Annotated in this window: 51 protein-coding genes and 2 riboswitches (2 of these 53 cut by a window edge); of the genes, 10 read left to right on the top strand and 41 right to left on the bottom strand. The window is 29.2% G+C overall.

Annotation, left to right across the window (positions count from 1 at the left end; translation table 11 throughout):
• From IC218_RS09660 to IC218_RS09715, 12 genes are all read right to left on the bottom strand, one after another.
• Window positions 1-395, bottom strand: partial view of a cell wall-binding protein Cwp8 gene (locus IC218_RS09660; RefSeq protein ID WP_227824308.1) — the start only. It extends 1,495 nt beyond the left edge of the window; 395 of the gene's 1,890 nt are visible here — the first part of the coding sequence; the start codon lies at window positions 393-395; its stop codon lies beyond the left edge, outside the window.
• 312 nt (window positions 396-707) lie between these two features.
• Window positions 708-851, bottom strand: coding sequence for a six-cysteine ranthipeptide SCIFF (scfA, locus tag IC218_RS09665; RefSeq protein WP_009891067.1), 144 nt, complete (start codon window positions 849-851; stop codon window positions 708-710).
• A 65-nt stretch (window positions 852-916) separates the two neighbouring features.
• A complete protein-coding gene (locus tag IC218_RS09670; protein WP_227434434.1) occupies window positions 917-1,279 on the bottom strand; it encodes a TIGR04086 family membrane protein in 363 nt (120 codons plus the stop codon).
• A 57-nt stretch (window positions 1,280-1,336) separates the two neighbouring features.
• Window positions 1,337-1,630, bottom strand: a complete 294-nt coding sequence (gene yajC / locus IC218_RS09675; protein WP_227434433.1) for a preprotein translocase subunit YajC — start codon at window positions 1,628-1,630, stop codon at window positions 1,337-1,339.
• Between the two features lie 133 nt (window positions 1,631-1,763).
• Window positions 1,764-2,885 (bottom strand): tRNA guanosine(34) transglycosylase Tgt, encoded by a 1,122-nt coding sequence (tgt, locus tag IC218_RS09680; RefSeq protein WP_227434432.1) that lies wholly within the window; start codon window positions 2,883-2,885, stop codon window positions 1,764-1,766.
• Between the two features lie 78 nt (window positions 2,886-2,963).
• Window positions 2,964-3,449 (bottom strand): phosphate-starvation-inducible PsiE family protein, encoded by a 486-nt coding sequence (locus IC218_RS09685; RefSeq protein ID WP_227482100.1) that lies wholly within the window; start codon window positions 3,447-3,449, stop codon window positions 2,964-2,966.
• An 11-nt stretch (window positions 3,450-3,460) separates the two neighbouring features.
• Window positions 3,461-4,486 carry a tRNA preQ1(34) S-adenosylmethionine ribosyltransferase-isomerase QueA gene (gene queA / locus IC218_RS09690; RefSeq protein WP_227434430.1) on the bottom strand — a complete coding sequence of 342 codons (1,026 nt, stop codon included), beginning with the start codon at window positions 4,484-4,486 and terminating at the stop codon, window positions 3,461-3,463.
• Window positions 4,487-4,802: 316 nt separating this feature from the next.
• The gene (ruvB, locus tag IC218_RS09695) at window positions 4,803-5,822 is read right to left on the bottom strand and encodes a Holliday junction branch migration DNA helicase RuvB (RefSeq protein WP_227434429.1); all 1,020 of its coding nucleotides are present in this window, start codon (window positions 5,820-5,822) and stop codon (window positions 4,803-4,805) included.
• A 72-nt stretch (window positions 5,823-5,894) separates the two neighbouring features.
• Window positions 5,895-6,497 (bottom strand): Holliday junction branch migration protein RuvA, encoded by a 603-nt coding sequence (gene ruvA, locus IC218_RS09700; RefSeq protein ID WP_227824309.1) that lies wholly within the window; start codon window positions 6,495-6,497, stop codon window positions 5,895-5,897.
• Window positions 6,490-6,999 (bottom strand): crossover junction endodeoxyribonuclease RuvC, encoded by a 510-nt coding sequence (gene ruvC, locus IC218_RS09705; RefSeq protein WP_227434427.1) that lies wholly within the window; start codon window positions 6,997-6,999, stop codon window positions 6,490-6,492. Before ruvC ends, ruvA begins: the two co-directional genes overlap by 8 nt.
• Window positions 7,000-7,128: 129 nt before the next feature.
• On the bottom strand, window positions 7,129-8,379 hold the full coding sequence (locus IC218_RS09710) for an RNA-guided endonuclease InsQ/TnpB family protein (protein ID WP_227824310.1): 1,251 nt from the start codon (window positions 8,377-8,379) through the stop codon (window positions 7,129-7,131).
• A gap of 412 nt (window positions 8,380-8,791) precedes the next feature.
• A complete protein-coding gene (locus tag IC218_RS09715; RefSeq protein ID WP_227434425.1) occupies window positions 8,792-9,421 on the bottom strand; it encodes a BofC C-terminal domain-containing protein in 630 nt (209 codons plus the stop codon).
• Between the two features lie 202 nt (window positions 9,422-9,623).
• Between IC218_RS09715 and IC218_RS09720 the strand changes: the two genes are divergently transcribed.
• Window positions 9,624-9,947: a DUF1540 domain-containing protein gene (locus tag IC218_RS09720; protein WP_227434424.1), complete on the top strand. Its 324-nt coding sequence runs from the start codon at window positions 9,624-9,626 to the stop codon at window positions 9,945-9,947.
• Between the two features lie 284 nt (window positions 9,948-10,231).
• Entirely contained in the window at window positions 10,232-11,086 is an 855-nt protein-coding gene (locus IC218_RS09725; protein ID WP_227482098.1) for a putative ABC transporter permease, read from the top strand.
• A 139-nt stretch (window positions 11,087-11,225) separates the two neighbouring features.
• Here IC218_RS09725 and IC218_RS09730 read toward each other — a convergent pair whose 3' ends face one another.
• From IC218_RS09730 to garR, 3 genes are all read right to left on the bottom strand, one after another.
• On the bottom strand, window positions 11,226-12,662 hold the full coding sequence (locus IC218_RS09730; RefSeq protein ID WP_227824311.1) for a four-carbon acid sugar kinase family protein: 1,437 nt from the start codon (window positions 12,660-12,662) through the stop codon (window positions 11,226-11,228).
• A 58-nt stretch (window positions 12,663-12,720) separates the two neighbouring features.
• The gene (locus IC218_RS09735) at window positions 12,721-14,103 is read right to left on the bottom strand and encodes a GntP family permease (protein ID WP_227824312.1); all 1,383 of its coding nucleotides are present in this window, start codon (window positions 14,101-14,103) and stop codon (window positions 12,721-12,723) included.
• 147 nt (window positions 14,104-14,250) lie between these two features.
• Window positions 14,251-15,141 carry a 2-hydroxy-3-oxopropionate reductase gene (gene garR, locus IC218_RS09740; RefSeq protein WP_227824313.1) on the bottom strand — a complete coding sequence of 297 codons (891 nt, stop codon included), beginning with the start codon at window positions 15,139-15,141 and terminating at the stop codon, window positions 14,251-14,253.
• 417 nt (window positions 15,142-15,558) lie between these two features.
• On the opposite strand from garR, the gene IC218_RS09745 reads away from it, so the two are divergent.
• From IC218_RS09745 to IC218_RS09755, 3 genes are all read left to right on the top strand, one after another.
• A complete protein-coding gene (locus IC218_RS09745) occupies window positions 15,559-16,230 on the top strand; it encodes a GntR family transcriptional regulator (RefSeq protein ID WP_227434419.1) in 672 nt (223 codons plus the stop codon).
• 100 nt (window positions 16,231-16,330) lie between these two features.
• Window positions 16,331-16,879 carry an L-2-amino-thiazoline-4-carboxylic acid hydrolase gene (locus tag IC218_RS09750; protein WP_227434418.1) on the top strand — a complete coding sequence of 183 codons (549 nt, stop codon included), beginning with the start codon at window positions 16,331-16,333 and terminating at the stop codon, window positions 16,877-16,879.
• A 263-nt stretch (window positions 16,880-17,142) separates the two neighbouring features.
• Window positions 17,143-17,451 (top strand): hypothetical protein, encoded by a 309-nt coding sequence (locus tag IC218_RS09755; protein WP_227434417.1) that lies wholly within the window; start codon window positions 17,143-17,145, stop codon window positions 17,449-17,451.
• Window positions 17,452-17,593: 142 nt separating this feature from the next.
• Here the strand turns inward: IC218_RS09755 and IC218_RS09760 are convergent, their stop codons facing one another.
• The 3 genes from IC218_RS09760 to IC218_RS09770 form a co-directional block, all read right to left on the bottom strand.
• On the bottom strand, window positions 17,594-19,384 hold the full coding sequence (locus IC218_RS09760) for an ABC transporter ATP-binding protein (protein WP_227434416.1): 1,791 nt from the start codon (window positions 19,382-19,384) through the stop codon (window positions 17,594-17,596).
• A complete protein-coding gene (locus IC218_RS09765; protein WP_227434415.1) occupies window positions 19,384-21,111 on the bottom strand; it encodes an ABC transporter ATP-binding protein in 1,728 nt (575 codons plus the stop codon). Before IC218_RS09765 ends, IC218_RS09760 begins: the two co-directional genes overlap by 1 nt.
• Window positions 21,112-21,358: 247 nt before the next feature.
• A complete protein-coding gene (locus IC218_RS09770; protein ID WP_227434414.1) occupies window positions 21,359-21,895 on the bottom strand; it encodes a dihydrofolate reductase family protein in 537 nt (178 codons plus the stop codon).
• A 340-nt stretch (window positions 21,896-22,235) separates the two neighbouring features.
• On the opposite strand from IC218_RS09770, the gene IC218_RS09775 reads away from it, so the two are divergent.
• Window positions 22,236-23,348, top strand: a complete 1,113-nt coding sequence (locus IC218_RS09775; RefSeq protein WP_227824314.1) for an alanine racemase — start codon at window positions 22,236-22,238, stop codon at window positions 23,346-23,348.
• 227 nt (window positions 23,349-23,575) lie between these two features.
• Here the strand turns inward: IC218_RS09775 and IC218_RS09780 are convergent, their stop codons facing one another.
• Genes IC218_RS09780 through IC218_RS09790 form a run of 3 tightly spaced genes read right to left on the bottom strand, consistent with a single transcriptional unit; the run spans window position 23,576 to window position 25,921 of the window.
• Window positions 23,576-24,085, bottom strand: a complete 510-nt coding sequence (locus tag IC218_RS09780; RefSeq protein WP_227482092.1) for a YjiG family protein — start codon at window positions 24,083-24,085, stop codon at window positions 23,576-23,578.
• Between the two features lies 1 nt (window position 24,086).
• Entirely contained in the window at window positions 24,087-24,734 is a 648-nt protein-coding gene (locus tag IC218_RS09785; RefSeq protein ID WP_227434411.1) for a nucleoside recognition domain-containing protein, read from the bottom strand.
• Between the two features lie 14 nt (window positions 24,735-24,748).
• Window positions 24,749-25,921, bottom strand: coding sequence for a M20 family metallopeptidase (locus IC218_RS09790; protein ID WP_227824315.1), 1,173 nt, complete (start codon window positions 25,919-25,921; stop codon window positions 24,749-24,751).
• A gap of 263 nt (window positions 25,922-26,184) precedes the next feature.
• On the opposite strand from IC218_RS09790, the gene IC218_RS09795 reads away from it, so the two are divergent.
• Window positions 26,185-27,546 (top strand): hypothetical protein, encoded by a 1,362-nt coding sequence (locus IC218_RS09795; protein ID WP_227434409.1) that lies wholly within the window; start codon window positions 26,185-26,187, stop codon window positions 27,544-27,546.
• A gap of 508 nt (window positions 27,547-28,054) precedes the next feature.
• Here IC218_RS09795 and IC218_RS09800 read toward each other — a convergent pair.
• The 6 genes from IC218_RS09800 to bilQ form a co-directional block, all read right to left on the bottom strand.
• Window positions 28,055-28,681: a MerR family transcriptional regulator gene (locus IC218_RS09800; RefSeq protein ID WP_413927326.1), complete on the bottom strand. Its 627-nt coding sequence runs from the start codon at window positions 28,679-28,681 to the stop codon at window positions 28,055-28,057.
• A 371-nt stretch (window positions 28,682-29,052) separates the two neighbouring features.
• Window positions 29,053-30,612, bottom strand: a complete 1,560-nt coding sequence (locus tag IC218_RS09805; RefSeq protein WP_227824316.1) for an ABC-F family ATP-binding cassette domain-containing protein — start codon at window positions 30,610-30,612, stop codon at window positions 29,053-29,055.
• A 183-nt stretch (window positions 30,613-30,795) separates the two neighbouring features.
• Window positions 30,796-31,068, bottom strand: coding sequence for a CD3324 family protein (locus IC218_RS09810; protein WP_227434406.1), 273 nt, complete (start codon window positions 31,066-31,068; stop codon window positions 30,796-30,798).
• Window positions 31,069-31,277: 209 nt separating this feature from the next.
• A complete protein-coding gene (gene bilS / locus IC218_RS09815) occupies window positions 31,278-31,808 on the bottom strand; it encodes a flavodoxin family protein BilS (RefSeq protein WP_227434405.1) in 531 nt (176 codons plus the stop codon).
• 77 nt (window positions 31,809-31,885) lie between these two features.
• Window positions 31,886-32,980, bottom strand: a complete 1,095-nt coding sequence (gene bilR, locus IC218_RS09820) for a bilirubin reductase (protein ID WP_227824317.1) — start codon at window positions 32,978-32,980, stop codon at window positions 31,886-31,888.
• Between the two features lies 1 nt (window position 32,981).
• On the bottom strand, window positions 32,982-33,428 hold the full coding sequence (gene bilQ, locus IC218_RS09825; protein WP_227434403.1) for a bilirubin utilization transcriptional regulator BilQ: 447 nt from the start codon (window positions 33,426-33,428) through the stop codon (window positions 32,982-32,984).
• A gap of 310 nt (window positions 33,429-33,738) precedes the next feature.
• Between bilQ and IC218_RS09830 the strand changes: the two genes are divergently transcribed.
• Window positions 33,739-34,929, top strand: a complete 1,191-nt coding sequence (locus IC218_RS09830; protein WP_227824318.1) for a pyridoxal phosphate-dependent aminotransferase — start codon at window positions 33,739-33,741, stop codon at window positions 34,927-34,929.
• A 166-nt stretch (window positions 34,930-35,095) separates the two neighbouring features.
• Window positions 35,096-36,061: a DMT family transporter gene (locus IC218_RS09835; protein ID WP_227824319.1), complete on the top strand. Its 966-nt coding sequence runs from the start codon at window positions 35,096-35,098 to the stop codon at window positions 36,059-36,061.
• Between the two features lie 95 nt (window positions 36,062-36,156).
• Here the strand turns inward: IC218_RS09835 and IC218_RS09840 are convergent, their stop codons facing one another.
• From IC218_RS09840 to IC218_RS09855, 4 genes are all read right to left on the bottom strand, one after another.
• Window positions 36,157-36,819, bottom strand: a complete 663-nt coding sequence (locus IC218_RS09840) for an anthrax toxin lethal factor-related metalloendopeptidase (protein WP_227434400.1) — start codon at window positions 36,817-36,819, stop codon at window positions 36,157-36,159.
• Between the two features lie 99 nt (window positions 36,820-36,918).
• Window positions 36,919-37,005, bottom strand: a riboswitch (cyclic di-GMP riboswitch).
• Between the two features lie 184 nt (window positions 37,006-37,189).
• On the bottom strand, window positions 37,190-40,045 hold the full coding sequence (locus IC218_RS09845) for an SrtB-anchored collagen-binding adhesin (protein WP_227824320.1): 2,856 nt from the start codon (window positions 40,043-40,045) through the stop codon (window positions 37,190-37,192).
• A gap of 116 nt (window positions 40,046-40,161) precedes the next feature.
• Window positions 40,162-40,247, bottom strand: a riboswitch (cyclic di-GMP riboswitch).
• Between the two features lie 120 nt (window positions 40,248-40,367).
• Window positions 40,368-41,546, bottom strand: a complete 1,179-nt coding sequence (locus IC218_RS09850; protein ID WP_227824321.1) for a cation diffusion facilitator family transporter — start codon at window positions 41,544-41,546, stop codon at window positions 40,368-40,370.
• A 233-nt stretch (window positions 41,547-41,779) separates the two neighbouring features.
• On the bottom strand, window positions 41,780-43,399 hold the full coding sequence (locus tag IC218_RS09855) for a hypothetical protein (protein ID WP_227824322.1): 1,620 nt from the start codon (window positions 43,397-43,399) through the stop codon (window positions 41,780-41,782).
• 482 nt (window positions 43,400-43,881) lie between these two features.
• Between IC218_RS09855 and IC218_RS09860 the strand changes: the two genes are divergently transcribed.
• Window positions 43,882-44,643, top strand: a complete 762-nt coding sequence (locus IC218_RS09860; protein WP_227824323.1) for an EFR1 family ferrodoxin — start codon at window positions 43,882-43,884, stop codon at window positions 44,641-44,643.
• Window positions 44,644-44,826: 183 nt separating this feature from the next.
• Here IC218_RS09860 and IC218_RS09865 read toward each other — a convergent pair whose 3' ends face one another.
• The 10 genes from IC218_RS09865 to IC218_RS09910 all read right to left on the bottom strand — a co-directional run.
• Window positions 44,827-45,579, bottom strand: coding sequence for an EFR1 family ferrodoxin (locus IC218_RS09865; protein WP_227824324.1), 753 nt, complete (start codon window positions 45,577-45,579; stop codon window positions 44,827-44,829).
• 496 nt (window positions 45,580-46,075) lie between these two features.
• Window positions 46,076-48,850, bottom strand: coding sequence for a calcium-translocating P-type ATPase, PMCA-type (locus IC218_RS09870; protein ID WP_227824325.1), 2,775 nt, complete (start codon window positions 48,848-48,850; stop codon window positions 46,076-46,078).
• A gap of 268 nt (window positions 48,851-49,118) precedes the next feature.
• Complete coding sequence (locus IC218_RS09875; RefSeq protein WP_227824326.1) at window positions 49,119-50,099, bottom strand: ABC transporter ATP-binding protein; 981 nt, start codon at window positions 50,097-50,099, stop codon at window positions 49,119-49,121.
• Entirely contained in the window at window positions 50,083-51,087 is a 1,005-nt protein-coding gene (locus IC218_RS09880) for an ABC transporter ATP-binding protein (RefSeq protein ID WP_227482078.1), read from the bottom strand. The genes IC218_RS09875 and IC218_RS09880 overlap by 17 nt, the downstream gene beginning before the upstream one ends.
• Complete coding sequence (locus IC218_RS09885) at window positions 51,065-52,060, bottom strand: ABC transporter permease (RefSeq protein ID WP_227434391.1); 996 nt, start codon at window positions 52,058-52,060, stop codon at window positions 51,065-51,067. Before IC218_RS09885 ends, IC218_RS09880 begins: the two co-directional genes overlap by 23 nt.
• Complete coding sequence (locus IC218_RS09890) at window positions 52,044-53,000, bottom strand: ABC transporter permease (RefSeq protein WP_227824327.1); 957 nt, start codon at window positions 52,998-53,000, stop codon at window positions 52,044-52,046. The genes IC218_RS09885 and IC218_RS09890 overlap by 17 nt, the downstream gene beginning before the upstream one ends.
• 27 nt (window positions 53,001-53,027) lie before the next feature.
• Window positions 53,028-54,674: a peptide ABC transporter substrate-binding protein gene (locus IC218_RS09895; RefSeq protein WP_227824328.1), complete on the bottom strand. Its 1,647-nt coding sequence runs from the start codon at window positions 54,672-54,674 to the stop codon at window positions 53,028-53,030.
• Between the two features lie 36 nt (window positions 54,675-54,710).
• Complete coding sequence (locus tag IC218_RS09900; protein ID WP_227824329.1) at window positions 54,711-56,000, bottom strand: EAL domain-containing protein; 1,290 nt, start codon at window positions 55,998-56,000, stop codon at window positions 54,711-54,713.
• On the bottom strand, window positions 56,000-57,589 hold the full coding sequence (locus IC218_RS09905) for a GGDEF domain-containing protein (protein WP_227824330.1): 1,590 nt from the start codon (window positions 57,587-57,589) through the stop codon (window positions 56,000-56,002). The genes IC218_RS09900 and IC218_RS09905 overlap by 1 nt, the downstream gene beginning before the upstream one ends.
• A protein-coding gene (locus IC218_RS09910) for a GGDEF domain-containing protein (protein ID WP_227434386.1) crosses the window boundary here: on the bottom strand, window positions 57,582-57,671 show its end. It continues 1,512 nt past the right edge of the window; only the last 90 of its 1,602 coding nucleotides appear in the window; its start codon lies off the right edge, out of view; the stop codon is at window positions 57,582-57,584. Before IC218_RS09910 ends, IC218_RS09905 begins: the two co-directional genes overlap by 8 nt.

The following is a 57,671-nucleotide window of genomic DNA, read 5'->3' on the forward strand; positions in this document are numbered from 1 at the left end:
TCTTGAGCTGTTTTGTAGTTTTCAATTTTATAGTCAACTACTTTTCCACCTATAGTTTGATGGCCTTTATCTTGTATAGTAACTTTTAAACTTTGTCCTTCTACTAATGAGTTTATCTTGTTTTGTAATTGAGTTGCATTAGTTAAGTTTACATTATCTACTTTTATATCATAAACTCTATCATTTACATTTGCTCCTGCTTTTGTCTCTTCAAACTTAATCTCTAATGCTTTTCTAACCTCTTCGATTAGTTTAGTAGAATCTTTTGCACTTACTGTGTAATTTTTATCAACATTTTCTGACACAGTGTTGTCTGCGAATATTGGTGCTGCTGCACTCATAACTGTAGCTCCTGCCATTACTATTGCCATACTTCTCTTTTTGTTACTTAACATATTTATGTCCTCCGAATATTGTATTTAATTTTTTATATTCGTATTTCCCACATATAGATAATATTATATATAATATTATTTATCAATACATTTTATAAGTTTACATAATTTACTAATGCATATATTAGAAATATAAGAATAAAAAGTTAGATTTTGAATATATAAAAAATTAAACACTAACAAGTCAAACCTTATTTTTTATAAACATATTAAACATTTTATATGGAGACAAAAAATAAAAAAGGATACCTCATTAATGATAAAAGAACCATTTTGAGATACCCTCTTACAAACAACTAAATCAATAATTTTCTATCTTTCACACTCTTGATTTGCAACTGTACAAGAAGTTTTACAAGCTGATTGACAAGAAGTTTGACACTCTCCACATCCACCTTTTGCAGCACTTTGCTTTAAAGTAGCTTGAGATAAAGTTTTTACATGTTTATTTTCCATTTTCAACGCCTCCATTTCTAATTGTTTCCTATTGATTATATCACAAAACCACTTTAATATAAACTCTATTTAAAATTGACACCTAATACGCCTCCAATACCTCCTGCTGCTGATATAAGCAATAACTTATAAATCATTCCTACTTCAAATATGAAGCTCTCTTGTGCTAAAAACACAGTCAAAAAAATACACACTATGTACAAAAGTCCAACTAAAAGTCCATACATAAGTCCCTTTTCTTGCATGTGTTTTGAAGTGTAAAAACCGCCTATAGCTGCAGAAATAGTAGTTATAAATGATGCAACCATAGTTATATTATCTCCACCAATATCTGTAAATGTCAAAAATAAGTTATACACTAATAAAACAGCCAAAGTTATTATATATGCATATCCCAAACCTTTAAAAATATAATTAGATTTTCCCATAAAAAAACCTCCTCTCAAATTAATATATATTCGAGAAAAGGCTTTTAAATTACTATTTTACTGTTCTTCTATTTCTTCTTTTCTAGATTGAACTGTCCCTATAGCCCATTTTTCAAATGGAACTTTAGTTCTGTTTGGTCCTAATTCTAATATTACAACATCATCTTCAACTTTAGCTACATTAGCTACTATTCCACCTATTGTAATGACTTTGTCTCCTACACCTAGGCTACTTCTCATTTCTTTCAATTGTTTGTCTTTTTTCTTTTGAGGTCTAATCATTAGGAAATAAAAGATTGCAATTACTACTACCCATAGACCTATACTCATCATTATTTGTTGCTGTGGCATTAATTTTTCACTCCTTTGTAAATTATACTCTTTTGCAAATCGTAATAAATGTTTATACAACAATTTACTTTCTTTAGCTTTGAGTACTATTGAATATTATATATTAAAATGATTATAATTAATAGTGCAAAACCTATATTTCATATCCATATTTTGCAAAAAATTCATTTCTAAAATCAAGTAATCTATCTTCCATTATTGCTTGTCTTATTTGTTTCATTAAATTTAGTAAAAAGTGAAGATTATGAGTAGTTATCAATCTTGCACCCAGTATTTCATTTGCTTTTACAAGATGTCTTATATAGGCTCTTGAATAATTTTTACAAGCATAACAATCACATTCAGGGTCAAGTGGAGTAAAGTCTTCAGCATAAGTTGCATTTCTAACTACTACTTTACCTTGACTAGTCATTGCAGTTCCATTTCTAGCTATACGAGTAGGTAAAACACAGTCAAACATATCTACTCCTCTTATAACACCTTCCACTAAATCATCTGGACTACCAACTCCCATTAAGTATCTTGGTTTGTCCTTTGGCATAAATGGAGTTGTGTGTTCTAGTACATCGTACATAAGTGGCTTTGGTTCTCCAACACTAAGTCCACCAATCGCATATCCAGGTAAATCAATGCTTGTTATTTCTTTCGCTGATTGCTCTCTTAAATCTTTATACATTCCACCTTGTATTATACCAAATAAAGCTTGCTTGTCTGTATTATTATGGGCATCTTTACATCTTTTTAACCATCTTGTTGTTCTTTCTAATGAATTCTTTACATACTCTCTATCTGCTGGGTATGGCGCACACTCATCAAATGCCATCATTATGTCTGAACCTAACGCATTTTGTATTTCCATAGCTTTTTCTGGAGTTAAAAAATGTTTTGAACCGTCTAGGTGTGACCTAAATTCTACACCTTCTTCTTTTATCTTTCTCAAAGGCCCTAAGCTAAATACTTGAAATCCTCCACTATCTGTAAGTATTGGCTTATCCCAGTTCATAAACTCATGAAGTCCACCAGCTTTTTTTATAAGTTCATGTCCTGGTCTCATATATAGATGATAAGTGTTACTAAGTATTATTTGTGAGCCAATCTCTTTTAATTCTTCTGGTGTCATAGACTTTACTGTTGCTTGAGTCCCAACAGGCATAAATATTGGTGTTTCTATAATCCCATGTGGCGTGTGTAATCTTCCAAGCCTTGCACCACTTTGTTTACAAGTTTTTATCAGTTCGTATCTTACTGCGTACATAAATATCTCCTTAATAATTTTTATTTCTAGTTATTCCATAACATATATTTTTACTAATCTAAATATCTAATATATTTTCTAAATAGATTTATCTTTATCCTCTTTACTTTGTTGTTCTTTGATTGCTTCTTCATCATGAATACTCGTTATATTAAGAGCACTCTTGTCTTTTGTTACTAAAAACTTTTTTATAGCAAATAGTCCTGCAATGGCTATAACTCCAATTAAAACATCTATCATTCCTTCATTTTTAGGAAGCAATAACATTTTTCTAGCTATAGCATATAGTAGTGCCTCAATAAATGCTCCTGGTATGTGAAGTGATAGCATTACTACAAGCTCAACACCTATCACCAAAAGTAATATTTGTGCTAAGAAATCATTAAGCTGACTGTATTGTACTGGGTTTTGAAAATCAACTATATATGCTCCCCACATAAGTCTTAATACATCTATTGTACCTAAAAATACTGCTATTAAAACTACTACTGCTAATACACGTTCAAATATAAAAGCAATCTTTAATATAGGGTTATTCTTTTTTTGTTTTTGTAAGCTATGCATCTATTCCCTCCCTACTTTATAATCATAGCATCTCCAAAACTGAAGAATCTATATCTTTCTTTTACTGCCTCATTATATGCATTTAAAACATTTTCTTTTCCACAGATAGCACTTACTAACATGATTAAGGTAGACTCTGGTAAATGGAAATTAGTTATAAGTCTATCCAAAACCTTAAATTTATAACTTGGATATATAAATATATCTGTCCATCCACTAGTTTCTTTCATCTTGCCATTTTCATCACAAGCTGATTCTATAGTCCTACAACTAGTAGTTCCAACACATACTACATTGTTCCCATCTTTTTTTGCTCTATTTATTTTGTCAGCTGCCTCTTGACTAACCATATAATATTCTGAATGCATCTTATGATTTAAAACATCATCTACTTTTACTGGCCTAAAAGTACCTAAACCAACGTGTAAAGTTATAAATGCTATATCTACACCTTTTTCTTTTATTTCATTTAATAATTCTTCTGTAAAGTGTAGACCTGCTGTAGGTGCCGCTGCTGAGCCATTATGTTTTGAGTAAACAGTTTGGTATCTTTCTTTTTCCTCTAATCTAGCAGTTATATATGGAGGAAGTGGCATATTTCCAAGCTCATCTAAAATCTCTTCGAAAATTCCATCATAATGAAACTTTATAATTCTTGAACCTTCATCTGATAAATCTACAACTTCTCCAATTAATTTCCCATTTCCAAAGGAAAACTTAGTTCCCACTTTTGCTCTTTTACCTGGCTTTACTAAAGCTTGCCAAGTATCTTCCTCTGTTCTTTTTAATAATAAAAATTCAATTTTTCCACCAGTCTCAAGTTTTTCCCCTATTAATCTAGCAGGTATAACTCTAGTATTATTTAAAACTAAACAATCTCCCGGATTTAAATATTCTATTATATCTCTAAATACTTTATGCTCAATTTCTCCTGTTTCTTTATCTAATACCATCAATCTTGAACTAGCTCTATCTTCTATAGGAACTTGAGCTATAAGTTCCTGTGGTAAATCAAATTTAAAATCACTTGTTTTCAATGTCAAACTTCCTCTCTTAAAATTTCTCTAGCTACAATAATATCAAAAAAACAACTTATTTTCTACAATATTACCATAATCTATCAATAAATCCCTATTTTTAACATACAGCATATCCACAATATATAGATATTTTTCCACGTTATACACGTCTTATCCACAATATATAGATACAGTACACACATTTTTCCTTGTATTTATCCACAGTATCTACAGATATAATTACCATTTTGTGGATATGTTTGAATTTTTGCCCATTTTAGAAATATTTTAATTTAATGATTATTTTTTTAATTGATACCTCTTTCTTCTATTCTTATCTATCGCTAGGATAAGGTATTTTTAGATGTTCATAGGCTAATGGCATGGCTACTCTACCTCTAGGCCCTCTATTTATAAACCCTAGTTGAAGTAAATACGGCTCATACACATCTTCTATTGTATTCCTATCTTCACCAATTGAAGCTGCTAACGTATCAAGACCTACAGGACCACCCCTAAATTTTTCTATTATAGTTATAAGAAGCTTTTCATCCACAAAATCAAGACCTAAATTATCAACTCCTAAAAGTTCAAGAGCATCCTTTGCAACTTCATCAGTTATCCTTCCATCAGCCCTAACCTGTGCAAAATCTCTAACTCTTTTTAGCAATCTATTTGCTATTCTTGGAGTTCCTCTTGAGCGTTTTGCAAGCTCTAAAGCTCCTTGAGATTGTATTTCTGCATCTAAAATATTTGATGACCTAAGCACTATTTTTGAAAGTTCATCAACTGTATAATAATCTAATTTACAAATAACACCAAATCTATCTCTAAGTGGATTTGTAAGCATACCAGCTCTTGTAGTAGCTCCAATAAGTGTAAACTTAGGAAGGTCAAGCCTTATACTTCTCGCAGATGGTCCTTTTCCTATTATTATATCTAAACAAAAATCTTCCATTGCTGGATACAATACTTCTTCAACACTCCTATTGATTCTATGTATCTCATCTATAAATAAAACATCATTTTCATTCAAATTTGTAAGTATAGCTGCTAAGTCTCCAGCTCTCTCTATTGCAGGTCCTGATGTAATCCTCAAATTTACTCCCATCTCATTAGCTATTATACTTGCTAGTGTAGTTTTTCCAAGCCCTGGTGGTCCATATAAAAGTACATGGTCTAACTGCTCATTTCTTGATTTTGCTGCCTCTATAAATATACTAAGTTGCTCTTTGGATTTTTCTTGACCCAAATAATCTTCTAGTGTTTTTGGTCTTAAACTATTTTCTATATCTATATCTTCCACCTTCATAGTAGAAGTTATTATCCTATTTTCATCTTCAAAATCTTGCATTTATACCCCTCCTTCCGTAATTTTGCAAATCTACTTTATTTTAAATATTATTTTACATTCACAAATTAAATGCTACTTCATAGATTTACTCATTATATATGTAAGTGCTTTTTTTATAATGTCTTCTGTATTCATACCATCTTTTTTACATTTTTGAACTGCCTCTTTTGATTCTGCTAAGGTATACCCCAAAGCTACAAGTGCATCTATAGATTCATCTTGAGATATGAAAGTAGGTTTTTGTGATAATAATGTTGGTTCAAAGTCTATATTATTTTTATCTACTTTATCTTTAAGTTCTAAAACGATTCTCTCTGCTGTCTTTTTACCAACGCCTGGAGCTTTAGATAGTTTCCCAACATCTTCGCTTAAAATATAAGCTCCTAGTTGCGCTGGTGATGCAAATGATAGTATTGAAAGCCCCACCTTAGGTCCTATTTTTGATACAGATGTAAGCAATTCAAACATCTTTAATTCTTCCCTGCTTGCAAAACCGCAAAGACTCATATCATCTTCTCTTACTATTAGTTTAGTATATATTTTTGCAGTATTCCCTATTTGCAAATTCATTATTGTATTGGATGACACATTTATCTTATATCCTATATCATTGTTTTCAACAACTATACTGTCTATATAAATTTCTTCTACTGTACCTTTTATATAACTATACATACTTCCCACCTATATTCTTTAAAGTTTTTTCAAGTTTATTTGAATGAGCATGGCAAATAGCCACAGCTAGAGCATCTGCAACATCATCTGGCTTTGGAACTTTTTTTAAACTTAAAAATGAGGTTACCATCTGTTGAACTTGTGCTTTGTCTGCTCTACCATATCCAACTACACCTTGTTTTACTTGAAGCGGAGTGTATTCATATATTGGTTTACCATTATGTGCACAAGCAAGCATAGTAACCCCTCTAGCCTGTGCTACTGTTATAGCAGTCTTTACATTCTTGTTAAAGAATAGTTCCTCCATTCCAACTTCATCTATATTGTAATTCTTTACTATTGTATCAATTCCTTTATATACAAGTTCTAACCTCTTAGAGATATTCATATGCGCAGGTGTTGTCACTGCTCCATAATCTATTACTTTAAATTTACTATTTTTATATTCAATTATACCATATCCAACTATGGCTATACCTGGGTCAATCCCCAATATCATCATTTTAAAAAATTCCTCCTAAAAATAAAAGAAATACCAAAATGTATTTCTCATAAAAACTTATGTTCTAAATTATTATACCCTGAACCTCCCACGACTAAAATCGCAGAGTTCGATTACGTTCAAAATAACCTAAGCTACTTTGATACGTACAGGCGTGTCCAGTTCGCCCCTACTGTATAGTCCATCTAAGGACACAACATTACTTTTTCTCAAAATATTTAATGCACCATTAACATCAGCATTTAAAATCATTCCTTTTTTAGTTTGATACAATCCTCTTTTAATTCTTTTTCCAGAGAACTCATACTCCTTTGGATTATCGTCATTATAAGCTGGTATAATATCTTTATCAAAAAAGCTAGCTTTGGAAGTATAACTTTCTTCTTGTTTTAAAAAAGTAATTCCATATAGTTTACATAGATATTCTAATTTATCACGTAATTTACCAAAAGGAATATGTACAAATGTTTGATTATTAACTTTCCCGATATTACTTCTGTATTGAAAAGTTTCATTATACCCACAAACTAAAATACCAATATCATTTTTTAAACAATAATTAATAATAATACGAGCTGTTTTAGCCATATAATCATTTACTTTATTGTTTCGATTGCGAGTATTCGATTTTTGTTGATTGGTATTTCGTTTTACATAACCCTGTAAATCTTTAATACTTTGAAGTCGTGCATTTTGTTTATTATACCATTGATTTATTGATTTTAAACGCTTTCCATCAACAATAAAACTTTCACCAGTAGAAGTAATACAAGTTGCTAAATTATTAATTCCAAAATCAATGGCTAGTACTTTGTTTTTATTTAATTTTCTTTGTTCTTCTTTCACTTCGTAAGTGTATTGAATTTCAAAGAACCTAGCTTTTGCTTTTGGTATAATACGAATTTCCTTAATTTTCTTATCTTTAAGAATTGGCGGAATCGTTATTATAACTTTTTTATGTTCTTTTCCAAATTGACGTGAATATGGAATTATTAATTGATTATTATTTAATCGAACAAAACCAATGACAAGTGTAGTAAATCCATCTTTTGGAAGATAATGTGGTAATTTTATATCTTTGAAAGAATATTTACCTTTTTTCACTAATTTAAGTAGTCCAAAAAAAGACTTAAATGAACCATCTACTTCCTTCAAAATTTGTTGAGCCATATTGGAATTTAAATTTTTGTAATTAGGACTATCTTTCAGAAGAACATAATTCTTTTCATAATTTAGATATTCGCCTTCTTGGAAGTAATATTGCCTAATATTATAGATTGCTTCATTAGCTAAATTTTTAGCTATACGAGAAAGCTCTTTAATATTCTTATAATCTTCCTTTGAAAGATGTTTTACCTGCTGTTTTACAGTTAAATACATGATATATATCACTTCGCTTTCTAAGATGATTATAACATATCTTTACTGTAAAGCCAATGTTTTGGTAAAAAACAATGACAGTAGAGAAAATTTAACCTGTAGCTAAATTCTACATTAATCGTATTAGAGGTTGTCGTTCACATAAGCTTTAGGGGTTTCCAGCAATTCAAGTGGTATATTGGATAGATTGTTTACTATCTCTATGTACAAACTTCTCTATACGCTTACTATTTCCCTAATTCATCTCATGACTAAAGTCACGAGTATTCTTAGAGATTTAATAAAATCAAATAAAAAAGTTATATCAAAGCGAACTTCTCACTCCAATATAACTTTTATATTTAGTACAAATAAATTATTGTATTTTAATAGGCATTAAATATGTTTTGAATCTTAATATCAATTTGAAATATTAACTTGCAAAATCTTCTAATCTTGAATAGGCCTCTTCCTCTGTATCCATAACTACACCTTTTTTAAGTTCATCTTGAACAGTCTTAGGAAGTGAATCTACTCTTATTTTAGTTTTTTCTACTAATGTTTTATTTCCACTATCATCATATTTATACAATGCTATATTTCCATTATCATTTTCAATTGTATATTTACCTTTTATAGTAGTGTTCATTGCTTGTACATCTTTATTATCACTGTTTTTAGATTCTACTAATATGATTTCATTTTTATCCATACTCTTTATTGTTTTAGTTGGATATTCTTGCTTAAAATATGATACTATTTCTGATTTTGTCTTATCTAATAATGACTCTGGAACTACTCCAGCCATCGTAAGTACTCTCTTATAGTTAGTTTCATTCTCACCTTCGCTTTGAAGCCAAACTTCACAGTTTTTATTTAATCCAAAAGCTTCTTTTGATTCTTCATTCATATTCGCACTAGCACTTACAACTTTACCAGTTTGAACTCCATTATTTTTTAACTTTGTTCCTATATAAACTCCACTACTTAATACAAATACTCCTACTAGTACTAATGCAGATATTTTCCAAGGAAATAATTCTTTTTTCTTCTTTTCAAACATTGATTACGCCTCCTTTTTCTATTATTTTCTCCAAGCTGTAAGTTTTTATACAATTTAGGTAAATTTTAGAAGAAAATATATCTGTATTTCAAATTAATCTAAAAATAGATATCTTCTAAAAGGAAGTTTTCTCTTAAATGTTATATTCTTGCAATTATATGGACATAATTTATAATAAATAATAGTTTAGGAGGTAATAACTTTGGAAAGAATCAATTGTAATGTAACTAACTGCTCACATAATAACAGCCATATATGTTATGCAGATAAAATTTTTATAAATGGTGAACAAGCTCATAATGATAGACATACTTGCTGTAGTTCGTTTTTAGATGAATCTATTTATAGTAATCTATCTAATAATGTTAACAATAGAAATTGTGAAGAATTAGTTTGTAGTGTCAAGACTTGTAAGTATAATAAAGATGGTAGCTTATGTAATCTTGATAATATAGTAGTAGCTCCTGAAACTGATAGAGTAAATCTTTACACTGAAACATGTTGTTCTAGTTTTAAATGTAAATAAACAAAATATAAATAATATAGGGTGTCAAAGGTAATCAAAACAATATACTGTAGAGTATCTACAGATATTGATTTGATTATACTTGACACCCTTATTTATTTTAAATAAAATCTCATTATTATAGTTTTGCATATAATATTATAATTGCAATTAAATTTGATAAATTTCTATAAATTGGTATAATCAATATGTAAATTAAATTTAAAGTAATATAGTTAATTGTGAAAGAAAATACCAGATATATAGTATTATATAATGTTATATTAACTAGAAATGAGGTGCTTATGAGTACATTTTATATCCAATTTCTTTATTTTGTAATTTATAGTTTTATAGGGTGGTGTTGTGAGACTACATATTGTTCTGTTTTACAAAAACAATTTGTAAATAGAGGTTTTTTAAATGGGCCATTTTGTCCTATATATGGATTTGGAGCACTAGCAATAGTAGCTACATTAACTCCTTTTGTTCATAATATTCCCTTATTATTTGTGTTTAGTATAATTATCACCAGCATAATGGAGTATTTTACAAGTTTTGTATTAGAAAAAATATTTAATATGAAGTGGTGGGATTATTCCAATCACAAGTTCAACATTCATGGAAGAGTGTGCCTAGAAAATTCACTTATGTTTGGTGTGTTGTCATTAATTGTAATGCTGATAATACATCCTATTGTAGTTGATTTCATAGATTATATTCCTAAAAATATACTATTTATTCTTGGTATATCCATAGAAATTTATTTTGTTTTAGATTTAATAATTACAGTACACACAATTTTACAATTAAATGGTAAATTAAAACAAATCAATCTTATAATTAAGGAATTAAAAGATAAAAAGGAATACTACAAAATTATTACACAAGAAACTATTGAGAATAAACTTGAGACTTTGGTTGAAAATAGACTTGAGACTTTAGAGGATAGATTTGAAATATTAAAAGAAAGAGAAAATTATCGTTATGCTAAAAATAGAATTGAAGAACTTAAAAACAAGCTTAATACTCTACTATCTAGCCACAAATTACTTCATAGACGTATTATTAAGGCGTTCCCTAATATAAGCTCTAATAAGCATAAAGATATTTTAAATAAAATCAAAGAAGATATTAAATCAATCAAAAAAAATAAATAATCTAAATTATATGCCATATTATAATATAAATATTTATAAATACAAATAAGGTTTAGAATATTATTGATAATATTCTAAACCTTATTTAATATATTCTAAAACTTACTATTGACTTATCCTTATTTTTAAATCAAATCTTCTAGCCCATTAATACTTCAACAACTTCTCTAAGTGTACTAACTTCTCCAACATTGCCAGGGAAAATTATATATGGCATATTAGGAAATTTACTTTCTTCTCCTGTCATCCATACTGGTATACCAGGTTTTATTTGACCCATTACAGTAGCCTTTTTTACTTTTAGTGCCTTAGTTCCAACATCACTAGATGTAATTCCGCCTTTTGCTATAATAAAATTTGGTCTTACATTAAGCATACCAACTATACTAGTTACAGCATCCGAAATTTCTACAGAAACCATAAGTTGTTTATCTTTATCATTCGTATCTAAATCAAAACGCTCACGTCTAGTATACACAGCAACAGTCTTTCCATTAGTTATTTTCTCTTCTACAACTTGTATAACTCTTTTTACTTCATTTTTTAATCCATCTTCTCTCAAAACTAAATGTTGATTAAACTCTATAAATTCTATAGGATGTTTACAATTTTTAAGTTCTTCTAGTTGTTGAGTAGTTTTATTTACATGTGAACCAACAAGTATAATACCTCCATTAGTATTATCTTTTGATACTAATTCCTCTTTAGTAAGTAATTCCTTATCACTTACACCTCCAAGTATCTTTGTTATAGCAGCAGCGCTTCTAAATATAAATTCTTTGCCACTGTTTACTGCACGTATAAACGCAATTGTAAATACCTTTACATCTACATAATCTATTGCATTTACAATGATTTTGTTGAAATTCTTTGCCATTTTAAGCTTTTCTGTTATCCTATCAATATTTAAACTTCTAAGTTCCTCTAATGAAAGGTATATCATATCACTAGATTTATATTCTCCATTTGTTTTTTCTTCACACCATTCTCCTATATCAGAAGATTTATATCCAAAAGATTTATCTTTTGCAAATTCAGTCATTCCCGCTGGTACAAGCATTTCGCCTTCTTTTACATAATGTACATTGTCTATCGTAAATCTTCCACCTTCTTTGAAAAATGGCATTATTATTTCACCATCAAATATTTTCCCTGATAATTTTTCCACCTCATTTTTCAATAGATTAGTTTCAAGAGGATAATGCCCCCTCATTGTTGAATCACTTCGGCTTATAATAATAAAATCCTTATTAACTTTTTGAGAAATATCCACAATATTTTTTGAAATTTTCTTATGCACTTCTGTTGTTTGAGAAACTGTAAATCCCCTTGAGTTAGTAAGTATAAAAAACATACTATTTTCTTCATCAAAACCTTGTTCTATGCTATTCTTATCCCAATCAGTATATACAGAAACATCATGAACTGTTTGTACTCCAGTTGGGTCATCATCTAATACAATAATTTTTCTATTTAAATTTTTAAGTTCATTTACAAGTAATTTATTTAATTTATCTTCATCTACGTTCTTAAAAGTATCGAGTATATCTATGTTAATTGAATTGACTTCTCTCACTAAAAATCCCCCTTTATGCAATTTATTACAGTATGCATATGTTTAATATTTATATTTTTTATAAGCCTGGAAGTGGTATAATACCATTTATAACACTAAGTAATAAAACCATTGCAAATGCTGTAATACCAGCTATTGTACCTCCTATTGTCCATGAATTTAAAGTATCTTTAACTGACAATCCACTAAATCTTGAAAGTACCCAGAATCCAGAATCGTTTGGAAGAGAAAAACCAACACCACCAGCACATATAGCAAGCCCTACTAAAACTGGTGACATCCCAGTTGCTAAAATTGTCGGTCCTAAAATTGATGATGTAGTCACTAGTGCTACAGTAGCAGAACCCTGAGAAATTCTAAGTAATGCACTTAATAAGAATCCAAGTACTACAACTGATATACTAAGACCAGACATAGTGTCAACTAAGAAGTTTCCTATTCCACTAGCATTTATAACACTACCAAATGCTCCCCCTGAACCTGTTATTAATAGTATCAATCCTGCTGAATCGGCAGCTTCAATAACAACATCTCCCATAGGTTTACTTATGTACTTCTTTAAAAATACTATTGCTACCAATATTCCAAGTAATATTGCTATATTCTTATCTCCTATAAAAGCAAGTATTCCACTCATTTTAGAACCTTTTTCTAAAAACATACTAAATACATTTGATACAAGTATAAGAAGTATTGGGAATAATAAAGAAAACATAGAAACTCCAAAACCAGGGACTTTATTAGAGTTATCATCTTCAAGTTCAATACTCTCTTTTTCTTGTTCTAAATTTTTTTCTCTATTATTTTCGTCAATTGCATAAGCTGGATATTTTTCAAAACGTTTTCCATAAATCCATCCTCCTGCAAGAGCTGCTGGAAATGCAACAATTATAGAATAAAGTATAAAACTACCTACATTTGCATTTACATTTGCTGCAACAGCTAAAGGCCCTGGTGTTGGTATTACAAGTGCATGACCTACTATTGTACCAACGCCTAATGCACATACAAAAACCATAAGAGACTTCTTAGTTACTCTCGAAACATATTTAACTATAGGCATCATTATAACAAATGCAGCATCCATAAACACTGGAATTGAAATTAAAAATCCTGCTGTAGTTATAGCTAACGCACTATTTTTTTCTCCAGTTCTAGCCAACAATCCCTTTGCAATAGATTCTGTTGCTCTTGATTCTGAAAGTATATTTCCAAATATTATTCCAAGTCCAATTACAATACCAATACTACCTAATGTATTTCCAAATCCAGTTGATATTGTAGTTGAAATTTCATTTATAGGCATTTTAACCATAAATCCTGTAATTATTGATGTTATAAGTAATGCCAAAAATGGGTTTACTTTAAACTTGATAATTGACACAAGCAAAATTCCTATAGATATAATAAATGCTATCAAAAGTCCATATCCTGTAATCATAATCTTTTCCCCTTTATAATTTACTTTATTATCTCTTGACCTTATTTTTTCTTTTATTATGATATTGTAACTCTATCATCTCTGTATAATATAATCTAAATCTAATTTTTATAATACATATCTACTATATCATCAATATCTTTGCCATTAGTTATTGTGTTTTTTTATTTCAACACCTGCTAATTTTTCAAAATATTGAGCTATTCCACCATGGTCATCTTCTAAGTGTCCATGTACTTTTAATGTTTGCATAATTTCTAATAGCTGACTTGTCATAGGTAGTGGCACATCCAAATTATGTGCTGTCTGCATTACATTTTTTATATCTTTTAGATTGATAGATATTTTCCCACCTGGTTTAAAATCACGATTCATAATCATTGGTATTTTTGCATCCAATATTGTACTGCCAGCTAAACCTCCCCTTATCGCTTTGTACACTTTATCTGGGTCTGCTCCTGCTTTGGCTGCAAGTACAAATGCTTCAGATACTGCTGCTATTGTAAGATTAACTATTACTTGATTTGTAAGTTTTGTAACACTTCCACTACCATTATCTCCAATTAAGATAGCTGAGCTTCCCATTATATTAAAGAATGGCTCTACTTTTTTATATACTTCTTCTTTACCACCAGCCATAAAAGCAAGTGTTCCATCAATTGCTTTTGGTTCACCCCCACTTACTGGCGAATCTATAAATTCTAAGTTCATTTGCTTTAATTTTTCTGCACATAACATAGATTCTGTAGGTGTAACTGAACTCATATCTACAATTATACTTCCCTCTTTTAAAGTATTTGTTAAACCATTAGCTCCAAATAATATATCTTGAACAATAGCTCCATTTGGAAGTATTGTAAATACAATCTCACACTCTTCACCTATTTCTGAAAGACTTGCATATTTTGCACCATACGATACAAGCTCATCTACAGCACATTTATTAATGTCATATACTAAAAGATTACATCCATCTTTTAGTAAGTTTTTGGCCATTGGTTTTCCCATTATTCCTAATCCGATAAATCCTAATTTCATTATATACCCCTCCATATTTTCACATTTTTGAAAACGTTTTTTATGATTTAAAGTATACTACACACCAGTATACCGGTCAATATAAAATATAAAAGTATTTATTTTAACAATAAAACACGATTTTTAGATTTATATAATAGATTTTATCTATAATCATTATATTTAACGCATACTATTTATATTAAATAAACCACACTATTTTTATATTATATTTAATCATACTTTATATTAATTATTTTTCTTTATATCAACTATTTTTATCAATAATTAAGTATCATTCAACTAAACCTTTATTTATATCGCCATATCATCCAATATATAATTTAAATTTCAAAGGATTGACCTTAATTTTACTATGTTGTATTCTTAACATTATATAAGTTTTTGTATTTTTACATTGTTTAGGAGGGGTAAAATATGGCTACATTTAAAAGATTACAAGAACAAGCATATGACTATTTAAAAGAATTAATACTATCTGGTGAAATAATAGAAAATGAAATATATTCTGAAACAAAGCTTGCAAGTGAAATAGGAATCTCAAGAACTCCTATAAGAGATGCTCTTCAAAGACTCAGTCAAGATGGTTTTATAGATATCATTCCAAGTAAGGGTTTTAAAATTCATCAAATCACAGCCAATGAAATTGTAGAGATATTTCAAATACGTTCTGCAATAGAAGGATTTTGTACTTTTTTGATTACGAGCCAATACAAAGAGCCTAGAGCAATTCAAACTATAGATAAATTAAAGTATCTTTTAGATAAACAAAAAGAGATTGTATCAAGTGATAAGAATTTAAACACATTTGCAGAATATGATACTTTATTTCACACAACAATCGTCTCATATGCTCAAAATACTGAATTTGATAAGATGTTCAACAGCTATATGTACAGAATAAAAAAATTAGCTCTTGATTCATTATCACATGAGGGAAGACTAGAAACAACATTAAAAGAGCATACAGATATTTTTAATAATATATCTAATGGATGTACTGAAGATATTTACAAAACAACACTTATTCATATGGAGACTCCTAAATACATCAATTTAGAAGATTTTTGTAATAATAAATTATTTTAATAATCTATTTACATTTACTAAAATGTTATTTATCTCAAATCAATTTCTTATTTATAAAAAATACTCTATAATTATAATGTAACTACTATTATTTTAAGGAGTGATTTTTTTGAACAAAGATACTGTAACTAATGAAACTATTGACAAAGATTATGCTATTGAAGAAGTTCGTATGGCTTGTAAACATTTTGGTGATTTATATTTTTATTTTACCAAAGTATTAGTTGAGGAATTTGGAAATGAAAAAACTGCTGAAATATTAAAAAAAGTTTTGTTTGAAAGATCAGAAGAAAGAGCTATTTCTATGAGAGAAAGAGCCAATGAAAATGGAGATGAATTGATTGCTGACAATATTGCTAGTATAACTGATGTTCCATTTTTAGGTTGGGTTCCTGAATTTGAAGAGTTACACTGTCCTTATGGAGCTTCCTGGCTTTCACGCTTTGAAGAAAATCCTTGGTTTAAGCAGTTTGCATCCCTTTATTGTGATGTTACTGATACCACTGTTGCTGAGGTATTTACAGGAGATACATCACATAAAATAACAAAAAATATTCTATGGGGTGATAAAGTTTGTGAGAGAATATATTTTCATGATGATAATATATCTCAAGGTAAATATACTTACGGAACTAGAAACTGCAAGTAAATAATTTAATTTTTCTATATTTTTATACTATATTTTGTACTTTTTCATATAAATATTATAACTAGTCTTTTATTTTACTTTTGTTTAACTTAAAGATAATTTACTTTTAACTTCTATGAATTAACATATAAGTAATAAAAAATTTATCTTTATAAAATTATAGCCTTTAGGTCTATAATTTACATAATATTTATACTCTTTATAAAATTTTTTAGAAGCTTCTATTGTTATACTATAAAACTATCTTGAGAAAGGCTGATTAAATGTTTAATAAAATATATGAAAAAAAAGAATTTATAGTTTTTCAAGTTAAAAAAGGTTATGTAGTTTATAATACTAGAAAGAATTTTGAAGAAGGTCATACACACTTAAAACATTTTGAGGCAGCAAAGACAGCTATTGACTTAGCTATAAACAAAAAAATTCCTCGAAGTAAAGACGGATATTATCTAACTAGTTTAATTCGCATAAGTGACGATTGTTATTACATCGATAAGTTAAGTGAGTTATTATATGTCAGAGAACAAAAAGGTAAAAAAGAAAAATACTGCAATTCTAGCTATCAGATATAACAAGATTAGTTGTCAAATATAAATATTTTTAAGCTTAAATATAAAGAGTATCAGTAAGTTTATAAAAATAACTTTGCTGATACTCTTTTCAATTCTAACATTATCAATTTAAATTTTAGCTATTATTCAGGTAGATATTTTACTACTCAGATTCAGTATCTGCAAATTGGCTATTATAAAGCTTCTCATAAAATCCGCCTTTTTCCATTAGTTCATCATGATTACCTTGCTCTATAATACTTCCATTATTCATAACCAAAATCAAATCAGCATTACGAATTGTAGAAAGTCTATGTGCTATAACAAAACTAGTTCTACCATTCATAAGATTTCTCATTGCCTTTTGAAGCATCAATTCTAATCTAGTATCAACAGAACTAGTAGCCTCATCTAATATCAATATTGAAGGGTCTGATATAAAAGCTCTAGCTATAGTTAAAAGTTGTTTTTCTCCCAACGATATATTAGATGCTTCTTCATTTAAAAACATATTGTAGCCATCTGGAAGTGTAGTTATAAAGTGATGTACATTTGCTACTTTTGCTGCTTGTATAATTTCTTCCTTAGTAGCTCCAAATCTACCATATTCTATATTTTCAAAAATAGTACCATTAAATAACCATGTATCTTGAAGTACCATTCCAAACATTGAACGTAAATCTTCACGTCTCATATTTCTGATATCTACTCCATCTACTTTAATAGCTCCTCCCTTTACATCATAAAACCTCATCAATAAGTTTATTAATGTTGTTTTACCTGCTCCAGTAGGACCAACAATAGCTACCATTTGACCACTTTTTATTTCTACATTTAAATCTTCTATTAAAGTCTCACTTTCTCCATATCCAAAATTCACATGTTCAAATGTAACATTTCCTTGTACATTTTCTATCTTAACTGGATTTTCAACATCAGGAGTTTCCTCTTCTTCATCCAAAATTTCAAATACACGCTCTATTGCTGCAAAAGAAGATTGTATTACAGTTGATAATTGTGTCATCTGTGAAAGAGGCTGATTTATTTGCCATATGTAACGTACAAATGCTTGTAAATTTCCAACTGTTATCCCTCCACTCACTGCATATATAGAACCAACTACTGCTACTGCTGCAATTCCAAAATAAGTTACTAATGAAACCATTGGATTCATCATACTTGATATAAATTGTGCCTTAAATCCATTTTCACAAAGTTCTTGATTTACTTTTTTAAATTCTTCTATAGAGTCTTCTTCTTTACCATATAATTTTATTTCATTAAATCCAGTATACATCTCTTGTACTTTTCCATTTAATTTTCCAAGAGCATTTTGTTGTAATGAAAATCGCTTTTGTGATTTTTTTACTATAAACTTAGATACAAAATAACTAATTGGAATTATAAAAAGAGCTATAAATGCCATATATACATTAATTGTAAACATCATAGAAATTGCCAAAATTATTACTAAAATTGAGTTAATAATTTGCATAAAACTCTGTTGTAAGGCATTTGATATTGTATCTACATCATTTGATATACGGCTTAGTACATCTCCAAAACTATTGCTGTCAAAGTAACTAATAGGCAGTTTTCTTATCTTATTTTCTACTTCATTTCTTAAGTCTCTCATCGTATTTTGAATAGCATTTGTAAGTAAAAAACTTGAAGCATACGTAAAAATTGCATTAGCAACATATATACATGCTAAGAGTGCCAAAATTTTTACTACATAGTTAAAATTCACAGATGCTCCTGGTATTCCTTTTGCTATACGAATTACATCTTTAGTTAATTGTGTTATTATTAATCCCTCTGTTTTAGGAGCAATTGCATTCATAGTAGCTGCTAAAATTATACATATAATAGCTATAATAAATGAAAATTTATATTGCTTTACAAATGGAAGAAGTCTACCAATTGTTTTTTTAAAACCTTTAGACTTTTTCATTATTCCAATTCCTCCTTTTTCAACTGAGATGTTGCAATTTCATAGTATATTTCACAATTTTTCAATAATTCCTTATGAGTTCCCATTCCAACAACTTGTCCTTCATTTAGTACTACAATTTTATCAGCATCAATAATTGAGCTAATTCTCTGTGCAACAATCAATACAATTGCATCTTTTGTTTCTTTTTTTAGCTTAGAACGAAGTATTGCATCAGTCTTAAAATCTAATGCAGAGAAGCTATCATCAAATATATATATTTCAGGTTTTCTTATAATAGCTCTGGCAATAGAAAGTCTTTGCTTTTGACCTCCAGATACATTAGCTCCACCTTCACTAATTAATTCATCAAATTTTCTAGGTTTTTTTGATATAAACTCATATGCCTGTGCAACTTTGGCTGAATGTTCTAATTCTGATGTTCCTGCTTTATTTTTACCAAATCTAATATTATTTGCTATACTACCAGTAAAAAGCAATGCCTTCTGAGGTATAAACCCTATCTTTTTTCTTAAAGCCTTTAAGTCATATTCCCTTATATCTACTCCATTTATCTTAATACTACCTTCTGTTACATCATAAAATCTAGGTATCAAGTTAATTAGGGTACTTTTTCCACTACCAGTACTACCTATAAAGGCAACTGTTTCACCAGTCTTTGCAGTAAACGAAATATCTTTAAGCACAGAAGCTTCTCCATCTGGATAAGTAAATGTTACATTGTCAAATTCTATAAGTCCTTTATTTTCAGTATCTTTTACTCCATTTTTAGGATTTTTTATAAGTGGTTCTTCTTCTAAAATTTCTTTTATTCTATTTGCTGAAACTTCTGCTCTTGGATACATGATAAATACCATTGAAAAAAGCATAATTGAAAACATAGCATGGAAAAGATATTCCAAAAATGCAACCAATTGTCCAACTTGAATTTCTCCAATATTTATTTTTTCACTTGAAATCCAAAACACAGCCAAAACAGCTATATTTAATAATAAAAAGAATGCGGGTTGAGTAATTGACATAAGCTTAAACAATTTTTTAGAAACATTAGCATAATATGTATTTGTTTCTTCAAATCTTTTTGTCTCATAGTCATCATTCCCAAATGCTCTGATTACTCTTATTCCCGTTAAATTTTCTCTTGATATAAGGTTTAGTTTATCCAGTCCTTTTTGTTGTTTAGACGATATTGATTGAGAAATTTTTGCTATTACTGCTACTCCAATAATTATAAAAGGAACTGATATAGCTAATACCAAAGAAAGCTCTACACTTGTTCTAATTGTCATGATTATACTTATAATAAACATGACTGGAGTTAATAAAGCTGTTCTAAGAAGTATATTTACAAATTGTTGAATTTGAAATGCATCATTTGTAGTTCTTGTAATCATTGAAGAAATCCCAAATTTATTGTATTCAGTGTGTGAAAATTCTTGAGATTTTTTAAATATATCATTTCTTATATCTCTAGTTACTCCTGTTGATATTTTTGCAGAACAATAACCCAATAATACACTACCTACAACTCCTATAATAGAAATAACAACTATTACTATTCCCATTTGTTTTATGTAAGTTGTGTTTTGATTTGCAATACCATTATCAATTATTTTAGCTATTATTGTTGGTATACCTAATTCAACTAATGCAAAACTAAATATAGCCAGTATATTTAATGCTATTAATAACTTATAATTTTTTAAATAATTTAAAATTAATTTCATATTCTACTCCTTTCTTAATTTTTGAGACAGTGTAATTATTATGTAGTAATGCCAAGCTTATGAATACTTGCTTTTATAAAAAAAGGAGAAAAGAGTTAGTGCACTCTCTTCTCCAGCATATTCTTTTTAATACACCCTCCGATAAGTCGCTTATATGTTACCATATTTGACAAGTAATGTCAATTTATATATAATTTAAGTTTTTAAATACTTTATTTTATAAAATGATAACAAGCCAGCACATACTTTATACTTGTTTTTTACTATATTCTAATTTTACAAGTTGTTCTATATTACTAACCTTTTTAAGATTTAAGTTTGTTCTCTGTATTCCAGCTTTAAATAATGGAATTCCTCTACCTAATATTATTGGCAATACATATACAAAATAATCATCAATTAGATTATCTTTTGTAAATAATTCTACTATTTCACTTCCTCCAATTATCCAGATATCTTTCCCATTTTTCTCTGCTCTAATTTGCTCAATTAGTTTTTTAGGTTCCAAATTGGTATACTTTACATTTTCATTAACTCCACTAGTAGTCTTTGAATACACATAACATTCTTTCCCTTTATAAAACCATTCATTTGGGCTTAGTTCATTTATTATTTGTGTATATGTTGAATTTCCCATAATAACTGTATCAATTGTATCGTAAAAAGTATTATAGTCTTCTTGTTGAGAATCTGAAGCTACTTCATCTAAAAAAGCTACACTACCATCTTCTTCTGCTATATAACCATCTAAACTCATTGCAATATAAAGTACCACTTTTCTCATATTTGCTACCTCCAAAATTTATAATATAAGTTTTTTATGCTAAAATAAAATTTTTACTTATTTAAAATACCCTATTAAATAAAACTCAAACAGTTTTAAGTAAAACCACAAAAATAAAACATTATTATATATACAGTTTAATAGTTACATAATTTGATAACCAATAAATATATTGAAAATTCTAATTAATCTAAATAAATATTGCTCTAACCTCATACTGGTTCTATAATATAATTAGAAGATATTTATATTATAAAATTAATCTTATCATAATATTTATTAATATCGTAAAATTAAGACCTGTGATTGATTTTATTTTTATTGAAAGGTGGTAAACAATATGAAAATTTCAGAAATTGCTACACCAAGCTTTTTACTAGATTTAGACCAGTTAGAAGAAAATATAAATACAATACAAGAAATTTGTACAAAGAATAACAAACAGCTTTGGCCTATGCTTAAAACTCATAAAAGTACATATATTGCAAAACTTCAAAAAGATGCAGGTGCTACTGGATTTCTTGTTGGAACTCTTGATGAAGCTGAAGCTTTGATAAATGCTGGCTTTAAAGATATTATGTTGGCTTACCCTTACATGGGAGATGCAAATATAAATAGGGTAGTAACCATGGCTTCAAAAATAAATTTAATATGTGCTACAGATAATATAGAATGTGCAAGAGCTTACAGCAAGGCTTTTTCTCTAGCTAAAATTGAATGTAAACTACTTCTTATTGTAGATTGCGGATTACACCGTTTTGGTGTTAAACCAGAAAAAGTAGTAGAACTTGCTATTGAAATTTCAAAACTAGAAAGTATAAAGATTGTCGGAATAAGCTCACATCCAGGTCAAGTATACGGTTGCAGTTCTCCAGAAGGTGTACCAGATGTTTGTGTTCAAGAAAATTCTGCTATGGAAAAAGCATCTAAATTATTAACTGATAATGGATTTAATATAGATATTGTAGCTTCTGGAAGCACTCCAACAGTTGAAACTGAAGCCACTTCTAAAACTATCACTGCTGTAAGACCTGGAAACTATGTATATTATGATGCTATACAAATAGCTTTAGGATGTGCTACTGAAAAGATGTGTGCTCTTACTGTTGTATGTACTGTAATATCAAAAAATAGTGATGGATATTATTTAGTTGATTGTGGAAGTAAATGCCTTGGACTAGATAAGGGTGCACATGGAAATAGTAGTATTGTTGGCTATGGTATAGTTTTTGGACATCCAGAACTTATTATTGATTCACTTTCAGAAGAAGTTGGTAAAATTAAAGTAAATGGAAAAACTAATATAAAAATAGGTGATAGGATAAGAATCATACCTAACCACTCTTGTTCTACTGCAAACTTAACAAGTAATTTACTAGGCTTTAGAGGAGATACAATAGAAAAAGTCATTGAAGTAGATATACGAGAAAATTCAAAACATATTGTACTTTAAAAATAAAATCATAATAAATTTATATTGATATTAACTAAAAATGAATTTAATTTATTGTTGATTTAAAGATATTAAAACAAAACATAGAAAGTTTTAAAAAAAACTCTAAAAACATAGAAAATCTAAAAGAAGTTTACTACTATACTAGTAAACTTCTTTTTTAATTAACATATCATTTTTTAATTAGTACATCATCATGGCATTATTATGTTAGTTTTATTTAATTTTTACATTAATCCCATAAAAGTAAGTAAAACTCTAACTATCAACATACCTACCACTGCATCAAATATAGGAACTGCTAATAGTAACATTCTATACTTAGTGCTAGTATTAGCTACAAGAACTATTCTAGCGTAATGACCAACTAGAGTACCCATTAACATACATGGCATAATCAAAATAGTTGCTTGTGATGCTGTAATTATACCTTGTGCAAATAAATTTGCGGCTGTAGCTGCTCCTGCTGCCTTAGCAAAGAAAGCCGCTATCAAAACTACGACTGATTCTCCAGGTAGTCCAAAAATCCCCATTACTGGACCAAAAACATTTCCTAAAATATCAACTAGACCAGTCAATTGCAGAAATTGTACTATTACATACCCCATTATCATGGCTGGCAATATTTGTTCAACACCTATGTAAAAACCTTTTTTTGCGCCTCCCATAAATGTTTCAACAACAGTTTTTTTTGGTTTACTATTTACAATTGTACTTCCAGTATTTTGTTGACTCATATTACGCAGCCTCCTTATTTTTATTCTTTTTATTTTTTATATTTATAATTAGTCTAACTAGATTGGCACCAAGTATCTTACAGAATATCTCTATAAGTATTATTGGGCCTAATGCCAATAATGCTATTGGCAAAAGTGGCGCTTGAGTATTTATTGTATTTAATATAACTGCTGAACCAGCATATTGATAAGCTACAAATATAGTTCTTTCATCATCCGTTATTTCTCCACTTTCACATAATTCTTTTGTCATTATTGAGGCTACATCTGAACTAGTAAATGAAGATACAAATGCTATACCCGCTATTCCAGGTATCCCAAGTAAAGGTTTAAGTAATGGATTAAATATTTTTGATGCAGCTTTCATCCCTCCCATAGATTCAACTACATCAATAAGTCCTACAGCAAAACACACAGTTGGTATTAAAGTAAGTGCAAATAAAAAACCATCCTTTGCACCAGTTCCACCCTTTCCCATAAAGTCTACGCCATCTGAAATAGTACCAAATGAGCCAGTTAAGTTAGCAAAGTCTAAAGCTTTTAGAAATCCTTGACTCTCCTTAAAAATACCAGAAAATAGTATTATCAATACAAATAAAGACATATATCCTTTCCATGTTACCTTATTATCTCCAGCTGTTGTATCCATATAAAATCCCCCTTTTATATATCAAATTTATCTAAATTTAAAACAATCGTAGAAATCAATTTTACCCTTTCAAACATAGAATCTACTAATGCATATTCTCTTGATGTATGATTCCATTCTCCCTTTACTCCAAAAGAACATATCGCAGGAACGTTTGCAATAGTTAAATAGCTAGCATCTGAACTTCCTCCAAGTCTCTTAGAATTTATTTCACCAAACCCATTTTCTTTTGATACTGTATTTACAAATTTGTGAAACTTCATAACATCCTCTGTAGTTTCAAATGGCATCATTTCACTTACAAAATCAACATGTGTAGAGGTTCCTTCTATGTAAGTATCTTCACATATTTCTTGAATTCTTTTTTTAACATTCTCCATTTCTTCTACTTTTTCAAATCTAAGGTCTACTTCTATACTACAATCTTCAGGAATAGAATTTGATACTCTTCCTCCTTTAATTATACTTACACTTGCTGTAGTCCCAACTTCAAGATTAGTCAATTTTTGTATTTGTAATATCTTATTAGCCATTTCTTCTATTGCATTTCTTCCACCTTCAAAATCATTTCCTGCATGTGTTTCTACACCTTTTACATTTATATTACACCCGATTCTTCCTTTTCTACCTACACATAAGCTATTATCTACCAACCCAGTTTCCATATTGAATGCACATAGACCACCTTTTGCTTCTTTTAATATAATGTCTCCTCCGTTTGAATCCTTATGTCCTATCTCTTCATCACCTGAAAAGACTATTTTTATTGGTCTATCTTTGTATCCTATCTTATTTAAAGCCTTGATAACGTATAAAGAAATTACTATTCCACCTTTCATATCTAACACACCTGGCCCATATGCTTTTCCTTCCATTATTTTAAATGGATTTTCTCCAAATGTACCTATTTCAAAGACAGTATCCATATGCCCTGAAAAAATTATTGGTTTCTTATTTCTGTTAGAACCAAGTGTACCTATTAATGTACTGCCATTATTTCCAGCATCTATTAAATCACAATCTAATCCTTCTTTTTCAAACTCACATTTTAATCTATCAGCCAATTTATTTACACTCTCTTTACAGTTTGTATAGCTTTCAATATTAACAATCTCTTTCCACAGTGAAATGATTTCTTCTCTATTCTCGTCAACAAATTTAGAAATCTCCTTTAAATATGTAATCATAATAATCTCCTTTATTTTTGAATAAAATTTTTTTCCTAAAAGCTGAGTTTATACTTTAGGAAATTTTAAAAGACTAGTCCTTAATTACAAAATAACACAATTATTTTCATCAGTCAACATTTTTTCAGTATATTTTTTATTTTCTGATTTTTCTTTTAATTTTTACTTTGTAAAATAAATTGACGCTTTTTATCTACTATTATAAAATGAGGTTATAAATTGATAATTAGTTACAATACTTTCGAAATTTTAAAGGAGGTTTTATGAAATATAAGATTGGCTTTTTAACAACATCTTATTTTATGGCAGATAACTTTAAACAAGCTCTCGAAGAATTAAAAGATATTTGCGAAATTACATACATTGAACTAAAAGGTGAAAATCCTTTTAGTAATTTGCCAAATATATATAATGAACAAGTAGATAATTTTGATGGATTTGTTTGTAGTGGTCTAATTCCATATAGTGAGCTTATAATAAATATAGAGGATATAAAGGTCCCATTAAGTTTCTTAAAGCTTGATGAAAGAGATTTTTATAAATACTTATTTAAACTATTAAATAGTAAAAGAGAGATTGATTTTACAAAATCATTTATTGATTTTTTAAGAGAAGATAATAACTATTATGACATCTATTCATTGATAGATTCTAAAAACTGTCCATATACAATTAGAGATTTCAATATTCCTCAACCTGTATATGACTTTAAAAAATTAAATGATAAATTATTGGAGATACACTTAGATTTATTAAAAAATAATAAGATTAACCTTTCTATTACTAGAAATTATATAATTAATTGTGAATTAAATAGACTTGGATATGATTGTATTTATATGGTGCCATCTACTGAATCAATCTTAAACACATTTAAATCTGTAATAAACGAAATAACATTAAAAAATTTAGATAAAAATAAATCTGCAACTTGTATAGTCACAATAAATAGCTCAGAGTATATAAATGATGACCTAATATTTAAAAATGATGAGATACAAAATCAAATATACAATACTATCTTAAATTCTTTATCAAGAAATGGGTTCTATGGAGTTCAAGTCAAAAAAAATGACATGAAAATAGAAATACATACTACTAAAGAAATGCTAAATAATATGACTAAGGATTATACAGAATTTTTTATTTCAGAAGACTTAAAAGAAATCAAGTATAGCTTAAATATTGGTTGGGGAATTGGCAACACAAATATTCATGCAGAACAGAACGCTCGTCAGGCAAATAGTAAATCAGCTTCTCTAGGTGGAAATTGTACGTTTATAGTAAATGACACTAATAATATAATAGGACCTTTATATTCAAATAAAAATTCTAATGACCTGGAAGAAAGTTCAATAGCTAATAAAGTTGCTTCTTTCATTCCTTTATCTAATGTAAATGTATCTAAAATTATGAGTATGATTAATGATAGAAATTCAAATAATGTATCAGCAGAAATATTATCAGACTATATGAATATAACTCTTAGAAGTGCAAATAGAATCCTAAGTATCTTATATAAGGCTGGTATTGCAACTATTGTAAACACAAAACTGGATAATCAAAGAGGTAGACCACGAAAAATATACAAAGTTGATTTCTTAGCTTTTTTAGATAATATGTAGAGAGATAACATGTAGAGATTGAAGTCTGAATTATTAGCTTTTCCAATAAAAATAATAATTTTCCACTGATTTTCAATAAGCAAAGTTTTTAAATATGAATATACAAAATGCCAGAATCCTCATAAACACTATATTTTTATCAACTCTGGCATTCTTTTTTATTTCGCTATCAAAATTTAAACAAATGATGCTAAAGTAAGCTTTTACTTTTATCTTACTTCATCAACATGGAAAATGTACCTTAGCACGTACCCTAAATTCTTTATGGAAAGTAAGTTCACTCCTTACTCATTTTTTGAGAGTTGCTTGTTTTTTGGTATATTTTATTCCATCCTACTAGTAATAAAATCATAAATACACAGGTATCTACAAAAAGAATAACTGTAACGTTCTTGACAATATTGTAGACAAAAAATATTGAGAATACTTCTACGGATAAAGCTACAAAACATAAAAAGTTCGTCAAATAATCTGCAATAGTATCACTATAGAAAACTCGTATTTGTAACTATCTACATGTAAATGGACGTAAAATAAATCTGAATACAACACAAATAATTGGATAAGCATAAATAAATTTTTTATCTACACTATTGGCTACACCATTATTCCATTGCACAGGAATTTGAGTTGGCAGTTTTGGAAATGCTATGATTGCAATCAGTAAACAAGCAATGGTTATAATTCCCCATGTAATATTTCCTCCCCACATATATAAGAAACTTACAGAGTCCAGTTTTAAAGTATGTTTATTTTCATTCCAATATTCTGGTATCTCAGTTATATATTCTTCTACTTTTAAATTTAGATAACTTAGTTCATTAAATTTAAGCATTTTTTCACACATAGTTTTTGCATTTTCCAAATCATATATTTGAGTTTTGAGAACTTGTTCCTGTTTTTCAACAATCTCATATAAAGATATTTGCTGAAGTATAATATTACGAATATCATCAATAGAAATCCCTAATGTACGTAAATATGCAATTTTTTTGATGTCCTCTATATTTTCATCTGAATACTCTCTATAACCATTACTCTCATTACGAATGGGCTGAATTAGCATTTCTTTCTCATAAAATCGAATATTAGAACGTGTTAGTCCAGTTTTTTCTTCAACTTCTTTAATTATCATTTTTAAACACCACCTTTCGATTTATTGAATTACCTAATATCTTTCTTTTTTATTGCTCTAAGTCTTCTTTAATGTTTTATTTCATTATTTTATTCGCCAATATTCCATTATCAATAATACCACACTTTGTAATAATCTCCTCCTTGTGTGTATCTAAAACTGCTTGATTATTATATAAGATACAGTATAAACATGGTTTACAGTCAAGTATTTTTATCATTTTTTTGATTCTATTAAAAAAGGCATCGCAAATAAATGCCATGCCTTTCTATTAATTTAGTCTTTTCATATCTTTCTCAGTCCAAAAGTCAAATTAGCCTGTCTTATATTAAAATTGATAAAAGATATAACAAGTCGTATAAGATTTTCTATCATATTAAATAATTAATTGCCCACTTCTCACAATCCCAAATTTTATTAACTATATCATTATAAAACTCTGGCTCATGGCAGACTAAAATTATACTGCCTTCATATGATATTAAAGCTTTTTTTAGTTCTTCCTTTGCTTCAGAATCTAAGTGGTTTGTTGGCTCATCTAGTGTTAATATATTACTAGGATTATTTATAAGTTTACATAACCTTACTTTAGCTTGTTCTCCACCACTTAATATAGAAAGCTTGCTTTCTATATGTTGATTAGTTAAACCACATCTTGATAGCATTTTTCTTATTTCATATCTTGTGTATGTTGGAAATTCATACCACACCTCATCAATAAGTTTTTTATCACTTATTTCTTTAACTTCCTGTTCAAAATATCCAACATTTTGTTCTTCTCCTACTTCAATACTTCCACTTATTGGTTTATTTATTCCAATCAAGCTTTTTAATAAGGTTGATTTTCCTATGCCATTTGCACCTATTAAAGCTACCTTTTCTCCTCTTTCCATAATTAAATTTATAGGTTTACTTAATGCTGTTTCATATCCTATAACTAAGTTCTTAGCTTCAAATATCATTTTCCCAGATTTTTTGGATATTTTAAAGTCAAAGTGAGGTCTTACTTTTTCCTTTGATATACTTATTCTTTCTATTTTATCTAATTTTTTCTGTCTTGATTTTGCCATCTTACTGGTTGATGCTCTAACTTTATTTTTTGCAATATATTCTTCTAGCTTTGATATTTCTCTAATTTGTTTTTCTTGAGCTATTCTTAAATTTCTCTTGTTTTCTTTATACATCTTTTGAAAATTTTCATAATTACCAATATATCTTGTCAATGTCATATTTTCAAGATGACACACCACATTCACAACACTATTTAAAAACTCCAAATCATGTGATATCAATATGAATGCATTTTCATAATTTTGAAGATATTTTCTTAACCATTCTATATGTTCTTCATCCAAATAGTTTGTAGGTTCATCTAAAAGCAATATATCTGGTTTATCTAACAATAATTTGCCTAATAATACCTTTGTTCTTTGACCTCCACTCAATTCTGAAACATCTCTATCAAGTCCAATATGTCTAAACCCAAGACCTAGGGCAATTGAATCTATCTTTGAATCAATATTGTAAAATTCATTGTTATTTAAAAATTCTTGTATATTTGCAACTTTTTCAAGAGACTTATTTATCTCATGTTCATTCATTTCTCCCATTTTACTGTATATGCTATTCATTTCACTTTCCATATAAAAAAGTTCCTTAAAAGATTCTCTTAAAATATCTTTTATTGTATTACCTTTTTCTAGTTTAGTGTGTTGATCCATATATCCAACTCTTACTTTACTACTCCATTGTATATCACCACTATCTGGAATTAGCTGACCTGTTATTATATTCATAAATGTAGATTTTCCCTCGCCATTTTTTCCAACAAGACCTACATGCTCTCCTCTTAACAATCTAAAAGATATGTCTTTAAATAATGTTCTATCTCCAAATCCATAACTTATATTATTTACATTTAAAATACTCATTGTTCTATTCCTCTTCTTAAAATTTAGAAATTCCTCAATAAAATCATATCATTTAAATAGATTATCCCTCAAGTTCATAAACAAACCTGTACTAATTTTGTACGAAAAAAGAGACTTTGTTAAAAAGTCTCTTCTTAATTTTTTGTTATATAAATCTATCTTTAGAACATTAATATTCTATTTTCAATCACTTTTTTCTTCTCTGATTATTCGTCTTATACTATGCTCCGTTAAATAGTAGTCTTTTGTAAGTTCTTTAACAGAAATACCTTTATTGTACTTATCAAGTATTTCCCTATTTCTTTCTTTCAAGATATTTCTTGAACCACTATTTTCGCCCCAAGCTTTTTTATTTTCAGACTTTCGTGGTATATATAAATAACTACCATCTGTATATTCTTGAATTAATTCAAGTATCTCTTCTGGCAATATATTTTGTGCTTTTTCATACTTCATAATACTCTGCTCCCATCTACATTTTTAATTGTAAATAAAAGCAAAGACTGCACAAAAACAATTTAGCCTAAATATTATCTTTATCTATTAGGCTCTAAACAAAGTTTTATTGCAATTGTATTTTGCAGTCTTTGCTTAGAGCCAACTGAAATTATAATATCGTTACTCTCTTTCATATTGCAAACTCCCTTTCTATCTAATTTAAACTATTACATATCACTAACTTTAGCCATTATATCTTTTGTAAATCTAACAGCTTCAGATACATCTTGCTCATCTGGATGACTTTGAGACTCTTCATGACCTTTTAATTGCTCACGAATATGTTCATTTTCAGGATGAAGCTTTAGCATTTCTTCATATTTTACCTTTAAACCTTCTGCAATCTTTCCTTGGCATATAAATGACCCAACTATTTCATTATCTTTCGAAAAGACATCTTTCACTTTGTCCATAATGTTAATTCCATAGTTACCCTTTGTATTTGCTCCCATTGTTCCAAATAAAGCTAGCTTTTTGTTGTGAATATTTTCAAAGACTAGTTTTGAATTTTTATCACAAATACCCTTATCTACCCAATATCCCAAGAATATTATATCATATTTTTCATAGTCAACATTATTATCAGTTACTTCACTGATATTTTTAATTTCTTTTTCGCCTTGCATTGCATCATATATAGATTGAGCAATTTTTTTAGTATTTCCAGTTAAACTTGAATATAAAATTAAACTTTTCATGATATATCCTCCTATATGTTAAGTATTTATCTAAAATTTCTTAATACCATTAAATTTTCAATTACTATAAGATTTTATTAATCTAATATACAACCAAATTGAGAATGTGTCTGTAATGCATCTGCACATTTTTTATTGCAGTAGCAACACTTCTTGATATCATCTACTCTTTCCTCTCTTACTTTCTGCAACCAATCACTGTCTGCCAATAGTTGTCTCGACATAGCAACCATATCTACTCTGTTATTTGATATAACACTTTCTATGAAGTCTGGACTAGATAGCTTGCCAACACCACAAACTGGAAGGTTTGTGTGTTTTTTAACTTCATCAGCTAAATACAAAAAGCATCCTTCATCTTTAAAATAAGGATGATTATTAACTGGTATGGTGTCTTCTAATTTGGAATGATTTGCTAATGTTACATGAAAACTATTTACTCCAAGTGATTCAAATTTTTTTACAAAATGCTCTACTTCAGAAAATAAAACTCCTGCATTGCCATAATGAGGATTTTCTTGTCTAATTGCAAGTTTATAGTCTATTGGAACATCCTTTATATTATTACGAATACTACTAATTATTTCACTTGCAAATCTACTTCTATTATCATAACTTCCACCATATTCATCAGTTCTACTGTTGTATATACTGGATGAAAAGCTTCCTATAAGTCTATCTCCATGAATTTGAATCATATCAAATCCTGCTTTTTTTGCATTCAATGCTGTTAATCTAAACAACTCTATAATATTTTTTATTTCTTCTTTTGTCATATTTGTTACATAATCCTTTACTCCATCATCCATAATTTTTTTTATTTCATCATGTGAAGTAATTCCCGATTTCATAGTATTTCTGATTAAATTTATGTCATAATCTGAACAAAATATTTGTGCTGAAACTTTCGCCCCTGAATCATGTATTGCATTTACAATTTTTTTATACTCTCTAATTCCATCTTCATTGGATAAGCTTAGAGCCATTTTATGAAAACTAGGTCTAACTGATACATCTCCTATAGTAATTAAAGCTACTCCTGATTTAGCAATTTTACAAAGCTTGTTAATTCGTTCTTCCAGATTAAGACCCATACTTGTAGGTGCAAAAGATACTCTATTTTTTAATTCTAAGTTTCCAATTTTAATTGACTTTAATAAGTTGCTATACATCCTATTCTTCCTCCACTGTTGCCTTTATATCTTTTACTGTATGTAATTTCTTTACTAATTCTTTGTATTCTTCATCCAAAAACTCTTTTTTTATATTACTATCCCACTTTGAAAATATGTTTTTTATATCTCCCAGTACTTCTTCACCCTTATCTGTTACTCTCAATTGAAAAGCTCTACTATCATTAGGGTTTTGAATCTTTTCTATGTAACCATCTTGTTCTAATCTAGAGATAGTTCTTGTAGTATGAGCTTTATCCACCTCGAATTCCGTCGAAATATCATTCAAAGAACAATTCCTATTCTTATTGATATAAATTAAATAAAAATATAGACCATTCGTAAGCTTATATGGCTTTAGACATTTTTCACAATAAAGTTTAAAGTTCCTTTGTAAATAACAAATAATATACGATAAACTCTCATTCTGTAAATTTTTAAAATCCATTTTTAATTTCCCCTCTATAATTCTAATATAATATATTTGACTATATCAACTATATTATATTAAATACTTGATACAGTCAAGAATATTTTGCCTTATAACTGTATATTTTTATACTACCTTATAAAATTATCATAAAATATAATTCTTCTTTAGTTAGAATTTGTAATTTTTTATATACATCATACATAAATATATTTTATATAAAAGTTTATATTTTCAAGCAAATAATTTTTCGAAAATTGTCTAAATTCAGTAAAAATATGGTAATATATACATAAGCAATATAAATCTATAAAAGGGAGTGTTACATATGATATCTAATAAAATGCAAACTTTAGTTGCAAACAGCTCTGTTATAAGAGCCATGTTTGAAGAGGGAAAAAAACTTTCCGATATCTACGGAGAAGAAAATGTTTTTGATTTTAGTATAGGAAATCCAAGTGTTGAGCCTCCAGAAACTATTAAAGCAGTTATAAGCGATATTTTAAATGAAGAATCTCCAAATCTAGTTCATGGATATATGAACAACTCAGGATATGAAGATGTAAGAGATGCTATTGCCAGCCACATAAATAAAAAAAATGGATTAAACCTTACAAGAGATAACTTAGTTATGACTTGTGGAGCTGCTGGTGGGCTAAATATCATTTTAAAAACTCTTTTAAATCCTGATGACGAAGTTATTGCTTTTGCACCATATTTTGGTGAATATAAAAATTATACAGAAAACTATGATGGAAAACTAATCGAAGTCCCTACAAACATAGAAACTTTTGAACCAGATTTATATGCTCTAAAAAATGCTATTACTCCAAAGACAAGAGCTCTAATAATAAACACTCCAAACAATCCTACTGGTGTTATTTATTCTGAAGAATTGCTAAAAAACCTTGGAGAATTACTAGATACAAAACAAAAAGAATTTAATACAAATATATATTTAATTTCTGATGAACCATATAGAGAAATAATTTATGATGATGCTAAAGTTCCTTGTATATTAAAATACTATAAAAATTCATTTATAGGATACTCTTATAGTAAATCATTGTCTCTACCTGGTGAACGTATAGGATATATTGTGGCTAATGGAGAAATGGATGATTTTGATGATGTTATGTCTTCATTAAATGTTGCAAATAGAATACTTGGATTTGTAAATGCTCCTTCTCTTTTCCAAAGAGTTATTGCAAGAAGCTTAGATGCAGAAGTTGATGTAAATATTTACAAAAAGAACTTTGACCTTTTATATAATAGCTTAATAGAAATGGGATTTTCTTGTGTTAAACCTAGTGGTACATTCTATTTATTCCCAAAAGCTCCAATTGAAGATGATAAAAAATTCTGTGCTGATGCTAAACAATTTAATTTACTATTGGTTCCAGGTTCTTCTTTTGGTTGCCCAGGACACTTTAGAGTATCATACTGTGTATCTTACGATAAAGTTAAGAGTTCTCTACCAGCATTTGAAAAATTAGCTAAATTGTACAATTTAAAATAATTAAATAAATCTAATTACAAATAATTAGCTACCTTAGTGTAGAATTTTATATTCTATATTAAGGTAGCTTATAATTTTATAGCTTATATTTATATACCATTTTATACCAATGTACTTGAATATTGTAGCTTATAGTACTAGTATAAATTACAAGGAGGTGTTTGATTTGAAAAAAGGTTATGTTTATATAATACTAACTACCCTATTTTTTAGTTCAATGGAAATTAGTTTAAAGACAGTTACTAATGACTTTAATCCCATACAAATAACCTTATCAAGATTTTTTGTTGGTGGCTTAGTCTTATTACCTTTTGCTATAAAAAGATTAAAATCCCTTAGTCTTTCTATTACAAAATCAGATTTAAAATACTTTGCTTTTTTAGGTTTTATGTGTGTTGTAGTAAGTATGTCATTGTACCAGTTAGCTGTACTAAACACAAAAGCATCTGTAGTTGCTGTCTTATTTAGTTGTAATCCAGTATTTGTTATGCTTCTAGCTTATTTGATTCTAAAGGAAAAAATCTATAGGCACAATATAATTTCACTTATATTAGAAGTCCTTGGAATTATAGTTATTATAAATCCACTGCACACAAAATTAACTTTTAGTGGTATATTCTTAACACTATCTTCTGCCATTATTTTTTCAATGTATACTGTTTTTGGTAAAAGAAAAACGTTAAAATTTGGTGGAATAGTTGTGACTTGTTTCAGCTTTATATTTGGTAGTTTAGAAATGCTTGTATTGGTTCTACTTACTAAGATTAATTTTATATCAAATATATTAAATAAAAAAGGACTACATGTATTTGCAAATATACCTATTTTTAGTGGTTATACCTTACACAACATACCTACTATGATTTACGTATTTGTATTTGTTACAGGTGTTGGTTATGCACTTTATTTTATGGCAATGGAAGCTACATCTACTAGCCTTACATCTTTAGTATTTTTCTTTAAGCCAGTAATATCTCCAATACTGGCATTACTAATTCTTAAAGAATTTATTCCTATTAATATGATTATAGGAATTCTATTGATAGTGATTGGTTCAATAGTTTCTATTATACCTACAATAATAACTCAATCTCATAATAAACATATTGAGTCATTATATAAAAGTCAGTAATAAATATATACATAAGATTAAATTAATTAGTTTTTCACGCAATATAAAAGAGATGCTAGCATACTAGCATCTCTTAATTTTTTTATATAAATTTTCTATTTTGCTAAGTTTTGTAAAAAGCTATAAGTTTGTGGACAAGCTGCTTTTAATTTACTATTTGTGTCTTGATTTAAGTAGTAATATGCAAATGCCTCAGCAAAGAATTCTTCTGGATATACACCTAAATAATTTACATTTCCTAAAGAACGCCCTTCTTTAGCAAATATTTGTTTAAATTGTGCTGATTTAGAAATATCATTTAATGCAAGATGGTCTACTGCGTGTGCTGTTTCATGTAATTCTAAGTTTATTGCATCATGACCTTTACCTTTGTTGCTAAATCCTATTCTAAGAGCTACTGTACTTCCACCTAAACCAGGAACATCATCCCAAGTTTTACCAGTATTTTCCCATCCCTTAGGAACTACACCTTTTAAATAAGCATATTCTTTTTCATCTGTTAATTTTCCACTTAATAATTTTATTTTTAAGTTATCTTGTTTTAATACATTTAAATATTTTCCATCTATATTAGCAAGTCTATTTATCATAGCATTAGCTTCTTTTTTATCGTAATTTCCATTTGGAAGAACCACTATTTCACTAAGTGTTTCTTTATTGTTTTTTAAAGTTGCACTATCTGCATGTGCACTTACTGGAACTGAACTTATTAAAAATATTGATATTATAGCGATTAATAATTTTTTACTTGGTTTCATATTATTCCCTCCTTTGAGTTAGGCCGGGAGTAATAAATTTCAAAATAAAAAAGATACCCAAGAGTATCTTTGTATATACAAAAAGAAATTTTTACTCTTTTCGGCAACTGGCTGGCGTAGTTTATTTAAACTTTAGCCCCTATAGCTTTGCGTGACTAGGTTTCCCTAGTTTTGCCTCGTTTAATTTTATATTTATATTATATCTTATATCTGTCTCTTTGTCTATAGTTTTTTGGATTTTTCTTCTAAAAAACGATTGTTTTTTTACATAATACTCCAAAAAAAAATATCTTCTAACAATATTTTCACTTGAAAATATTGTTTTAGAAGATATTTTTTAATATTACTTATATTTTTATAATGTTAGGGTCTAATTGATGTTTTTCTTTCTTCTCAATATAATAAGTCCTACAATAGCTCCTAATCCTAAAAGTATTTCTACAGTAATTGTAGTACTATCACCTGTCTTTGGTGGCACTGGTGGATTTACTACAGTATTATCTTTTACTGTATTATTCTTTTCCTGTGGCACTGGTGGGTTTACTACTTCTGGTATTGGAACAATTTGTTTAACAGGCTTTTCTATTACATCTTCTGATGGTGGTATTGGTGGATTTACTACCTCTGGTATAGGAGGATTTACCACGTTTTCTGATTGTGGTATTGGTGGATTTATTGTTGCTTCCTCTGTATCAGATGGTCTTGATGGTTTACTTGGCTTATCTGTACTTGGTGGCACTGGTGGATTCACTGTTGGTTCATCTGTACCTGGTGGTACTGATGGATTTACTGGAATATTTTCTTGTTTTACATTTTCTATATTCCCAATATCAACAATTTTACCAATATTTTTTCTATCAATTTCCACCTTTATTTTACCCTTTAATTTTTCATATCCACTTGGAGCCATTGTCTCCACTAAATAATATGTTCCTGGATTTTTGACACTAGATTCAATTATACCATCTTCATTACTAACTAAATCCTTAACTACTACTATTCCAAAGGTATTTTCCAAATTAAATTTTGCACCTTCAAGAGCACTTTTATCTGAACTGTCTACCTTCTTAGCTTCAAAAGCATATCCTTGTTTAGTAGTTTCTACACCAGGAGGACTTGAACCATTAATCTGAGCTACATTTTGTATAGTCTCCCCTACTTTTACATCTGTAAAATCTGCATCAAATGTAACCCAACCTTGTACAGGTTCACCTTCTTTTATTTGCTTAAATTCATATTTATTTACTAATCTTATAGTATTTTTTCCATCTTCAGCTTCTTTTTTAAGTTCAAGATTATCAGAGTATTTTATATTAGATATTTTTAATGTTGGATTTACTTCATCTAAAATATTTACTTGCCCTGCATCATAAACACCATAAGTTGACATGTTTATTTTATACTTAACTATTTGGTTATCATTTCCATCTAATACCTTTTTATCAACCTCTTTTTTGGCACTTATTAATCCAGAGTTCTTCTTAAAACTTATCTCATCTCTTTTATCTACTTGACTATTATTCGCATCAAGAACAGCTCTATTTGTATAACTATCTTCAATACTAATAACTTTTAATGTATATGCTATAAAGAACTTTGATTCTACTTCTTCTTCACTAAGATTAATTGTAAATCCAGTTATAACTTTTTCTACTTGCCCACTTTCATTTCTTTTTTCTTCTGTTTTATATGAAATATTATTTGCAATTTTTTCTTTACTCCAAGGAGTCCAGCCACCATTCATTGGAACTTCTACAACTCTAAAATCATGCCCAGCTTCTCCAGCAGTAGTTAATCTCATACCTTCTGGTATATTATCTGTTATAACCACATTACTTACTGGTGATTTATCATCATTTATTGAAATCTGATAGTTGATTACTTGACCTACTTGAGTAATATTTGTTGCTCCTGAATGCCCCTTAGTCAAAAGATAATCATTTCCTCTATCAAATATACTTACAATAGCATCATCTTCTTGAACTTTATTACCTGCAGATTCTAATCTAGCTATATTCTTATATTTGTTACCATGTTTTGCATTTTCATCACTAATTCTAGCCTTATACTTAACAGTATACGCTTTATCTATATCTCCAAAAGTAACTGAAATAGAATTTTCACCTTGTTCAATATTAAAATCACTTACTTCTTTTCCATTGCTTGCTACTATACTTACAGAATCTTTTATTAATGTCATTCCTTCAGGGAGTTCGTCATATAAAGTAATATCTTTTAATTCTTCTTCTTTTTCATTTACTTGTATAGTATAATTTACATCTTTATTTTTAACTGGCATAAATACAGTAGTTGACTCTCTTCCTTCAACAAGCTTCTTAAGTGTTCCTTTAGCTTCTTCAATGTCTTCTTTATCGCCAGGTTTTATTTCTATATCCACATCTCCATTTCCACTTTCTATCTTTCCAGTAGTTTCAATATGAATTTTGGCACTTGTTTCTTCATTAACTTTATTCACATATGCTTCTAATCCAATTTTTCCTTGCATTACACTTTGACCATTAGGTAATTCTCTAAATGTAAGCGTATACTCTCCATTACTCTCTGTTTTATCAAAACATTCACTTGTATAATCTAAATTAACTTTATTAAATACATCTGGAACCTTAAAAGTTATTGAGTCACCTGCTTTTATCCCTTTTGATGTTGGAGTATAAGTTAAATTAAATGTAATTTTTTTCATTGACTCTGTTTCTATTGCATCATTATTAATTTTTACGATAAATCCGTGGTCTTCATTATCTTCATTAAGTTCTTCTTCTAAAGTCTTAAGTAAATTTTCATCCTCTATCGAAGTTTGTTCTGGTTTCTTGTTTTCTTCTGGTTTCTCTCCTTCTGGAGTTTGCTCTGGCTTCTTATTTTCTTCTTGCTTATCTCCTTCTGGAGTCTGTTCTGGCTTCTTATTTTCCTCTTGTTTATCCCCTTCTGGAGTTTGCTCTGGCTTCTTATTTTCTTCTTGTTTATCCCCTTCTGGAGTCTGTTCTGGTTTCTTATTTTCTTCTTGCTTATCTCCCTCTGGAGTCTGTTCTGGTTTCTTATTTTCTTCTTGTTTTCCATCTCCAGTTGGTAAATTATTTGAATTGCTTTGTATAGACCCACTGCCTTCTAATTCTGATGCATAAGATACAGATGGATATATTGTAGTAACTATCATACTTAAAATCATAATTAAACTGGTTAATAATGCCTTTTTATTTCCTTTCTTCATATAGATTGCTCCCCTCTAATCTATTTACACTCTTGTAAAATTCCATAAATACCCAATATAATTTAACTTTTTTTATCAAAAAACTATACAAAAAAAGCTATGAAATAAATAAAATTTATATTCATAGCCGGTTGCACCATTGACTCTGTATACCCATAAGGTGCCCAGTAATAGGATATACTTCAACGTCTCTATAATTTTTTTATAAAAATAATTAAAAATTATTATATTCAAATTAAATACAGTTATATATCCATTATATTATGTCTATGTTTTATTGTCTATATTTTTTACATTTTTTTCCTTTATTTTTTTATCATCATTAAATAAAATCCTTGTCTACAACAATTACACAATTATAATCAGGATTCATCTCCTTAACTAGTTTTGTTATATCTGCTTTTAGATCTTCTTCTGACATACCTTTGGAAAATTCAGAAGGATTAACTACTATATCAAAGACTAAATTCTTCTTACTTCCTTTTCCAACTATCCTAAAATCATGCATAGATTTTATAAGGCTGTTTTTCTTAAGTATTTCTTCAAGTTCTCTTTTTGATGATATAACCTCTTCATCATCAAGACATATAGGGTCCATATGAATTACCAAATATATATCCAACTTTTCAGATATTTCTCTCTCAGCAGTATCTATAATTTCATGAATTTCCATTATATCTATATTCGCTGGAATTTCTGCATGTATAGATGCAATGCATCTTCCAACTCCATAATTATGGATTATTAAATCATGTGTACCTATTATATGTTCATAAGATAATAATAATTCTAAAATAGATTTGACCATTTCTTCATCTGGAGCTTCCCCAAGAAGAGGATTTATAGTATCTTTTACAAGAGAAAATCCTGCATAAAGTATTACTAATGATACTACAATACCTACATATCCATCTATAGGTAAATCAGTAAATCTAGCCAAAATAAAAGATATAACTACACAACTTGATGTAAATACATCTCCCAAAGCATCCAATGACACTGCTTTTAATGCTGATGAATTAATTTTATTTCCCATAAATTTATTAAAGCGACTCAACCATATTTTAACCATTATAGATGCAATTAAAAGTATCAGTGGTACTAATTCAAACTTTATAGGAACTGGATTTGTTATTCTTTCTATAGACGATTTCACAAATTGAAGTCCAACCAACATAACCATAAAAGCTACTATTAATGCTGATAGATATTCTATTCTACCATGCCCAAAAGGATGTTCTTTGTCAGCTGGTTTACTTGCTAGTTTAAACCCTATCATAGTTATTGCTGAAGATGCCATATCAGAAAGATTATTAAACGCATCAGCCATTATAGCTATACTTGATGTAAGTACACCTATAGAAACCTTTACTATAAATAAAACTAGATTAGATATTATGCCTACTATTCCTGCTACATAACCATACTTATTTCTAACAACTTTATCTTGAACATTCTCACTATCTTTGATAAATGTTTTGACTAGGATTTTTGAGAACATGAAACTTACCTCCCTGTCTTTTATTTTATTAATAAACTCGAAACTTGATATCTTTACTCATGATAACACAATTTAGATATAAAATTCTTTAAACTTGTTCTATGTCAGTAAAATATTCTTAATTTTCTTTTCTTATAGTTAATATGAAGTAGTTTTATATCTCTGACTAAAATTAATAATGTCTAATAAAATTGGTTCTAGATACTTTATACTTTTATCTAGAACCACTTTTATTATTTTATACCAACTATTTTATTTAACATAATTGAACCAGTTTCTGGACTTTCAAATTCAATTGTAACATTCTTTATATTAGATAAATTTATATTTCTAAATTTTTCAAGTGGTATTACTGTATCACTTATTGGAGTATATCTTGACCAGAATTCCATAAACTTCCCTTCTACATATTCATCTTTTATAACTTCTCCTTCAAAATACTTCATAGCAGATACTTTATCATTTTCTACAATGATACTGCTTTCTTTTCCCTTAGAATCAACTAAGCTAAGTTTGAAAGAAACTACATTATCTTTATTATTTAATTTACTAGGAGAGTTTAATGCCCATCTAAACTTTAGTGCAGAATAAGCTCCTAAGTTATTATTATTTAAAGGTAGTTCTATTTTTCCACTTTCAGATTTCCAATCAACTTGTAACAAGTCTAAATCTTCATTCACTCCAGTATTGATAAATATTTTTGCAGTATCTTTATTCAATCTCTCTGATTCAACCAATTCTTTTATATCAACATTACTTGAACTTATATTTTTAAATGTCTTTTTATTGAATAATTCTACAGATTCACTATATTTAACTTTATTTAAAGTCTGATATCCATACATTTTATAAGGCAATCCTTTTTTATTGAAGATAGGTGATTCACTACTATCAAACTCAAAAATAGATTTCATATAGTCAACTGCATAATTAGAGAAAAAATCTCTATGTTCTTCTTGTCCTAATTTCTCAGGATAAGTTCCATTAGTAGTCTGTGGCTTAGAAAACTCTTTTTCTCCTAAAACTGAGTTGTATGCATTATGATTTCCTCCCACTAGATAAGTTAGACCCAATGGGCTTTTTCTATTTTTATCTAAAGATATATCATAAAAAATATCATCTCCACTATGAACAACATCTCCATCATACTCTGAAACTATTATTGCTGTTGGTATATCAGGAAACTTTTCTATCGGACTATTATACGCTGGTGTAAGTGATATAATTCCTTTTATCCCTTTGAATCCTTTTTGTATTTGGTCTTCTGCTATTTTAATTACCCCTGAACCTGCTACAGAATGTCCTATAAGACCAATTCTATTTAAATCAACTTTATCTTTGAGGTATAACCCAAATCCATTTTTCTTACCTTCGTTTATGTCTTTAAAAGTTTGTATATATGTTTGAGCTAAATAAGTTATTCTTTCATTTTCCACTGGTTCTCCATACTTAAAAGTATAATTTACTGAGGTATCAATAGATACTCCTATTATACCATTTTTTGCCAAAGCCTCAGTAAGATATTTAAATCCATCTTCAAAATCATTTTCTCCATCTCCATGTTGTCCATGAAAGATTAATACTACAGGTGCTTTTTCTTTTATATTTTCAGGTACTGATATTATTCCTTCCATATTAAATGGTATAGATTTACCTCTTATAACCATTTCTGATGTTCCTAAATTAAATTTATTAGTTTCAACCTTATTATTGCTATTTTTTGTTGAATTTATTTCATATGATATTTTTTCATTTGATACTGTATCCGAATTAGATTTATTTGTGCAACCCACAAGAAGAGAACTTATAACTATTATAGATAAAATTATACTGACCCACCTTTTAAACTTCATAAATATTTTCCTTTCTATATATCCCTTTAGATAAAATTTTTAAATTTTTATTAATTGCATTTATTCCTTAACATTCACTTATTAAGCTTTCTACTATTATAACCTATAGTCACTTTCTACTCATATAAATATAAAATAATATCACAAACAAATTCTCTATTATATTTTTCATAATACTAGTTATTTATATGCATCTTAATTGACAACTTTTATTTATTAAGTAGCATAGAAATATCTTATTTATAATCAAACCAACATATTTATAGCAGATTTTTTATATTAATTTATATCTAAGTAAAATAAAAAATTCTTTATTAACAACATTTTTAAATCAATAAAAAACACTCTATTTTCTACATATCAAAATTAATTCACATAATTTTTACTCAAATATCTATTCAAAACATAAAAAAATGACTTTTAAATATACTCATGGTAGAATAAAACAAATAAGTCAATAAATTAAAATTTGGAGAAAAATTATGTTAGGAATATATTTCAGTGGAACAGGCAATTCAAAATATTGTATAGAAAAGTTTTTGCAGGAATATGATATGACATCAAAGGCATTTTCTATTGAAGATAAGCAATTGTTACATCAAATTAGTCAGCATAAAGATATTGTATTTAGCTATCCTACACAATACAGCAACATACCTAAAATATTAAAGGACTTTATAATCAATCATCAAAATTTATGGAAAGACAAGCGAGTTTTTATTATTACAACAATGGGGTTATTCAGTGGAGATGGAGCAGGTATCTTAGCTCGTTTGCTTAAAAAATATGGTGCCGTCACTATTGGAGGTTTACATTTAAAAATGCCTGATAGCATTGCTGATGAAAAGGCATTAAAAAAGACTTTAGAAAGCAACAAGAAACTCATAACAAATGCAGAACAAAAAATAAAGCATGCTGTAAGAAAAATACAAGATGGAACTCCACCACAAGATGGAATCGGAATTTTTCATCATATAGCAGGTTTATTTGGACAAAGGTTATATTTTATTAATAAAACAAAATACTATTCAGACAAATTAAAAATAAGTGCTGATAAATGTATTGGCTGTGGAAAATGTGTAAGCCTATGTTGCTTGAAAAATATTGTTGTGAAAAATGGTGTTGCTATACCAGGAAATCAATGTACTATGTGTTATCGCTGTGTTAATAATTGCCCAAAACAGGCAATTACCTTATTAGGTAAACGTGTAATTGAACAAAGTAAAATTGAAAAATATCTATAATACAAGTTTCATTATAATTTAATTATGATGACTAATTAATTTAATTGATTAAAAAAAGACAGCTGACTATTTATCAACTGTCTTTTAAATTAATACTCCATTAAATAAAATCTATGTTATATAATGATTGCTTTTAAAGCACCCTCATCAAAATACATCAGGATTAATTTAAGTCATTTATTTTTAGATTTCCTTTGGGCAAATATAACGTGCCATCCCCTTGCTATGTTCGCCATATTCAATAGCTTCTTTTGGACATCGACATATACAAGCCATGCAATGAGTGCAATGATTTCCCCAGTTTGGCTTTCCATCATTAAGGTGTATATTTCCAAGTGGACATACATTTTCACATTTCTTGCAAGAAACACAAGCATCTGTCACATAAAATTTTTTAGAATGAACAAATACTGGATAAAATATATTATTGACCAATCCACTACTGAATTTAGCCTTAAATGTTGCTTTCGATTCTGGGAATGCTATATCAGTTCTAATACAGTGTATTGTAGATGATATTTTCTGCTCAGCTTGTTCAATCGTTACTAGAGCTTCTTCTTTACTTGGTGTACTAAAAAGCGCAATATAGTTTTCTGGCATGACTACAGAAGCACATCCTCTGTAATTCATCCCTTTTGCTTTACACAATTTCTTCAAGTATGTGCCTGAATTGCCAATATCAGCCCCACAGGTCATTACAAAATAAATATTCTTATTTCCACTAAGTTCTGTTTTCATCAACCATTCATGCACAATACGTGGAATACGCCATGCATAAGTTGGTACAACGATAACCCATGGTCTTTCAGATGCTAAATGAGAATAATCCCTAGTTCGAATTTTTTCAAATATATTCAATACTTCATTCTGAAGCTCTTTACCCATTCTTTTTGCTACATATTCACTATTACCAGTCCCAGAAAAATATACAATCATAATTTTAGCAACTCCTTTATAAAATTCCTATTTTTAAACCCATACATATTTTTAACTTACTTAAATACTCAGATATACTTTTTATTTGTATTTTTACTCTTTTAGTTCTCCTCAATATGTTTCGTTAATGTTCTTTAACCATTATATCAGACAAAATAAATATTGCGACATTGGTAAAGAAACTCTTTACCATTAAAAGATTATATATCATTATTTCATATCAAATACTTTTAAAATTATGTTGTTTATCAGTTTATATCTTCAAGACTCTTTACATAATATCAGGACTCATTTAATGGCAGTAAATTAGTAGCAATAATAATCTTTAAATCTCACGAATTTTTGCTAAATACCATATTTTAATCGTCAATCATCTTTTTAAGTATAATAATGTACCATACAAAAAAGTGATAAATAGTATTTTGAAATCACTTACACAAAAACAAATAAAACCGCAAAAGCGTAGTATTAATACGATTTTGCGAAATTTTATAATCTAATTTTTATTATTAAGATTTACTTTCTTACTATTTTTTATTGTTCTAAGAAGTAATTTTACAAATTCATTTGACAATAGAATAGTCGATGCGAATAATATTATCTTTATCCACATATCAAACCCTAGTGACACTGAATTGAAGAAACTTTGGAATACTTGGGTAAATATTATTTGAATCACCCCTGTCACAACTATTACTTGTAATGCTAATTTATTTTTAAATAGATTTGGTATTGTACTGTTTAATCCAAATTCTCTACAATTTAATGCATTAAAAAGAGCACTGAATGCAAATAATGAAAATATAACCGTACCTTGTTCTTCTGGAGTTGCTCCCAATATATTAAAAGCTGATTGTGTAAATACAATTGTAATCATAAGTATAGCATTTATAATAATATTCACAGACATAGACCTAGCTATTATTCCAGAATGTCTATTTATTGGCTTTCTTTTCAATACATAATCTCTAACAGGTTCTAATCCTAATGCAAGAGCTGGAGGACCATCCATTATTATATTTACCCATAATAATTGTATCGTAGTAAATGGCATATCTTTACCAGTAAGTTGAGATATTATAGCAATTATAAATGCTACTATATTTACAGTAAGCTGGAACTGTATAAATCTTTGGAAGTTTTCATAGATACCTCTTCCCCATTTTATTCCCTCTACTATTGTACTAAAACTATCATCAGTCAATATTATATCTGCTGCATTTTTAGATACTTCTGTACCTGAGATTCCCATAGCGATACCAACATCTGCTTGACTAAGAGCTGGAGCATCATTTATACCATCACCTGTTACGGCTACAACCTCACCACTTTTTTGAAGTGCAGAAACTATTCTCATCTTTGTATCTGGTTTACTTCTTGCGACAATAGATATTCCTTTTATTTCTTCTCTTAACTCTTCATCTGTCAGTACATCTATATAGGTTGCTTCAACTGCCTTTTTACCATCATTTAATAATCCTAATTCATCTCCAATAGCAGTTGCTGTATTGATATTATCCCCTGTAAGCATTTTTACATCTACACCTGCATTAAATGCCTTATCAATAGACTCTTTAACACCTGCTCTCAATGGGTCTACTATTCCTACAAAGCCACTAAATACTAAATTTTCTTCCTTCTCATACCCTCTTGGATTTCCGATTAAATTCAATTCTCCTTCTGAAGTTATTGCAACTTCTGTTCTAGATTTAGTCATCTTTTTATAAGCAAACCCCAATGTTCTCATAGATTTAATTTGTAGTTTTTTAATTTCATCGAGAATACCTTTTTCTATTTTAGGAGTTATTGGGACAATACTTTTTCCTTGTTGTACATAAGAACATTTCTTTAATAATACTTCTGGAGCTCCTTTTGAAAGTAGTATATCTGAATCCTCTTGACGAATTAATGTTGACATTTTCTTTTCTTCTGAACTAAAGGGGATTTGTGATATTAAATAAGTTTGTTTTCTCATTTCATTATAATTTTTATCGTTATGATATAAAAGTAATGCACACTCTGTTGCACTTCCAATATATTTAAATGAATTGTCTTCCTTTTCTATATCAGCTGTTGAATTCACTATACAGTTTTGTTCAAAATAACTATTACTTTGATATTCTCCACTACTTATATACTTACCATCAACATATGCTACTTCTACCATCATCTTATTTTGTGTCAAAGTACCTGTCTTATCAGAACATATTACAGAGACAGAACCTATAGTTTCACAGGCTTCTTTCTTTGTTACTAATGCATTTATCTTTGCCATCTTTTGCATTGTTATGGCTAAAGTAATATTTATCATAGTTGGTAAACCTTCTGGTACTGTTGCAACTATTAAAGCAATACAAACCATATATGCATTTTTAGCAGGCTCTAATGATTGTAAAAAAGATAAAATACTGCTTGTATCCAAAATTAGCATACCTCTTCTTTGCATTTGTATAATCATAAACATACATAATAATGTAGCTATTACACCTGATATACCTGCTATTTTAGCACCTAACTTACCTAATTTAATTTGAAGTGGAGTTTGCTGGTCATCATTTGATAAGTTCTGTGCTATCTTACCCATCTCTGTCTTATCACCAATATGAGTAACAACCATTATCCCTCTACCATATGCTACAAGAGTTCCCCCAAATACCATATTGATTTGTTTTGCGGGTATTGTATCTTGTTCAATTATTTCTGTTTTAGAATAAACTACCTCCATATCTAATATAGCATCAGCATTTTTAGCTACATCATCAGATTCGCCTGTTAACATATCTTCTCTAAGCTTTAGATTTATAGATTGTATAAGCCTTCCATCTGCTGGTATCATATCTCCTGTTTCTATATATACAATATCTCCTGGTACTAAATCATTTTTTGATATTTTAACTATCTTTCCATTTCTAAGTACCTTTACCTCTATATTCTCTGTTAATTTTGATAGAGCATGAGCAGCTTTTTTAGATTTTCCTTCAGTTATTATACCTATGGAAATACCAATAAAGATAGCTCCTAAAATACCTAATGCATCATGCAATTCTCCCACAAATGAGCTTATTACTGCTGCTCCTATAAGAATTAATATCATAGGTTCTGTCAGACTTTCCCCCAACTCGTCCCAAAATGTTCGTCCTTCTTTTATCGTAAATTCATTTAATCCATATCTAAGCTTCCTCTCTTCTACCTCATTATCAGCAAGTCCAACTTCTGGATTTGTCTTTAAGTATTTTAAGACTTCTTTGGTAGGTTTATTATAATACCTCATAACTTTATCCCCCTTGTTAATTATCTATAGAGAATTATATGCTTATGATAGCTTGTATATTACTTTTCAAAAAAAATAAGGAGCTGTCTCAAAATTGATTTTTTTCTAATCAAATTTTAAGTTCAACTCCTCTGTTGAATTTTTATAAGCTATTTTTTACTACTTCTTTTTTAATTAATATTCTAAATTTTAATATTTAAGAAATTTGAGTACAAGAGGTAAAGCATATGTATTTTAAATAAAATTAATTTATCATTACACTAAAAAATTACTTTTTATAATAGCTAAATCCTTCACTTGCCATATAGCAAGCAACTAGATGATTCTGTTTATGTTCAAATAATTCAGGCATTTCTTTTCTACAATATTCTGCTGATACTGGACAACGCTCCACAAAAGGACATCCTTTTTCAGAATTCGAAAAAATTTTGACTTCGTCTTGTACATCTACTTCTTCATGTAGTATATTTCTGCTATTCGGATTTGGAGTCAAAACTGCACGCAAAAGCATCTGTGTATATGGATGTAAAGGTGTATTGTAAACCGCCTCAGCATTTCCAATTTCCACGATTCTACCAGCATACATCACAGCAATCCTATCAGAAATATAACGTACCATGCTTAAGTCATGTGAAATAAATAGATAAGTAAGACCAAGCTCCATCTTTAACTTATATAAAAGATTTATAATCTGACTCTGAATAGAATTATCCAGTGCTGACACTGGTTCATCACATATAATAAAATCTGGCTGAACCACGAGTGCACGTGCAATACTAATTCTTTGTCTTTGCCCTCCTGAAAACTCATGTGGGAAACGTCCTGCGTGTTCTCTCAAAAGCCCAGTCATTTCTAACAATTCATATACTTTTTGTGTTCTTGTATTTTTATCCAACATCCCATGAACCTTCAAATTTTCTGCAATAATAGATTCTACTGTCATATGTGGGTCTAAAGACATATATGGGTCCTGAAATATCATTTGTGTATGTTGTGCAAATGCCTTTCTTCTACTTTGTCTATGTAGTTCTAACTTTTTGCCTTGAAATAATATTTCACCTTCGCTTGATGGATATACACCCATAATAACTCTTGCAAGAGTTGATTTTCCACAACCAGATTCTCCAACAAGCCCTAGAGTTTCACCTTTATAAATAGTTAGGTTCACATGATTGACAGCAATATTTTTGCGCTTTCTTCCTAGAGGGAAGCTCTTGGATACATTATTTAATTCAAGTAATTTTTCCATCATCCAATTCCTCCTTTGGAAAACTTTCATGCAGACGCCAACAAGAAGCACTGTGACTATTTGAAACCTCAAATAAAGGTGGCTCTTCTCTCAAACAAATCTTCATACAATATGGACACCTCTTTGAAAAAGAACAACCGACTGGCAAATCAGATAAGTTTGGTGGACTTCCCAATATAGATATGCGTTCCCCTATAACACCTGATGTAGGAAGTGTTCTTAACAGTGCCTGTGTATATGGGTGTGTTGCTCTATTAAAAAGTTCTTTCACACCACTTTCTTCCACAATTTTTCCAGCATACATCACTGCTACACGGTCTGCCAAGTTTGCTACAACACCAAAATCATGAGTAATCAAAAGTACAGCTGTTCCCATCTCTTTTCTAATTTTAGCAATCAATTTCAAGATTTGCAGTTGTGTAGTAACATCAAGAGCTGTTGTTGGTTCGTCTGCAATAAGTAGTTTAGGATTGCATGCCAAAGCCATAGCAATCATTACACGTTGTTGCATACCTCCTGAAAATTGATGAGGGTACTGTTCTGCTTGTAGTTCAGCATTTGGTATCTGTACCATTTCAAGTAATCTAACTGCCTCTTTCTTACAATCAGATGATGACATTTTCTCTTTTCTATATAGTGACTCTGTAATCTGCTTACCTATTTTCATTGTAGGATTCAAACAGGTCAAAGGGTCTTGAAAAATCATACTTGCTAAAGTACCTCTTATTCGTTCCATCTCTTTTTCTGATGCATTCAAAATATCAAAATTGAGAAGTTTCAATTCCTCAGCCATAATTTTAGCTGGTGGTGAAGGATTTAGTTGCAAAATTGACTGTGCCATTACACTTTTACCACAACCACTTTCACCCACTAACGCAAGAATCTCGCCACTGTTCATGGAAAGCGATACACCTCGAACTGCATTTACTGTTCCTTCGTACATATCAAAAGATACATTTAATTCCTTAATTCTTAGAATGTCGTCCATAATAAGCAGACCTCCTTAATCTAGGATTTAGAGCATCTTGAAGTTGGTCTCCCAAGAGATTGAAAGAAAGCATTATCAGACAAATAAATAATCCTGGCACTACAAGCCTTGCTGGATAAGTCTGAAAAACAGCAACACCTTCATTTGCCATAATTCCCAATGATGGATATGGTGGTGGAACTCCCATTCCCAACATTGATAGGAATGCTTCTGTAAATATAATTCCTGGAATGCTCAATGTCATGTGTACAATTATAATACCTAACATATTAGGAATTAAGTGGAAGAAAATAATCCGTCCCATACTTGCTCCCATAATTTTTGCAGCAATTATAAATTCTCTCCCCATAAGAGAAACCACCTGTCCTCTTACCAATCGTGCCATACTAGTCCATCCTACAAGGGTATAGGCAATAATCAAAGTTCCAATTCCCTGTGGAAGCACTGCCATAAGTAAAAGAACAACAACAAGGTATGGAATTCCACTAATGATTTCCAATGTACGCATCATTACATTGTCAACCATACCACCTATATATCCAGAAATACTACCATATACTACTCCTACTATGCAGTCTATGATAGCTACCACCCCTGCTACTAGAAGTGATACTCGTGTCCCATACCAGATACGTACAAAAATATCACGCCCAAGATTATCTGTACCAAAGATATGAGTAAAACCACTACTTATATCTTTACTAAAAAAGGGGTTATTTGCATATGCCACATTCTGAGATGAAAAATCAAAATTACAAAATATTGGAAAAAATACTGAACCTATCATAAGAATAAGTATCATTATAAATGATACTACTGCAATTTTATTGTGGCGTAGTATGGATATGGTCTCCCTTGCAAAACTCATAGAGGGATACACCTGTTCGTTATTAGTCATATCTGAATTACAGCCATCAATAGATGAAAAATCTTCATGAACAAGTACTCTTTTACTACTATCTATTTTCCTCACCTCCTAATCTCACGCGAGGGTCTATACAGCTGTTCAAAATATCCACGATTAGATTACACAACACAAGAAACATACCAAAAAATAATGTTGTTCCTATAATCACTGGATAGTCATTGGCCTGTACTGAGTCCACAAAGTATTTTCCAAGACCTGAAATAGAAAATACATATTCTACAGCAAATGTCCCAGTCAACAGAACTGCTGTCATAGGACCAAGAACTGTTATCACTGGCATTAATGCATTGCGTAGACAATGATGAAGGATAATATCTTTTTTCTTGATTCCTTTCACTTTTGCTGTACGAATATAATCCTGCCCAAGTACATCAAGCATACTAGAACGCATTAATCTTCCAATACTTGCCATAGAGCCAAAAGCTAGCGCAAATGCAGGTAAAATCTTGCTATTTTCACTCCCCCATCCTATAATTGCAAAAAAATGGATACCAGTAAATTGAAACAACACAACTCCAAAAAAATACTGCAACAAAGCACCAATAATAAATGATGGAACAGACACCCCAAGAAGCACCAAAATCATCATCAATGTGTCCCACTTTGTCCTATGCTTCAAAGCAGCTATAATACCTGACAAAAATCCCAAAATGATTGCAAAAATCAAAGCCCGTATTCCCAGTTCTAAAGAAACTGGGAATGCCTGGGCTATAATATCTGTGACTTGACGACCAGAAACAATTGAAGAACCAAAATCTCCATGTATCAAATTATTCACATATATTCCGTACTGCTCTAATACAGGTTTATCTAGACCATATTTTGTGGCTAAAGAAGCTTTTATCTCAGGATTAATTACCTTAAGTCCAGAAAAAGGGTCTCCTGGAAGCATCTGCATCAGTAAAAATGTAATGGAAATCAAAACCCATACAGTAAGTACCGCATAAATAAGTCGCTTAGCGATATACCTCATTTGTAAAGACATATTGTCTGCTCCTGTCATGTTTTTTATTTACTTAATATGTGCATTTAAAACGTTAAAGAATTGAAATGGTGTACGTACTAGACCAACTAGTTTGTCAGAAACTGCATAAGTAGTACATGTAAAATACATCGGTCCTATAACCATATCATCCATTAGAATTTTTTCTGCCTGTATCAGTATCTCTTGACGCTTTTTAGAATCACTCTCATGAGTTGAATCCTCAATCAACTTATCATACTTTGGATTGGAATACTTTCCATAATTGTTCATATTTTCTGTTGTATAGTTCTCCAAAAATGTAATTGCATCATTCTCAGAAGGACCCCAAGCATCCACTGCAAAACTATAATCACCATTTCTTTTTGCTTCAGACAAAGCTTTGACTGCTGTAGATTTCAGTTCTACATCCAGTCCAAGATTTTTTTTCCATTGTTGTTGCAAGTAGGCAGCCTGATTCTGATTATATGTTGTATCTGATGTCCAAAATACAAGTTTAATATCTTTCTTTTCTATCCCAAGTTCTTGAAGTGCCTTGTCAAGGAATTCCCTTGCCTTATCTTTGTCATACTTAAATAAGCTACCACGTTTTTCTGCATAACTTTTACCATCAACACCTTTTATAACACCTGGTACAAGACCATTGGCTGCTATAGAACCATCATTAATTACATTATTAAGTAGACTTTGTACATCAATAGAATAGGCAAGTGCTTTTCTTAGGTTTATGTTAGAAAGATACTCATTTTGTGTATTAAAGCTTAAATACCAAGATCCTCCATCTATATAGGATTGAATAGTATCTTTACTTTTGTCTCTCACGAGTTTAATTTGTTCGTTATATAGGTTACAAAGGTCAATTTCTCCAGCAGTAAATGCATTCAAACTTGTATTTGCATCTCCTATCATAACCAACTTAACTTTAGGAATATTAATTTCTGATGCATTATAATATTCTTCAGCCTTCTCCATTGTAATATGGTCATCATGAACCCATTCTGTTATTTTATATGCACCATTTGTTACCATTTTATCGGCCTCTTTAGCGTACTGTTTATCACCAATTGCCTTATAAGCCTTTTTATTTATTGGCAAAAAATATGGCTGTGACAAATAAAACAAGCCATTAGTCATTGGATGAGACCATTGAATTTCTAATGTATAATCATCTAATACTTTTAACCCAAGCTGTGATTCGTCAATCTCACCCTTATAAAATGCTTCTCCATTTTTAATATTCTTGTATATATACGAAGCAAATATACTTCCAGTAGAAGGCGTCATCTGTGTCACCCAGGAATAGTAAAAATCATTCGCGGTTACTGGGTCTCCATTTGACCATTTTGCATCTTTTCTTAGATGCATTGTATAAATAGTGTTCGCATCATTTATATCCCAACGTTCTGCTAAATCAGCCACTGGCTCATCCTTCTCATTCAACTTTGTGAATCCAGCCATGCAATGATAGAGAATACTTTGTGCAATAGTATCACTCATTCTCATTGGATTCAATTCTGTTGGCTCAGATGTAACATTTAACGTTACCATTTCTTTTCCTTGAGTCCCCTGAAAAACTGAGCCTTTTATTGCATCTCCTTGAGTAGGTGTGGAACATGCCACCAAATTTAGTGCAAGTATAGCTACTACTAATAATGTTATAATTTTTTTGTATCTCATATTTTTCTCCCTCTAAATAATTAATTCATATAATTCCTAACAATCATCCTGCACATCCAATATCATATTAAATGAATCAATTGACATAGGTTTATAATAATAATAACCTTGAACCATATCACATCTATACTCTTTTAAAGACTCTATATGTTCTTTAGATTCTACACCTTCAGCAATCACTTTCATATTTAAAGAATGAATTAAATCTATAATAGTCTTTATTACTAAACTACTATTGCCATTTAAGTTATTTAAAAAAAACTGACGGTCCATTTTGATAATATCAAAATGAGCATTAAGTAATACATTAAAAGAAGAATAACCATCTCCAAAATCATCTAGTGAACATGTAAACCCATATTCTTTGAAATCAGATACTACTTTTTTTAAACGTTCAGTATCATTTAAAGAAATTGATTCCATAAATTCAATTTCAATATAGTGCTTTGGAATATCATATTTTTCAAACACATCAATGTAATTTTGAACAATCCCTGGGTCATAAAAATGTGACTTTGAAATATTAAAACTAATTGGCACAACTTTCTGATTGTTTTTTATTCTTGTATCCAAGTACTGACACATTTGTTCAAAAGTATCAATATCAATTAATTTAATGTAGCCATTTTGGTTTAAAATAGGCAGAAATTTATATAATGGGATGCTGTTTCCATCTTTATCAAACCAACGAAGTAATGCCTCTGCACCTATAACCTTTCCATTTATTAGACTGATTTTGGGCTGTAAGTACGTGACAAATTCATAACCTTTATATGCATCTGCTGTCTCTATTTCCAGTTTCATACGGTCCATATAACTATTATAAAAAGAATCACCATAAAGTTCTATACAAGAACTTCTATTAAGTAAAGCTTCACTTTCTTTCCTACACAAATTCGCATAATTTAGTGCATCATAAAATGAGACTTCTGGGTTAATAATCACATAAATACCCATAGACATAAAAAGATTTCTATAAATCCGCTCATCATCTATACGATATAATATGTCAATTAGTGGTATCAATCGTTCATATATAAGATAGTTAGAATCATCACACCTTACTAAAAAAGCAAAGTTATCCGCATATAAATATGCAGCGTACTCCTTTTCTTCTAAAAATGTGGTTATTTTTTGAAAAACCAATGTCAGAATTTCATCACCTGCTTTACTTCCATACTTTGTATTAAAATAGCGAAAATTTTTAATGTTCAAGTGTATTAAAGCATATCTTTCATCACTACCTTTTATCTTACAATATTTTTCCAAAATATATGAAGTATCATACATATCACGCTTTAAGGTGCTATTATTTTCCGTTTCCATTACGATTGGCTCCTTTGTTTATAAATTGTATATACATTTCTTCCCTTATTTTTGGATTGGTATAAGGCTAAATCAGCATTTTTAATAAGAGTTAATTCATCACAACCATGCATATGTATCTCATTATATATCCCAAAAGATAAAGTGAGCTGTTTGGAATTTTTACTTTTTAAATGTACAATATTTTTGTCTCTCAGCTCTTTTTGAACTGATTCAACAAATGTAATAATTTCATCATCACTTCTATCAACAAATATACAGGTGAATTCATCTCCTCCATATCGTGCAGCAAAAGCATTGTTTGGTAAGTTCTTCTTTAATAAAGTAGTAACTTCTTTTATTGCCTCATCACCTTTTAAATGACCATAGTAATCATTATATTCTTTGAAAAAATCGATATCAACCATAACATATCCAATGGATAAAACCTCATCATCTTGGATTAATTTACTTATAAGTTTACTACAGTATCTTCGATTATAAATTTTTGTAAGTTCATCTATATCTGCTACTGTTTGTAGACTAACTTGCTTTTCCAACATAAGATTCTGTTCTTTTTCTCTTTCATAGAGAGAAAGAAGACTTTTGAAGCTTTCGCCCATTGATATCTTACTGTCCATTTCTCCTTTTAATATGGTTTCATAAAAAGTTTCATAAAGTTCATCAGTTTCATGCCCAAATAGAATTGAATATTGAACATGTAATTTTTGAATTTGTATCATTATATTTTGATTCGTATTTTTATACAATGTGTCTAATTGGTTTAAGCACCATGCTGCATCTTCTTCTCTTTTCAACAAAAGCAAAAATTCCATTAAATATAAATAAATGGATTTCAGTAAAAACGCTTCTTCCTTATTTTTAATCAACTTATTTATCAAACTATCTATTTTATGTAACGCTTCTGTTTCCTTATTTTCTAATAATAAAAGACGTATTTCTCCTTCCATAAATAATAAAGGTAAAATGCCAACTTCACATTTTACGCTTAAACATTTTTCATGATACTTCAGGGCTTTATCTAATTCTCCTTGAACACAAGAAAGGTGTAATAGATTCACAAGTATAGACTTGTAATAAAAAAGCACACTTTTTATAGGAATATCTTTTATAACATCTAATGCTTTTGTATAGAATTGCTCTGCAATTTTATATACACCACTTGTGTAAAATATATCAGCAATATTGTTATAGAAAATAGCACATGATTTTTTATCTTTAATTTTATAAGCAATTTGGATTCCTTCTAAATATATAGTAAGAGCTGCTATTTCGTCACAAATAGTAACATTTCGCAAGCCCTCTATTTTAAAATATTCAATTAAAACATCAAAATAATTTTTATTCTCAGCAATTTCTCTTGCCTTCTCTGAATGAAAATTATAAGCATCTACATCCCATTTCATTTGAAAATATTGTGCCAAATACACATGAGCCAATGCTTGTCCATAGAAGTAGTTTAACTGTTCTGATATCATTAGTAACCTATCACAATCGTGTTTATTAAACCTAGAATTATGCTCAAAACGACACTGAATTCGATCAATCAGCAATTGAATTTGTTCAAGTGCTACATTATAGTTATTCATTATGCACCTCTTCCATAGCAATTATTGATTTAGCATTATTTCTACCATTATTCTTTACATCATATAGTGCTTTATCTACTTC

Source organism: Clostridioides sp. ES-S-0005-03 (assembly GCF_020658455.1).
GTDB lineage: Bacteria > Bacillota > Clostridia > Peptostreptococcales > Peptostreptococcaceae > Clostridioides.

What these genes read in the sequence shown, in the direction of transcription:
- scfA (WP_009891067.1), bottom strand. Translation starts at nt 851, where the DNA reads ATGGAAAATAAACATGTAAAAACTTTATCTCAAGCTACTTTAAAGCAA.
- IC218_RS09670 (WP_227434434.1), bottom strand. Translation starts at nt 1,279, where the DNA reads ATGGGAAAATCTAATTATATTTTTAAAGGTTTGGGATATGCATATATA.
- yajC (WP_227434433.1), bottom strand. Translation starts at nt 1,630, where the DNA reads ATGCCACAGCAACAAATAATGATGAGTATAGGTCTATGGGTAGTAGTA.
- tgt (WP_227434432.1), bottom strand. Translation starts at nt 2,885, where the DNA reads ATGTACGCAGTAAGATACGAACTGATAAAAACTTGTAAACAAAGTGGT.
- IC218_RS09685 (WP_227482100.1), bottom strand. Translation starts at nt 3,449, where the DNA reads ATGCATAGCTTACAAAAACAAAAAAAGAATAACCCTATATTAAAGATT.
- ruvB (WP_227434429.1), bottom strand. Translation starts at nt 5,822, where the DNA reads ATGCAAGATTTTGAAGATGAAAATAGGATAATAACTTCTACTATGAAG.
- ruvA (WP_227824309.1), bottom strand. Translation starts at nt 6,497, where the DNA reads ATGTATAGTTATATAAAAGGTACAGTAGAAGAAATTTATATAGACAGT.
- ruvC (WP_227434427.1), bottom strand. Translation starts at nt 6,999, where the DNA reads ATGATGATATTGGGGATTGACCCAGGTATAGCCATAGTTGGATATGGT.
- IC218_RS09710 (WP_227824310.1), bottom strand. Translation starts at nt 8,379, where the DNA reads ATGTATTTAACTGTAAAACAGCAGGTAAAACATCTTTCAAAGGAAGAT.
- IC218_RS09715 (WP_227434425.1), bottom strand. Translation starts at nt 9,421, where the DNA reads ATGTTTGAAAAGAAGAAAAAAGAATTATTTCCTTGGAAAATATCTGCA.
- IC218_RS09725 (WP_227482098.1), top strand. Translation starts at nt 10,232, where the DNA reads ATGAGTACATTTTATATCCAATTTCTTTATTTTGTAATTTATAGTTTT.
- IC218_RS09735 (WP_227824312.1), bottom strand. Translation starts at nt 14,103, where the DNA reads ATGATTACAGGATATGGACTTTTGATAGCATTTATTATATCTATAGGA.
- garR (WP_227824313.1), bottom strand. Translation starts at nt 15,141, where the DNA reads ATGAAATTAGGATTTATCGGATTAGGAATAATGGGAAAACCAATGGCC.
- IC218_RS09745 (WP_227434419.1), top strand. Translation starts at nt 15,559, where the DNA reads ATGGCTACATTTAAAAGATTACAAGAACAAGCATATGACTATTTAAAA.
- IC218_RS09755 (WP_227434417.1), top strand. Translation starts at nt 17,143, where the DNA reads ATGTTTAATAAAATATATGAAAAAAAAGAATTTATAGTTTTTCAAGTT.
- IC218_RS09760 (WP_227434416.1), bottom strand. Translation starts at nt 19,384, where the DNA reads ATGAAAAAGTCTAAAGGTTTTAAAAAAACAATTGGTAGACTTCTTCCA.
- IC218_RS09765 (WP_227434415.1), bottom strand. Translation starts at nt 21,111, where the DNA reads ATGAAATTAATTTTAAATTATTTAAAAAATTATAAGTTATTAATAGCA.
- IC218_RS09770 (WP_227434414.1), bottom strand. Translation starts at nt 21,895, where the DNA reads ATGAGAAAAGTGGTACTTTATATTGCAATGAGTTTAGATGGTTATATA.
- IC218_RS09775 (WP_227824314.1), top strand. Translation starts at nt 22,236, where the DNA reads ATGAAAATTTCAGAAATTGCTACACCAAGCTTTTTACTAGATTTAGAC.
- IC218_RS09780 (WP_227482092.1), bottom strand. Translation starts at nt 24,085, where the DNA reads ATGAGTCAACAAAATACTGGAAGTACAATTGTAAATAGTAAACCAAAA.
- IC218_RS09785 (WP_227434411.1), bottom strand. Translation starts at nt 24,734, where the DNA reads ATGGATACAACAGCTGGAGATAATAAGGTAACATGGAAAGGATATATG.
- IC218_RS09790 (WP_227824315.1), bottom strand. Translation starts at nt 25,921, where the DNA reads ATGATTACATATTTAAAGGAGATTTCTAAATTTGTTGACGAGAATAGA.
- IC218_RS09795 (WP_227434409.1), top strand. Translation starts at nt 26,185, where the DNA reads ATGAAATATAAGATTGGCTTTTTAACAACATCTTATTTTATGGCAGAT.
- IC218_RS09800 (WP_413927326.1), bottom strand. Translation starts at nt 28,681, where the DNA reads ATGATAATTAAAGAAGTTGAAGAAAAAACTGGACTAACACGTTCTAAT.
- IC218_RS09805 (WP_227824316.1), bottom strand. Translation starts at nt 30,612, where the DNA reads ATGAGTATTTTAAATGTAAATAATATAAGTTATGGATTTGGAGATAGA.
- IC218_RS09810 (WP_227434406.1), bottom strand. Translation starts at nt 31,068, where the DNA reads ATGAAGTATGAAAAAGCACAAAATATATTGCCAGAAGAGATACTTGAA.
- bilS (WP_227434405.1), bottom strand. Translation starts at nt 31,808, where the DNA reads ATGAAAAGTTTAATTTTATATTCAAGTTTAACTGGAAATACTAAAAAA.
- bilR (WP_227824317.1), bottom strand. Translation starts at nt 32,980, where the DNA reads ATGTATAGCAACTTATTAAAGTCAATTAAAATTGGAAACTTAGAATTA.
- bilQ (WP_227434403.1), bottom strand. Translation starts at nt 33,428, where the DNA reads ATGGATTTTAAAAATTTACAGAATGAGAGTTTATCGTATATTATTTGT.
- IC218_RS09830 (WP_227824318.1), top strand. Translation starts at nt 33,739, where the DNA reads ATGATATCTAATAAAATGCAAACTTTAGTTGCAAACAGCTCTGTTATA.
- IC218_RS09840 (WP_227434400.1), bottom strand. Translation starts at nt 36,819, where the DNA reads ATGAAACCAAGTAAAAAATTATTAATCGCTATAATATCAATATTTTTA.
- IC218_RS09845 (WP_227824320.1), bottom strand. Translation starts at nt 40,045, where the DNA reads ATGAAGAAAGGAAATAAAAAGGCATTATTAACCAGTTTAATTATGATT.
- IC218_RS09850 (WP_227824321.1), bottom strand. Translation starts at nt 41,546, where the DNA reads ATGTTCTCAAAAATCCTAGTCAAAACATTTATCAAAGATAGTGAGAAT.
- IC218_RS09855 (WP_227824322.1), bottom strand. Translation starts at nt 43,399, where the DNA reads ATGAAGTTTAAAAGGTGGGTCAGTATAATTTTATCTATAATAGTTATA.
- IC218_RS09860 (WP_227824323.1), top strand. Translation starts at nt 43,882, where the DNA reads ATGTTAGGAATATATTTCAGTGGAACAGGCAATTCAAAATATTGTATA.
- IC218_RS09865 (WP_227824324.1), bottom strand. Translation starts at nt 45,579, where the DNA reads ATGATTGTATATTTTTCTGGGACTGGTAATAGTGAATATGTAGCAAAA.
- IC218_RS09870 (WP_227824325.1), bottom strand. Translation starts at nt 48,850, where the DNA reads ATGAGGTATTATAATAAACCTACCAAAGAAGTCTTAAAATACTTAAAG.
- IC218_RS09875 (WP_227824326.1), bottom strand. Translation starts at nt 50,099, where the DNA reads ATGGAAAAATTACTTGAATTAAATAATGTATCCAAGAGCTTCCCTCTA.
- IC218_RS09880 (WP_227482078.1), bottom strand. Translation starts at nt 51,087, where the DNA reads ATGGACGACATTCTAAGAATTAAGGAATTAAATGTATCTTTTGATATG.
- IC218_RS09890 (WP_227824327.1), bottom strand. Translation starts at nt 53,000, where the DNA reads ATGTCTTTACAAATGAGGTATATCGCTAAGCGACTTATTTATGCGGTA.
- IC218_RS09895 (WP_227824328.1), bottom strand. Translation starts at nt 54,674, where the DNA reads ATGAGATACAAAAAAATTATAACATTATTAGTAGTAGCTATACTTGCA.
- IC218_RS09900 (WP_227824329.1), bottom strand. Translation starts at nt 56,000, where the DNA reads ATGGAAACGGAAAATAATAGCACCTTAAAGCGTGATATGTATGATACT.
- IC218_RS09905 (WP_227824330.1), bottom strand. Translation starts at nt 57,589, where the DNA reads ATGAATAACTATAATGTAGCACTTGAACAAATTCAATTGCTGATTGAT.